Below are 57,671 nucleotides of genomic sequence, written 5' to 3' on the forward strand. Positions count from 1 at the left end.
CGAGCAGCGTGAAGGTGAAGTCGCCGCCGGCCGTCTTGACCAGCGTGAACACCTTGTCGCCGTTGTTCGGGCCGCCCGACACGATGCCGTCGACCTCGGTGGCGCTGACATAGCTCCAGACGATCTTGTAGGCGGTGCCGCCGAACACCGCGGTCTGGGTCAGACCGGTGTCGCCGGTGATCGCGCTGTTGAAGCCGAGCAGCAGCGTCGGCGCATCCGCGCCGCCATTGACCAGGCTTGCGATCTGCGCCGCGGTGAACGTCGCAATCGTCGGCTGCGCGCCGCCGTCGGGATTGCCCGCCGACTGATGGCCGGCGATCGCCGCCAGGGTGTCCTCGAACACCGCCGCCGTCACCGTGTTGGTGTTCTGCGTCGGGGCGTCGTTCTGGATCGAGACCGTCGCGCCATTGTCGATCACGATGACGTCGCCATCGGTGTCGGTCGCCGTGAACACATTGTTCAGGTTCAGCGTCGTGGTGTTGGCCTCGCCGGTGCCGTTGTCGACATGCTCCAGCAGCGTAAACGTAAAGTCGCCGCCCGCCGTCTTGACCAGCGTGAACACCTTGTCGCCATTGTTCGGACCGCCCGACACAACGCCGTCGACCTCGGTGGCGCTGACATAGCTCCACACGATCTTGTAGGCGGTGCCCCCGAACACCGCGGTCTGGGTCAGCCCGGTGTCGCCGGTGATCGCACTGTTGAAGCCGAGCAGCAGCGTCGGCGCGTCGGCGCCGGCATTGACCAGGCTTGCGATCTGCGCCGCGGTGAACGTCGCAATCGTCGGCTGCGCGCCGCCATCCGGGTTGCCCGCCGACTGGTGGCCGGCGATCGCCGCCAGGGTGTCCTCGAACACCGCCGCGGTCACCGTGTTGGTGTTCTGCGTCGGCGCATCGTTCTGGATCGTCACCGTGGCGCCATTGTCGATCACAATGACGTCGCCGTCGGTGTCGGTCGCCGTGAACACGTTGTTCAGGTTCAGCGTCGTGGTGTTGGCTTCGCCGGTGCCGTTGTCGACATGCTCGAGCAGCGTGAAGGTGAAGTCGCCGCCGGCGGTCTTGACCAGCGTGAACACCTTGTCGCCGGCGTTCGGGCTGCCGCTCGCCGGATCGACGATGCCGTCGACCTCGGTGGCGCTGACATAGCTCCACACGATCTTGTAGGCGGTACCGCCGAACACCGCGGTCTGGGTCAGCCCGGTGTCGCCGGTGATCGCCGAGTTGAAGCCGAGCAGCAGCGTCGGCGCATCGGCGCCGGCATTGACCAGGCTCGCGATCTGCGCCGCGGTGAACGTCGCAATGGTCGGCTGCGCGCCGCCGTCGGGATTGCCGGCCGACTGGTGGCCCGCGATCGCCGCCAGCGTGTCCTCGAACACCGCCGCGGTCACCGTGTTGGTGTTCTGGGTCGGGGCGTCGTTCTGGATCGTCACCGTCGCGCCATTGTCGATCACGATGACGTCGCCGTCGGTGTCGGTCGCCGTGAACACGTTGTTCAGGTTCAGCGTCGTGGTGTTGGCCTCGCCGGTGCCGTTGTCGACATGCTCCAGCAGCGTGAAGGTGAAGACGTCATCCGCGGTGCCGAAGGTGCCGTCGCCGCCGGCAGTCTGCACCAGCTTGAACGCCACCTGCCCGTTGTTCGGGCCGCCGCTCACCACACCGTCCATCTCATGGGCGCCGTTGGCAGCCCACACGATATTATACGCCGTGCCGCCGAACACCGACGTCTGGGTCAGACCGGTGTTGGTGCCAGCGACCGCGCCGTTGAAGCCGACCAGCACCGGCGCATCCGCACCCGCGTTGACCAGGCTCTGGATCTCCGCGCCGGTGAACGATGCCGTCGTCGTCAGCAGCGAGCCCTTGTCCGGATTGCCGCCGGGCAGCGTGTCTTCCGCCACCGCAATCGTCACGATGCCGGCGTTCTGCGTCGGTGCGTCGTTCTGGATCGAGACCGTCGCGCCATTGTCGATCACGACGCTGTCGCCGTCGGCGTCGGTCGCCGTGAACACGTTGTTCAGGTTCAGCGTCGTGGTGTTGGCTTCGCCGGTGCCGTTGTCGACATGCTCCAGCAGCGTGAAGGTGAAGTCGCCGCCCGCGGTCTTGACCAGCGTGAACACCTTGTCGCCATTGTTCGGGCCGCCCGAGACGATGCCGTCGATCTCAGTGGCGCTGACATAGCTCCACACGATCTTGTAGGCGGTGCCGCCGAACACCGTGCTCTGCGTCAGACCGGTGTCGACGCCGTTGATCGCAGCATTGAAGCTGATCGAAATCGGCGCGTCTGCGCCAGAATTGACCAGGCTGGCAATGGTTGCACCGCTAAACGTCGCCGTCGTCGTCAGCGTCGAGCCGAGGTCCGGATTGCCGCCAGGCAACGTATCTTCCGCGACCGCAATCGCAGCCGTCGTCGCATTATTGACCGGACCATCGTCGAGAATCGTCAGCTGCGAGCCGACATCGACGCTCGCGCTTGCCGTCTGGCCGGCATTGTCCGTCACCGTCGCGATCAGCGTGATCAGGCCGGAGGCCAGCGAAATCCCTTCATTGAAGTTGCCAGGCGTTCCCTCGTGAACGGCACGCAGATCCGTCAGCGTCACATGGCCGGTGGCATCAACCGCGACCGTGAAGACAAGATCGCCACCGATGGCCGTGCGCCCTTCGACGACGCCGGCCGCGTTGACCGTCAGCAGGACGTGCTGACCGGTCGCCGAATCGATCAGGCCGGAATCCACGTTCGGCGAACTGATGGACAGCGCATAGGTCAGCGATTGCACGCCGCCGGGCGCGTCAACGTTGAACGACACCTGCACGGAGGCGACCGTGGTCCCTGCCGGGCCCAGCCCCGAACCGGCGACACCATGGTTGGTCGCAGCGGTCAGGAAGCTCTCGTCGACGATCAGCGACGGAACGAGACCGCCGGAAATGGTCGGCGCCGGAGTCGTTTGCGTAAGCACGAAGCCGGTCGGCAACTGGATGTTGAAGCCCGGCAACTCTTCCGGCGGCGCCAGTTCATTGGTGCCGACGGGGCCGAGCGGATCGACCGCGAACGGACTGAAATTCGCACCGCTCGCCTGCGCGTTGCCGTTCGAGTTGCCGCCATTGTCGGCGGCCGGCAACACGGAGGAGTCCGTGCCGATCGGAAACAGACTGGCAAATTCCTGGACCGAGATGTCGCGACCAGGTGCCATCTCGACGATAATGTTGCCGCGCGCGGCACCATCCTGCGACTGGCCCTGCGAATCGGCACGCGAGTCGAAGAACGGCTCGACCGTCACGGTCGACTGGTTGTCGAACAGAATGATCAGCTTTTCGCCGATATGGACCAGCGTGATCTTTTCGTTGGCGATCGATGAAAAATCGACCTTCGCCTTCTGGTCGTACCCGAGATTGACGACTACCGCCTGATCGGTCAGCGGCTTCGTCAGTTTGTAAATTCGTACGGGAGCCGAATTGGTGGAATTGCCGGTGCCGGTAGCCTGAGCTACCTGAAACGATCCTTGCATTATCAGCTCCGCAAAATGCGTTTATAGGAAAAATTGTAGAAAAATTTAGTTTTAGGCTATTGTTAACCCTCCGCGCGGTCAAGAAATGTATTTGGTTAATCAATGCTTTCCGTTGAAGTGTGGTAAAGATCGGACAGGTCGGGGCTGCAAGAACAACGGCTTAGGCGATTCGATTGCTCGGAAGGCAGTAGTTGCCCGGCCCGGTTCGTCCTGGCCGGCGATTTCGGAGCGGTCGATGCGGGTGATTCTTCGTCTGGCTTGTGCCACCGTCTTGATTTGGGACTCTTTCAGCGCGGTGGCCGCGCAAGCCCCTCAGCAGCCGGTCCCGCTGGAGACCACGGTCGAGAGCCAGGTTCAGGCGCTGGCCAACCGGGACACCCAAATCGGCCTCTATCTCAACGTGCAGCCCGATTGCACGTCGGGGCCGCTGCCGACCATCCGGATGGTCACTCCACCGGCCGCCGGAAAGGTTGTGGTGAAGTCAGCGAAGGTCCAAACCACCAATTACAAGGCCTGCCTGGCGCTCGAGGTGCCTGCCTATGTCGCCATCTACAAGTCGCCGCCCGATTTTCTCGGCGACGATGCCCTGACCATCGAGGTCAAGTACCGGGGTGGCCGCACCGAAATTCAGAAGATCACGGTCAAGGTCGTTGGGCCGGGCGGCCAGCAGAAGATCTGATGGTACCCCCGGCGATCTTGCAGACCCCGCCCCTGCTGACAGGCCTAGAGCGGCTCGCCGTCAGCAGTCTCCTGCTCCACGTCGTGGGAGACCTCGCTCGGGGTCGCCGCCGGCTGGCCAAGCGAAGCCCGATCCTCGTGGCAATCGCTGATCCGGCGCGCGACCACCCGGTCCATCCTCGGCGCCTGGCCATGGACTTCGTTGACCTCGGTATAGGCCTCGTCGCTCAGAACCGTGATCACGGTGCTGACCGGACCCATGTAGTCGCACCGGTTGGAGAAGACGTAACGGTTGCTGATCTTCTCCGGCCTCGAAGAACGGCAATTTCCGATCGACGGAGATGAGAACGTTGCCTTCATCGCTTGGGTCGGATCGACACAGCGCGTCATTTCGCGCTCGAGCAGCTTCTGCCGCACGTTCGACGGCGACACGAGCTCCAGCGTCCGCACGAAACGCCACAACCCTTTCCGGAAGGTCGGACCGCTGAAGCTTTCCTCGGCCGCCATGCTGGACGAGGCAAGCAGAGACACGGCCACGGCGATCACGACGCCAAGCGTGCATGCGAAGACCTTCGACTGCCCGAAGCCCTCACGCGAAGTCATTTGCTGAATCCCTATCGGCTGCACGATGCGCATCGCGTGACTTCACTTGAAGCACGCCCAACCTCACGTCATTCCAGAACACTTCGCGTTAAGGTGGAGTAAATACTCGCCCTTTTGGCTGAGGTTCTCCGCACTCAAATGCTCGCTTGGAGACGAGGCGACATCAAGGCCGGGCGGCAGAAACCACTCTCCGGACAACTACTGTCCAGTCCAGGCCCACCGCAGCAAAGCAGGCTGACGCCTCGCCCCCGACGAGCAGATGCTGGCAAGCTTACCTGGCCGATTGCGGTTAGTGCCGCACCCGCGCGGCAGCGGTCTTTTCCGGACCGGCCCCACCGCCGTCATCGCAGTCGCCGATCCTCGTCGCGACCACCGTGTCGGTCCTCGGATGCTCTCCCGTGCTGACCTCGTTCAACTCGGTGTAGGCCTCGTCGCTGCGCACGGTAATGACGGTGCTGACCGTGCCCATGTAATCGCACCGGTGCCCGAAGGTGTATTGATTGCCGACCTTCTCAGGCTTGTCCGAGACGCAGCTTCCGACCGGTCCCGACGAGAAGGTCGCCTTCATCGCGTGGGTTGGGTCGACACAGCGCGTGGTCTCCGCGTTGACCACCCGGTACTTGAAGTTCTTGTTCGCGGACCTGACGACATCGAGCGTCCGCACGAAGCGCCACAAGCCCTTGCGGAAGCTCGGGCCGGAGAACGATTGATCATCCGGAGCGGGCCGGGCCGCGGCATCGCGGCCATTCGACGGCGTCTGCGCATGCGCCGTCAGCGACGGCACCGAGACGATCATCAGGGACAGAAGCGAACTTGCAATGGCACCACGGAAGTTCATTCCCACCCCCGACGTTCGCCCAAAACCCGTTCGCGATGCGATCCGGTCAGGCGCTTGAAGCAGTCCCTGCGAAACGACTCAAAATACCCCTCACCACTTGCAGGCCAATTGTGGCCAGTAAAGGCAGGTTGCGGCAGCGGGACCGCCTCCGGCTCAATTCCGTTCCACTGCAGCAAACTTGCAACAGTTGGCGCTCCAACCCGGTGCCCAGCGTTGCCGCAGGTTTGACCTTGGAGGCTTTTTTTGCTCATTTAGCGCGAGTTATTTTTCCTCAATTACTTAGCCTATCGCTGGACGAGGGGGCACTGATGCGCATTCGGTTTTGCTACGTGGTCGCGGGCGTTTTGGCCTTAGGTGCAACGCCGTCGGGCAATTCACGGCCGGCGGCGGCCGCGGATCTCGGCCTGGTCACAAAGGCACCGGTCGGCACCTGCAGCGAGATCGTCTTCACCTGCGAGAACGGCCATCAGTATCCGCTGTGCCCGCGCGCGGTGTCGGTCGAGGGCGAAGTGGTCACGGCCTCGCTGCTCACCGGCCGCGGCGGCATCCATGTTCGGCACGTCCCGATGGGCGTTGGCTATCGCTACGCCGGTCGCGGCGTCTGGCTGGATGGCTTCCGGGAAAACGCGCTGCTCAACTTCGGCAAGCACCACCAGGTGGCCTGCACCATCGCGCACTCGTAAGGTGCATGCGCTCTGCGTCGCTTCGATTGGCGCGACGCAGAGCTCTTCAAGCCGCGAAGTTGCTCCTCACCCCTTGGTGCGGAGCACGGCGCGCGACGATCGCGAGAACATATAGGCCTTCGGATAGACGTAGACCGGGCAGCGGTCCTGCCACTGGTAGAGCTGCCAATTCCATTTCCAGCAGCCCGATTCGATCTGAGGCTCCTGCACGTAGTCCAGCCGGTACGGCGGATCGCCAAACGGATAACTCTCGCCAGATCGCGCCGCCGTCGACGACAGCATGACGATTGAAGCGGCCGCCGCAATAATCACAGAAAATGACTTGTTCATAACGCCCCTCGATCGAATGACGTGACGGCGTGAGAGTGCCAAATCCGCCGGTCCCGATCAAGGTGCCGGCCGCCACACCCCGACGCCAATCGACTATTCTAGAGCGTTTTCGAACGAAGTGGATCCCGGTTCGCGTGAAGAAAACGCGTCACAACAAGAATCTACGGCCGCGTTCCGATTCAATCGGAACGCGGCCCTAGACCGCGCGATTCTGCGTCGGCGAGCGGCCGCCGCCATCGGCGACCAGCACCGCGCCCGTGACGAACGACGCCTCGTCGGAGGCCAGGAACAGGCAGCATGCCGCGATCTCGGCAGGCTCCGCCATCCGCCCCAGCGCGATCCGCCGTTCGACGCCGCGAAACTCGGCATCGACGGTGGTGCCGTTCTGGTCCGCGAGCAATTGCATTTCATAGGCGCTCATCGGCGTCCGCACCCAGCCGGGCGCGACCGCGTTGGCGCGGATACCGTCCGCGCCGTGCGCGTAGGCCAGCGAGCGCGTATAGGCGACGACGGCCGCCTTGCTGGCGGCGTAGCTTGCGCTGTCAGGGCTGGCATTGAACGCGGCAACCGAGGCGACGTTGACGATTGCACCGCCGCGCTGCCGGAGCAGCGGCAGCGATGCGCGACACACCCGCATCGTCCCCGTCAGGTTGACATCAAGTGTCCTGGTCCAGACCTCGTCGGAGACGCTTGCGGGCTGATCCGGCACGATCAGGCCGGCGGCATTGACGACGATGTCGAGCCACGGACCGCAGGCGGTGACGGCCCCGGCCACGTCATCCGGCCGGGTGACATCACCGTGGATCGCCTGCCCTCCGCACTCTGCCGCGGCGGCCTGAAGCTCGGCGTCGCCGAGCCCGAACAGCACGACGCGCGCGCCGCTCAGCGCCAGCAGCACGGCGGTTGCCCGGCCGATCCCGGTGGCCGCGCCGGTCACCAGCGCCGTCTTTCCCTCCAGCCGCGGCATCACAGCATGATCCCGAAAAGTGGAAACCGGTTTTCCCTCGTGACAAACGCGATACGCGTTTGCGCGGAGATCATGCTCATCTAGATTCCCCACTGCCGTTCGACGGCAAATCCGGTCTCCGGCAGCGTCGAGCCGCCGTCGACGACGATGGTCTGCCCGGTGACGTATCTGGCCTCGGCGGAGGCGAGATAGAGCATCGCGCAGGCGATGTCGTCGGCACTGCCCATGTGTCCCATCGGAATGAAGCGTTCGAGCTTTGCCTTGTTCTCCGGCGCGCTCATGGTGCCGCGGCCCGGCTTCTCGATGAAGCCGGCCTCGACGCCATTGAGCGTGATGCCGGCGCGCGCCAGCTCGAAGGCGGCACCGCGGATGAACGCGTTCACGCCAGCCTTCGCCGCCGAGTAATGCGCGCCACCGCCCATCGCAACGCGCGCGGAGACCGAGGATGTCACGAGGATGCGCCCGAAGCCGATCGCGCGCATATGCGGAATCGCTGCCTGCGCAAGCCAGATGCTGGCGTTCAGGTTGAGCGCCAGCGTATCGTCGAGCTTGGCTTCATCGAGCTCCTCCAGCGAGGCCCACGAACAGCCTCCGGCATTGTGCACGACGATGTCGAGCCGGCCGCATTGAGCGGCGACACCGTCGACCATTGCACGCAAGCTGGCGCGATCGAGCCGGTCGAACGGGACGCAATGTGCCCTCCGTCCATCCGCCGCCAGCTCACGCGCCAACGCCTCGGCCACTCCAGGTGTCCGGTTGGCAATGACAACGGTCGCGCCCGCCTGCACCAAGCGGGTCACAATGGCGGCGCCGATCCCCCGTCCGCCGCCCGTGACGATAGCAACCCGGCCGTCAAGCTTGAACGGAAGCGCCTGCATCAGATCGCTCCCGCGCCGCGCAGCAAATCGATGAACTGCGCGAACACCGCCGTGTGCTTGTCGACGTCCCGCGCCGAGGTCGCCGGACACATCAGCAGCATGGTGTGGAACGGCGTCACCAGAATGCCCTCGTTCATGTAGAACGCATGCAGCAAGGTCTCGAGCTCGGGCTGCCGGCCGGCAATGACGTCGGCGCCGCTGCGTGGCGGGTGCGGCATGAACATGATCTCGGCACGCGCGCCGATCTGCGTGACGTGCCAGGGTAGACCGGCCGTCTCGATCAGCCGGCGCGCCTCCTGCGCGAGCCATGTCGCCGTTCCAATCATCCGCTCGTAATTCGCCGAAGTCAGCACCTTCTCCAGCACTGCGCGCATGGTGGCGACCGTCAGCGCGTTGCCGGCGAGCGTGCCGCCGAAGCCGAGATGCGCCGACTGCCGCTCGCGCGGATTGACATGAGGAACGAGTTTCCAGAGCCGTTCGGCGATCTCCTGGCTGAGGCCGAACACGCCGGCGGGAATGCCGCCCGCGATCGCCTTGCCGGCGACGAAGATGTCGGGCTCAAGATCGTGGCTCGCCGTGTAGCCCCCCGGTCCGCAGGACAACGTGTGGGTCTCGTCGATGATGAGGACGGTGCCGGCGCGCCGGGTCAGATCGCGCAACGTCTCGTGAAAGCCTGCAGCCTCCGGGATCATGCCGAAATTCGTCATCAGCGGCTCGGTCAGCACGCAGGCGACGTCGCCCTGCGCCAGCGCCGCCTCAAGAGCCGCGACATCGTTAAACTCGATCACCCGGCTCACGGTCTCATGATCGATGCCGTTGGGGTGGATCATGTTGCGCAGGCCGACCCGGCCGTCACGGATCTCGACATGCGCCTCCTCGACGCCGCCGTGATAGCAGCCGGAGAACACCAGCACCTTGCGCCGGCCCGTGATCATGCGCGAGATCCGGATCGCGGCGCGGTTGGCGTCGGTCGCCGACGTCGTCAGCGTCCAGTATTTCGGGCCGAAGCGGCGCGACAGCTCGGCGCCGACCCAGAGACTGTCTTCCGTCGGCAGCATCATGGTCGCGCCACGTTTGAGCTGCGCGAGCGCGGCCTCCGTCACCGCCTCGGGCGCGTGGCCGCACATGCCGCCGGTGTCGCCGAGGCAGAAATCGATGTAGTCGCGGCCGTCGATGTCCCTGATATGCGCGCCCTGCGCCTCCTCGACATAAACAGGGAAGCCGCCGGCCCAGCGCCGCATCCAGTGCGACGGGCCGCCATACAAATAGTGCTGCCGGCCTTCCCGCCAGGCCACCGCCGACCGCGGATGCAGTGCCTTGAAGCGCTCCTGCTCGGCATCGAGCAGTCGGTTCAGAACGCCGGTGCGTTCGGCGGCCAGAGATGTCATAGCGCGATCCAGGCGGTCTTGAGGTCGGTATAGGCGTCGAGGGCGTGCAGCGACTTGTCGCGTCCGAAGCCGGATTGCTTGAAGCCGCCGAGCGGCACCGTGATGTCGGCGCCGCCATAGGCGTTGACGTGCACGACGCCTGCCCTGATGGCGCGCACCATGCGGTGCGCCGTTGAAAGGGCGCCGGTCCACACGGCCGACGCAAGGCCATAGGGCGTCGCATTGGCGAGCGTGACGGCATCTTCCTCGCCGTCGAACCGCGTGACCGACAGCACCGGGCCGAATACTTCCTCGCGCCAGATCTCCATCGACGGCGTCACGTCGGCAAGGATCGCAGGCGCCATGAAGTTGCCGCCGCTCTCGATGCGGATCTGCTCCCCGCCCATCAGCCGCTTCGCGCCCTGCGCTTCCGCGCGGGCGACGGCGTCGAGATTCTTGCGCAACTGCGCCTTGCTCGAGACGGCGCCGATATCGGAGGTGAGGTCGAGGGGATCGCCGACGTTGAGCTTCGCGGTGGCGTCGAGCAATTCAGCCATGAAGCGATCATAGATCGCAGACTGCACCAGCAGCCGCGAACCGGCCACGCAGACCTGCCCCGAGTTGCGGAAGATGCCGTTGGCCGAGACCTTGGCCGCGTGCCTGATGTCGGGCACATCGGCGAACACGATATTGGGCGACTTGCCGCCGAGCTCGAGGTGGACGCGCTTCAGGTTCGATCGCGCCGAGCATTCCAGGAGCCGCCGGCCGACCGCGCCCGAGCCAGTGAACGCCAGCACATCGACATCCATGTGCAGTGCGAGCGCCTCGCCCGCTGATGCGCCGCGGCCGGTGACGACGTTGAAAACACCGTCCGGCAGGCCTGCTTCCGTCGCGAGCTCAGCAAGCCGCAACAGCGTGAGCGACGCAAGCTCCGGCGGCTTGACCACGACCGAATTGCCGGCGGCGAGCGCGGGACCGATCTTCCACGCGCCGATCATCAGCGGGAAATTCCAGGGAACGATCACGCCGACGACGCCGAGCGGTTCACGATGCACGAGCGCGAGCACGTCGACTGAGGTCGGCGCGATCTCGCCATACACCTTGTCGATCGCCTCGGCGTAGTAGCGGATGGCGCCGGCCGCCGAGAGTGGCTCGGCCTTGTAGGCCATGCCGATCTCGGTGCCGTTGTCGCGCACGCCGAGCACCGCGATCTCGAGCGCGTGCTGCTCGATGAGATCAGCGAACCGCAGCAGCACCTTCTTGCGCTGCGCCGGTGCGGCGCGCGACCAGCTGCCCTGCTCGAACGCCTGCCGCGCTTGTCTCACCGCGACGTCGACATCGGCCGCATCGCCGTCGGCGATGTTCGTCAGGAGCCGGCCGTCGATCGGCGACACCACATCGAGCCGTGCCTCGCTGACCGCCGGCGACGGCCGGCCGCCGATGAAGAGTTGCTGGGCCGGAATTGCGGCCGATCGGTACTGATCGATCTGGGCTTGCTGCATGCGGGATCATGGTGACGGTGACGAAAGCTGATCCCGAGTAAGGATCGCTGGCATGGTGCAATCCTCGCCAAATCAAGGCTTTGGCAGCAATCAACCGATAGGTGGATGTCACCGCGGCTACTCCCCTCCTAGCGTGATCACACGATGGCCGCACGTTCTGCACGCTCGGTGCACACCCGTCGCCCACCATCATTCACGCCTGCCGGCGAGCACTGACAAGGTCATGCCTGAGATTACGCAGCCCCGCATTCTCCTGATCGGAACGGGAGACACCAAGGCCGACGAACTGCTGTTCATGAGCGAGTGCATCGCGCGCGCCGGCGGCCGAACCATCATGATGGACATCAGCGTGCTCGGCGATCCGCCGTATCGGCCCGCACATGACAAGCACGCGGTCGCGGCCGCCGCCAACACCACGATCGAGGCGGTTGCATCGAGCGGCGACGAGAATTCCGCGATGTCGCTGATGGCGATTGGTGCCGCCAATCTGGCGCGCGAGCTCGCGGCGCGCGATGCCATCGACGGTGTGATCGCGATCGGCGGCACGATGGGGACCGACCTTGCGCTCGACGTCGCGCAGGCGCTGCCGCTCGGCCTGCCGAAGCTGATCGTCTCGACGGTTGCGTTCTCGCATCTGATCCCGCCCGAGCGCGTGGCCGCCGATCTGATGATGATCCTGTGGGCGGGCGGGCTCTACGGCCTCAACGGCACCTGCACCGCCGTGCTGTCGCAAGCCTGCGGCGCGATCGTCGGTGCAGCACGGAGCGCAATCAAGCCGCGCAAGGACCGGCCGGTGGTTGCGATCACCTCGCTCGGCAAGAGCTGCCTGCGCTACATGGTCGAGCTGAAGCCGCAGCTCGAACGGCGCGGCTACGAGGTGGTGGTTTTCCACACCACTGGCATGGGCGGCCGCGCGATGGAATCGATCGCCGCCCAAGGCGGTTTCGCCGCGGTGCTGGACCTCAGTTTGCAGGAGGTCGCCAACCAGCTCACCGGCTCGGTGGTCAATTCCGGCGCCGACCGGCTGGAGAATGCGGGCCAAGCCGGCATTCCGCAGATCGTCGCCCCCGGCGCGATCGACATGGTGGATTTCCCGGCGTGGCTGGGAGTTCCGGGCGAGCTGGCGGATCGTCCGTTCCACGCGCATAACCGGCTGCTCGCGTCGGCCACTTCAGGGGCCGCCGATCGCCGCAGGATCGCGGGCGCGATTGCCGAGAAACTGGCTCGCGCCAGCGCACCGGTCGCCTTGGTGCTGCCCGCCGGCGGCATCCAGCAATGGGACCGCGAAGGCGAAGCGCTACACGACCCCGACGCCCTCGCCGCCTTTGTAGACGCGATGCGATCGGCGGTCCAGGCGCCGGTCGAACTGCACGAGATCAAGGACCACATCAACAGCGCGGCATTCAATGAAACCGTGCTCGGCATCTTCGACCGCTGGGTCGCTGCCGGCGTCATCCCGCCCGGCCGCGCGACGGCTGCCGCATGAGCCGGCCGCTCGCCCAGGCGCTGGTGCTCGACTTCGGCGGTGTCATCTCGAAGACCCTGTTCGAGACCCATGACCTGACCGAGCGCGCCCTCGGGCTCGCACCGTGCACGCTGAAATGGCTCGGACCGTTCGCGCCCGACAGCGATCCGCTCTGGACTTCCATGCAGCATGGCGAGATTTCCGAACGCGACTATTGGCTGACCCGCAGCCGCGAGGTCGGGCGCATGGTCGGCGAAGACTGGCGCGACATGGAAACCTTCGTGAAGCGTGCGCGCGGTGCCGATCCCGAAACCGTGATCCGCCCCGAGGCGGCGCGCGCGATCGGCCTCGTCGCCGACGCCGGGTTCCGGCTCGCGATCCTCTCGAACGAGCTCGACCTGTTCTACGGCGCCGATTTCCGCACCCGCCTTCCCATCCTCAAGCGTTTCGATACCATCGTCGACGCAACCCATACCGGGATCCTGAAGCCCGATCCGCGCGCCTATCAAAGCGTGCTGGACGAACTGGCGCTGGAGGCAGACAATTGCGTCTTCGTCGACGACCAGCGCCGCAACATCACGGGCGCCGCCGCATGCAACATGCGCACGGTGCTGTTCGATGTGCGCAATCCCGCCGCGTCCTACGGCGAGGCGCTGCGGCATCTTGGGCTGCAATTCGAGTGACCGAGAACAATCATGCGCGACAGAAACTTCCTGGTTGAGAACAACGCCAAGCCGATCTGGCACCCGATGGCCCATCCCGCCGAGATGCGGGCGCAGCCGCCGCGGATCGTGATGAAGGGCGAAGGCGTGCACGTGACCGACATCGACGGCAAGACCGTGATCGATGCGGTCGGCGGACTATGGAACGTCAATCTCGGCTACAGCTGCGATCCAATCAAGCAGGCGATCACAGAACAGCTCAGCGCGCTGCCGTATTATTCAGGCTTCCGCGGCACCTCATCCGGTCCCTCGATCGAGCTCGCCTATGAGCTCACCGAATGGTTCAAGCCGGAGGGCATGGTGCGCGCTTTCTTCACCTCGGGCGGATCGGACTCGGTCGAGACCGCGCTGCGGCTGGCGCGGCAATACTGGAAGATCAAGGGCCAGTCCGACCGCACCAAGTTCCTGGCGCTGAAGAAGGGCTATCACGGCACCCATTTCGGCGGCGCTTCCGTCAACGGCAATGCCAATTTCCGCCGCAACTACGAGCCGATGCTGCCCGGCGTTTTCCATATCCCCGCACCCTCGACCTATCGCAATCCCTTCAACGAGACCGATCCCGCAAAACTCGCGCAGCTTTGTGCGGCGGCGATGGAGGAGGAGATCGCATTCCAGGGCGCCGACACCATCGCGGCCTTCATCATGGAGCCGGTGCTGGGTGCCGGCGGCGTGATCGTGCCGCCGGACAGCTTCATGAAGCTGGCCCGCGAGATCTGCGACCGTCACGGCATCCTGATGATCGCGGACGAGGTCGTCACCGGCTTCGGGCGCACCGGCGCGTGGTCGGGCTCGCGGCTGTGGGGCGTGAAGCCCGACATGATGACGATGGCCAAGGCGATCACCTCGGGCTATTTCCCGCTCGGTGCGACCTTGATCGGCGAGCAGGTCGCGGAAGCCTTTGAGAACGACACGACCACGTTCGGCTCGATCGGCCATGGCTACACCTATTCCGGCCATCCGGTCGGCTGCGCCGCGGGCATCGCAGCGCTCGCCGAGACCCGCCGGCTCAAGCTCGACGAGAATGCCACCGCACGCGGCAAGGACCTCGCGCAGGCGCTGGCCGCGCTGAAGGCAAAACATCCGCTGGTCGGCGACGTCAGGGGCAAGGGCCTGATGGCCGCGCTCGAGCTGGTCGCCGATCGCGACAGCAAGAAGCCCGCCGACAAGAAGACCATGGCGAAGGTCGCAGATGCCGCCTACGAGGCCGGCGTGATGCTGCGCGTCTCCGGCAACAACCTCATCCTGTCCCCGCCGCTCATCCTCACCTCATTGGACGTGAAGGCGATCGCCGAAGGGATCGACGCCGGCCTCTCAGCGGCCGGCTGACAGGGCACTGACACAGGCCATGGCGCGCTCGAACGGCGCGCCATCTGCCTTGTCATGGTCGAGGCAATCGGCCAGCGATGCCGCCGACATCCTCTGATCGGTGCAGAAGATCCGCATGAAGTCCTCCGCGAGCGCGACCTTGCGCGGCGCGGATTGGCGCTGCCAATCGCTGCTGCTCAGATAGAGCAAGGATGCATCGTCGCCGCCGCTTTCGGCCGCTGCGCCGAGCGCAGCTTGCCCAATCGCCAGCAACACCAGCAGCGCGCCGGCCGCCGCCCCCACGCGATGCGCACGGCCGCTCATTTGCTCTCCCTGGCATTCACCATCGGCGGCACGTCGAGCGCGGGATTGCGGTCGAAGAAGTTGAACGGCCGCAGCCGGAAGCCATGCCACAGCCCCGGCATGACCGGCCAATCCTCGGCGCGCGGCACATGGCGGAAGCCGACAGTGTACCACAGCACGAGGTCGCGATCCTCGATCGGCCGCTTCGCCGCGGTCCATTTCGGCAGGCCGTCGACCTCAGGGTTTTCATTTGGATACTGGCCGGCGGCGTAGCGCTCGTCCCTGGCGTAGGCCGAGGTCCACAGCGTGTAGGCGCTAAAGCCGGCGCGCAGCTGGATCGGATCGTCCTTGGCAAGCAACGAGACGTCGGCGTGACCGGGCATCAGCTGATAGCTGGTGCGGTAGCCTTGTTTGTTGGTCTTGCCGGCGCTCTCGACCCGGAACTGCGCCGCGCTCAGCGGTGTCGTGATCGGGCCTTCGGTCGCAACCGGTTTGGTGTCCACCTGCCACAGGCTCTTGCGCTGCCCCTGCTCCAGCCGCCGGACATTGAAGCGATCCTCGACCAGCCGGTTACCTGTGCCGTCGACATCCATGTCGATCCGGAACGTCATGTAGTGATCGTGATTGACCGCCAGCAGCCGCTCGTCGACCAGCGTTCCGGTGGCGGTATCCTGCGCGGCCGTCGGGTCGCTCAGGGTTTTGCTCGCCACGCCCTTGGTCGCGTCGATGCCGTAGGCGCCGAGCCGCACATCGATATCGCCGGCGCGGTCGAACACATAGTCGACCAGATAGTCGTAGTTGCCGACCACCGGCGCCATCCGCACCACCAGCTCGTTGTTCGGACGCACCTCCGCGGTGTTGTTGAGCAGCTCGCTGTGGCGCCAGATCGGATCGCCGGTCGGACGCTCGAAGATGCAGACCGCGCCCTTGGAGACGACCGGATTGCCCTTGGTGTCCGAGATCGTCAGGTCGAGGAAGTGCGCGCCTTCGGGACAGTCGATGCCGCGCTGCAATTCGCTGGAGAGCACGCCAAAGCCGTACTCGCCGATATCCATATAGGCGCGGAACGACCAGGTCGGCGCCGGATCCATATAGGGCACGAACATCTCGCTCGCCGAGATCTGGTAGGCGACATCGCGGAACGTGCCGTGATCGTCGTAGCGGATCAGCGACAGCACCGCGCCGACGCGCGGCTCGAGGCGGACATGGAACGACCAATTGTCCCAGCGGACCTGGCCGCCCTCCACCTTCACATTGCTGCCCTCAGGCGCGATGATCTCGATCGGCTTCGGCGCCTTGCGGTATTTCCCGGAGTCGGCATAGGCGTGCGACGGCGTTTGCGGTGGTGGCGGCATTACGCCGAGATCGGTGACAGACAGCACCGTTTTGCTTTTGAGATCGACCTGCGCAAACAAATTCTCGATCGGCTTGCCCCAGAGATTGTTGGCGGCGCCCGTGGTGTCGACGCAGGGCACGTTGAGCAGGCGGCGGCCTTTCATCGCCGGATCGTTCACCGGCCCGACCGTCAGCGGCAGGCACATGATGTTGCGGAAATCGGTGATGCCGCGCTTGGCCATCGCGGCGATCCAGCGCGGGTCCTGCTTCGGCAGATCGCCGGCGGACATCAGCTCGTCGATCGTCAGCGCGGCCTCGTGATCGCTGACCTCGTCCCAGCCGACCAGGTTGCGCGCGGCGAGATCGATATGCGCTTCGTAGAGATGCCCGCCGCTCAGCAGCGTCGCGTGCGCCCGGCGTGCGAAGGGCTGTCCGGGCTTCCACGCCCGCACCTCGTCCTTGGGATCCTCGTCAACGGTCATGGAGACGACCCGCGCCGCATCGTCGAGCTTGCCGGCGCCGCGGAGGATTTCGGAAACCGAACGGATTTCGTCGGTCGTCAGCCCGTCCATCGGGTGCGTCGCGGCCGCCTGCGGCCACATCCGGCGCTCGGCCTGCGCCGGCGGCGCCGCCAGGGTCGCCGCAACCAGGCCGGCCAATGCCCATCCACTATGCCGGAAAATCACAGCCATCACGCCCTCCACTCAAAGCCAGGACTGTCAGAATACAAGCAACGGTGGCGACGTGAAGGCCCGCCTCATCCGGTAACCCGTTCCGACACCGTCGGCAGGATCGCCGCCCCGGCCGGGCGCGGCGCGGCACGGTGGACATCGAGGAGCCGCACGCCGAGGCGATCGCGCAAGGCCGGCCAGATGCCGCGCGGCGCCACGATCATCACGACGACGGCGATGATGCCGAGCCCGACCAGATACCAGCCGCCGGACAGGCCAAGCGGTCCGGTCATCAATTCGCGCAGACCGAAGAAGATGATAACGCCGAGGATCGGGCCTTCAAGCGTGCCGATGCCGCCGATGATCACGATGAACATCATGTAAACCGACCAGTTGACGTCGAATGCCGCCAACGGCGCGATGAACAGATTGCCCATGAAGCTGAGTGCGCCGGCCAACCCGCATCCCGCCGCCGACAGCACGAAAGCGATGAAGCGGTTGTGGCGAACGTCGACGCCGACGCTCATCGCGGCGAGATCGTTGTCGCGCACGCTCATCAGCCCAAGCCCGAAGCTCGAGGTCATCATCTTGTACAGCGCGGCGATGGTGACGAGCGTCAGGCCGCCGGCGAGCCAGAACATCGTCGGCTCGAACCAGTCGAAATCGATCAGCTTGCTGGTCGCGAGCGGCATGCCCGAAGTGCCGCCGACCTCCTGCGACTTCATGGTGAATGCGCCGATGATCTCGGCGAATACCCACATCGCGATCGAGAAATAGGCATCGCGTAAACGAAACAGTGGAAACGCGATGACCGCCGCGACCGCGCCGGCCACCAGCGGCGCCACCGGCAGCACCCAGATCGGCGTGACCTCGAGCCAGCCCGAGGTCAAGAACAGCGCATAGGCGCCGAAGGCAATGAAGACCTGGTGGCCGAGCGAGACCAGCCCGGCATAGCCAGCCAGCAGGTTCCACATTTGCGCCATGGTCAGCAGCAGCAGGCACTCGGTGGCGAGCCGCAGGAAGCCTTCGTTGAGCACGAAGGGCGCGCCGGCAATCACCGCGACGAGCACGATGGCGCAGGCCATGAGAAGTGTCCGCGTCGGCATCGGCGTCACGCCCTGCTCGACACGAGACCCGACGGCCGGATCAGCAGCATGATGAAGAACAAGAGATGTGCATAGAGCAGCCCCGCATTCGGATCGATCTTCAGCCCGATCAACTGCGCCATGCCGAGTGCAATGCCGCCGAGCAGCGCGCCCCAGAACGAGCCGAGCCCGCCCAGCACCACGACCTCGAAGGCGATCAGGAGCCGCTCGGCGCCCGAGAACGGCGTGAAACTCGACCGGACTGCGAGCAGCACGCCGCCGATCGCGCCGAGCGCCAGCGACAGGCCCATCACGTAGTTATAGACCCGGTCGGGCTTGACCCCGGACAGTCGGACGATGTCGCGCCGATCAGCGGTGGCGCGTACGATCCGGCCGAACTCGGTGTGGCGCAGCACGAGCTGCAGCGCCATGAACAGCAATGCGGCGAGCACCAGCGTCAGCAGCGGCATGATGCCGATGTTGAGGCCGGCGATCTCGAGGCTGGCGCGCGAGAGTTCGCCGACCTGGAGGCTGCGCACGTCGGCACCGAACAGCTCGACCATGACGTTGCGCAGGATCACCGAGACGCCGAACGTCAGCAACAATGGCGAGAGCGGATCGGGCGACGTCACGACCCGGTTGACGATCGCAGCCTGGTAGAGCCAACCGACTGCAAAGGACAGAGCGATCACCGGGATCAGCATGAGCAGCGGCGAGACCTGCGGAAACAGGTTGGAAAGCAGCACGGCGCAGAACGCGCTCAGCACCATGAACTCGCCATGGGCGATGTTGACGACGCGCATCACGCCGAACACCAAAGCGAGCCCGATGCCGAGCAGGGCGTAGAGCCCGCCCAGCAGGGCCCCGTTGATCAATGTCTCAACCCAGATCATGTTCGTTGCCAATCCTGGCTAGTTTCCGAAATATGCGTGCGTCAGTTGCTCCGGCTGCAACCCTTGCGCCGGGCCGGTCAGCGACACCCGCCCCTTCAACAGGCAATAGATCCGCTCGGAGGTCGCGAGCGCGCGCTTGACGTCCTGCTCGACCAGCACGACCGCGGTGCCTTCGCGGCGGATGTCGGCAAAGGAGCGATAGATCTGCTCGACCACGACGGGCGCGAGCCCGAGCGAGATCTCGTCGCACAAGAGCAGCCGCGGGTTCGACATCAGCGCGCGGCCGATCGCCGCCATCTGCTGCTGGCCGCCGGAGAGCTGGCCGGGAAACATCCGCCGCCGCTCCTCCAGGATCGGGAACAGATCGAACACCCGCCGCAGGGTCCAGCTGCCCTTGCGCCGGTTGACGCTGCCCATCAGCAGGTTTTCCTCAATGGTCAGCGAATCGAACAGCAACCGCCCCTCGGGCACCATGATGAGCCCGAGCCGCGACACCTCTTCGGCCGGCATCTGCGAAATATCGATGCCGTCGAAATGCACGGCCCCTTTGCGCTCCTCGTTGAGCCCGACCAGTGCTTTGAGGAACGTCGACTTGCCGGCGCCGTTGGCGCCGACCAGCGCCACCGCCTCACCGTCGGCGACGGTGAAGTTCATGTCGAACACGGCCTGGAGATCGCCGTAGAAGATCTGCAGGCCGTTCACATCAAGCAACGCCATCGGCCTTCAATCCCATGTAAATCTCGCGCACCACGGCGCTGTCCATGACCTCGGCCGGCGGTCCTTCCAGCACCTTGCGGCCGAAATCGAGCACCAGGATGCGATCCGACACCGCGCGCAACGCGTGCGGAATGTGCTCGATCCAGATCATGGCGTGATCGGCCTTCACACCCTGGATGATCGCGACCAGGCGCTCGACCTCGGGCTCGGTGAGCCCGGCGGCGATCTCGTCGAGCAGGATCAGCTTGGGCTTCGAGGCCAGCGCCTTGGCGAATTCCAGCCGCTTGCGGTCGATCAGCGGCAAGGCGCCGGCGAGCTTGTCCGCCTTGGCGTCGAGCCCGGTCCGCTGCAGCACCTCCATGGTCCAGTGCGAGGCCGCCTCGCCGTACAGGCCCGCGCCGTAGGATGCGGCAACCAGCGCGTTCTCGTAGACCGACAGATGCGGGAACGGCTGCGGGATCTGGAACGCGCGTCCGAGCCCCATCCGCGCCCGGCGGTGCGGCGGCAGGCCGGTGACCTCCTTGTCGTCGAGCATGATCGAGCCGCCGTCGGCCGTGAGCAGGCCGACGATCAGGTTGAGCAGCGAGCTCTTGCCGGCGCCGTTCGGGCCGATCACGCCGAGGCACTCGCCGCGCGCCAGCTCGAAGCTGACGGCGTCGGCGACCACGATCTCGCCAAAGCGTTTCGACAGCCCGTTGACGCGCAGAAGCGGTGCCATCTCAGGCCAGCTTGGAGAGCAGCTGGAGATCGGCCTGCTTCGGGATGAACGGCGCGGTCCCGTTGTGCACGATCAGGAGCTCGTACTTCAACTTGCCGCCCTTGCTCTTGCGCCACTGCCCGCCGGACAGCGAGGTCACCGCGACGTTCTTGATCGGCGTTCCCTTGAACTTCACCGGCCCGACCACCGTCTCCATGTCGAGACCCGCGATGGCATCGCGCAGCGAGTTCTTGTCCTTTGGATCGCTGTTCTGCAAAGCGGCGAGCGCAACCTCCCACAGGGCATGGGCGTAACCGATCGGCTGAGTCCATTGCTTGCCCGTCGTCTTCTCCCATTCCGCGGCGAGTTCGGCGGCGCTCTGCCCGGTCAGCGACGACTTGAACGGATAGGCCGGCGTCCACCACACTTCGGTGGACATGCCGTCGCCACGATCGCCGAGCGCATTCACCGCACTCGGAAACAGGAACGCCGCCGCGACGGTGCAGATCTGCGGCTTGAAGCCGGCCTGGGCCGCCTGGTTCCACAGCGTCACCCAGTGATTGCCGTAAGTGAACCCGGAGACGATATCGACACCGTTGTTCTTGAACGACGACACCTGATTGGTGAAGTCGTCGGTCGCAATCTGGAATTTTCCGGCGGAGAATTCCTGATAGCCCGCCTGCGTGATGCCGCCGGGCAAACCGACCTTCGGGTCGGAGAACGCCTGGCCGGCAGGATTGTCGATATAGAGCGTGCCGACCTTCTTGTTGGTCTCGACCGACTGCCACATGCCGAGGAAGTTCTTCACGACATCATCGGCGCCCCAGAAGAAGTGATAGCTGTAGGGGAAGCCCTTGTCGGGCGTCGACTTGCGCGGAAACATCCAGCCCTGCCACGGCACCATGGTCGAGATCGAGGGAATGCCGCGGGCGTCGGCGAGCTCCTGCACCGGCGCCTGCGCGTCGCCGTCCTCGATCAGGATCAGATCGCATTTTTCCCGCAGCACCAGTTCGCTCGCAACCACCGACGAGCGGTTCGGATCGGACTGATTGTCCTTGAAGACAAACTCGACCTGCCAGGTCTTGCCGCCGATCTTGAGGCCATCCTTGAGGCGGGCCTTGATGCGTTCATGAATCCAGGTGTCGGGTTCGGCAAACGGCGCCCGGACGCCGGAGAGGCAGCCGACCCAGCCGATCTTGATGGTGTTGCCTGCGGCGCGTGCGATGTTGACCAGCGGCACGTTTATCGCGGATGCGAGACCGGTGGCGCCGGCCGCTTTTAGCAGCGTACGCCGATTGAGCCGGCCGGACACCGTATGGTTCTTTGTCTCAGTCATGTCCCTCTCCCTCCACAACCAGTGATGAAAATGCTTGACGGCGGCTTAGGCCGCTGATCGCTGGATCGCCGCGCGGTTCACCGCGGCAAATTTGCACAAGGTGTTCTCGATGATCTGGCGCGGGATGCCGTGCACGATGAAGACCAGCCGCGAGCGCCGGTCCGCCGACGGCCAGCCTTGCAGCGTGATCGGTGGATGGAACACGTGCTGCACGCCATGCACCACCATGGGCGCCTCGGGCTGCTCGGCGACATTCACGATGGCCTTGAAGCGCAGCAGGTCTTCCCCTTTGAGCGCCGCGACATAGTCGAGCCAGCGCGCGAACGCCTCGCGCTGGATCGGCTCGTCGATGATCAGGCTGTAGGACGACACGCCGACATCGTGCGCGTGATCGCTGTGGTGGTTGCACGCCTCGCCGTCGCAATGGTGCTCCGCATGGCCGTGTGGCGCGTTCGCCGCCCGCGACGCCAGATCGAACCAGCACACCACATCGGCGGAGCGGGCCGAGGGATCGAACAACCCGGCGTCGAGGACCTTCGCCGGGTCGACGATGCCATTGCGGACGTGGTGGCGAACCGCGACCGGATTGATCGCAGCAAGCCGCGCGTCGAGCTGTGCCACCGCATCATCGTCGGCAAGGTCGGTCTTGGTCACCAGCAGCCGGTCCGCGACCGCGACCTGCCTGACCGCTTCGTCATGCGCCGCGAGCGTGCGCGCACCATTGACGGCATCGACGGTCGCGACCACGCCATCGATCCGGTAGCAGCCGACGACATCGGGCGCCGTCATCAGCGTGTGCAGCACCGGCACGGGATCGGCGAGCCCGGTGGTCTCGACCAGCACGCGGTGGAACGGCGGGATCGTGCCGGCGGCGCGGCGCGACGCGAGATCGGCCAGCGTCTCGATCAGATCCTCGCGGACCGAGCAGCAGATGCAGCCATTGTCGAGCAGCGCGAGGCGGTCCTCGCTGCTCTCGACCAGGAGATGATCGAGCGCCACCTCGCCGAACTCGTTGATGATGGCGACGACGCCATTGAGCTCCGGCTGACGCAGAAGATGGTTCAGCACCGTGGTCTTGCCGCTGCCGAGAAAGCCGGTCAGCACCGTGACCGGGATCTGATCCACAGCTGCCATCACTTGCCCCGCTCGTAGACCTTGCGGCCCTCGAAGAAGGTCATCTCGACCCGCGTATCGGCGAGTTGATCCGGCGGGATGTCGAAGATCATCTGGTCGAGCACGATCAAATCGGCCGACTTCCCCACCTCGATCGAGCCGATCGACTGGCCGAGGCCGGCCGCGCGCGCGGCGTCGATGGTGTAGATGTCGATCACGGTCTTGAGATCGAGCGCCTGCTCGGCCCACAGCGACTTGCCGGGGAAATCGCCGGTCGGATTCTGCCTTGTCACCATGCCCTCGATGCCCTGCCAGGGATCGGGGATCGGGATGACAGGCCAATCCGAGCCGCCGGCCATCAGCGCGCCGGCCTCCTTCAAATCCCGGTTCGGCCAGAAGCGCTGCGCGCGCTCCTCGCCCATCGCAGCCTTGTGCGCCTCGAGGAAGATGGTCGGATACCAGATGATCGGCGACAGGTCGGCCGCGACGCCGAGCTCGGCGAAGCGCTTGATGTCGTCGGGCGCGATATAACTCGCATGCGCGATCTGATGGATCAGATGGGTCGGACCGTTGAAGCTGCGCACGACGTCGATCGCGTCGAGCGCCTGGGTCACCGCGGCATCGCCGGCGCAGTGGATCTTGGCGGCAAGGCCGAGCTTCTCGCAGCGGCCGAGCCAGCGGATCAGGTCCGGCACCGTCAGCATGGTGGCACCGCGGAAGCAGCAGCCGCGCACGGGGTCTGCCACGTAGGGTTCGTGGAACGCTGCCGTCTTGGCGCCCGGCACGCCGTCGAGGAACACCTTCACATAGTCCGGCTTCACATGGGCGCCGCGGTACTGCTCGCGCAACGCGAACAGCTCCTCGCCGGCCTTGCCGAACATGAAGCCCGGCTCGACCACCGGCATCGCGCAGACCGCCCAGGCGGTGAGCTCGCCGCGGTCGTCGAGCCCCTTCAGCGCCGCCATGATCGGCTGCATGCTGGCGGCATCGATGAAGGCGGTGACGCCATAGGTATTCAGCACCGAGATCGAGCGCGCCACCGCCGCACGGTCCATCTTGGCGGTGTAGTGGCCGGAGGCCGCGAGCGCCCGCTCGACCAGCCCCGAGGCTGCCTCGATCATGATCCCGGTCAGCGTCCCGGTCTTGAGGTCGCGGCCGATCTCGCCGTCGGTCGGATCGGGCGTGTCGGCCTGCACGCCGGCGAGCCGCAGCGTCGCCGAGCTCGCCCAGCGATTGTGGTAGGTGTCGTCGCGCAGCACGACGGGGTGCCCGAGGCAGGCGGCGTCCAGCAACGCGCAGGACTCCGCGGTGTTCATCTCGTTCAGCAGATTGTTGCCGAACTGCCCGCCGACGATCCAGGCGCCGGGCGCGGCCGCGGAAGCGGCCTTGTGCAGAGTCTCGGCGATCCTTGGAATGCTGTCGGCGTTGGAAAAGCGCAGTTCGTAGAGATCGGCCTGCCCGCCCATCATGATGTGATTGTGGATGTCGACGATCCCCGGCATCGCCATCCGTCCGCGGAGGTCGACAGTCGCGGTCCCCTCGCCGATCAGCGCCGCGATATCGCGCTCCTCGCCGACGGCGATGAACCGGCCGGCCTTAACCGCCGCGCACGCCGCCCAAGGCTGCCCGCGATTCGACGTGTAGATCCGGCCGTTGCGGAAAACCGTGTCGGCGAATGTCCTGTTCATGCGGATCAACTTCTCGATTGGGAAAGCCTGGAGCACTCGCCCGTGCGGTGCACAGCGGCCGAACCGCGCACGACGCCAGCGTGACGCCAAACGTTCGACATGTCGGCATTCGGAACAATCCACCGTCCGGTGGATGCTCGGCCGCCTGCCGCAATGCGGGCAAGCGGCAGCGCCTCAAAACCCCAGCGCCAGACCGTCCTTGCGATGGTCGGAGGCCCCGAACAGAACGCCCCTGGCATGGTCGATGCGGATCGCCTGACAGCCGCCGATCGGCTCCTCGGAGAAGCGGGCATCGTGGCCGCGGGCGCGCAGCTCGTCGCGGATGTCGGGAGAGATCGTCGTCTCCAGCGACAGCGCGCCGTCGAAGGCAAACGAGCGCGGCGCCTCGGCCGCGGTCTGGATGTCCATCTTCAAGTCGAAGATGTTCGACAGCAGGTTGGCGTGGCCCGCGGCCTGATAATGCCCGCCCATCACGCCGAACGACATCACGGTCCTGCCGTCCTTGCGGACGAGGCCCGGGATGATGGTGTGCATCGGCCGCTTGCGCGGGCCGAGCGAGTTCGGGTGTCCGGGCCTGGTCCGAAAGCTCCAGCCGCGGTTGTGCAGCAGGACGCCGGACTTCGGCGCATAGATGCCGCTGCCGAACGGATAGAACAGCGAGTTGATCAACGAGACGGCATTGAGGTCGCGGTCGACCACCGTGACATAGACGGTGTCGCGATGCTCGATATCGTCCCAGGTCGCTGCCGCGGAGGCGCTGACCATGTCGATCTTGCTGCGGATTCGCCCGATATAGTCTTCGGCGAGGAATGCAGCCGGATCGACGTTACCGGTGGCGGGATCGCAGAAGTAAGCGTCACGCGCGCGGTAGGCGGCCTTGGTCGCCTCGGCAAGCAGATGGATGCGATCGGCCTGCGCGAGCGCACCGACGTCGAAGCCGGCAAGCGTCCGCAGGATCATCAGCGCGGCCAGGCCCTGCCCGTTGGGCGGACACTCGACCACGTCGTGATCGTGGTAGCGCGCCGAGATCGGCTGCACGTAATCCGAGATCTGCGCGGCGAAATCGTCGGTCGAGTGGGCTCCGCCGAGCCCGCGCAGGACGCTGACCATCTCGTCAGCAGCCTCGCCGGCGTAGAACGCATCCCGCCCGTGCTGCGCGATCCGGCGCAGGGTGCGGCCGAGCGCCGGTTGTGCACGGATGTCGCCGACCTCAGGCGTCTTGCCGCCGGGAAGGAACTGCGCCGCCGCGTTGGCATCGATCTCGATCCGGGCCCGGAAGCGGCGCCAGTCCTCGGCGACGCGCGGCGTCACGCAAAAGCCCTGCTCGGCGGCCGAGATCGCCGGCCGGAAGATCTCCTCCAGCGACTTGCTGCCGTGATCGGCGACCAGGCGGCACCACGCATCGATCGCGCCGGGCACGGTCACCGCCTCGGGCGCGGTCGGCGGAATGTCGCGCGCACCGCTTGCGGAGAATTTCTCAACGTCAGTACCGGCGGGCGTGCGGCCCGAACCGTTCAGCGCGATCGGCTCGCCGGCCTTTGGCGAATATAGCGCAAAACAGTCGCCGCCGATCCCGGTCATCTGCGGCTCGACCACGCCCTGCACCGCGACCGCCGCCACCGCGGCATCGACGGCGTTGCCACCGGCCTTCAGCATCTCCACCGCGGCAAGCGTCGCCTGCGGGTGCGAGGTTGCGGCCATCCCGCGCTCCGCAACCGCGACCGAGCGACCGATGGCCATGAAATCACGCATGTCGAATCCTCTGATGTCGTGAGCGGCAGCCGCTCGCCAACATTGTCGAATACGACACCGGTCCTTGCTGAACTCTCGGCCGGCCGCGCGGTGAGCAGCAATCCACCTAACGGTGGATCGGCCAAACGGCATCAAGGCTCGTCCCGCAGCGACGAAGCCTGCGACAACGAAGGTCAGCTCACGCCTCTGATCGGCACGCCCCTCGCTGCGCTTCGAACATGCGCTCCGACGCGCCCCAGCTCAGGGGGTGAGCTGGGGCCGACGGCGGTTTTGGAGGCCGTAGCGGCCAGCCTCCACCCATGACGTTAGGCCTCTTTCCTGAGCTCCATCCACCGGGAACCGCAATTGGTGCGCCGCGCTACTCCTTTTGCGCCGCCGGGTCTGTCACCAAATCTGTCACTCGGGGCTAGTTCGGAATGGCAATTGTCGCGTGCAACTGTCGGTCTACTATGCCCCCAGTCGTGCGGATTGGCCGACGTCAACCCCAAACCCCGACCATGCACATCGCGCGATGAGGGATCGCCGCTTCGGCCCACGGAGCGACGGTCCCGCCCAATTGCGGATGCGGCCAATTTGGCGCGACGGGCAACTCAGCCAGAGTCTATCAAGACATAACGGCGAAACCGAAGGGCAAAGCTCGGACAAATCATGTCGCGAGAATGCGACGCTGTCGCGTCACCCACATCTGTCATCGCCCGGCTCGCCGCCTCCGCTAAAGCTTCGGCGCGCCAGGGACTCACGGCCTCGTCGAAGCCTTGGCGAAGACGGGACCGGGCGATCCAGTACGCCGCGGCTTCTCGGCTCAAGCTCTGCTGTCTCTGGAATACTGGATCACCCGCTTTCGCTTTCGCGGGTGATGACACCGAAGAACGGTCCGACCGTTGAATCAGACGTCGCCCGCCTAATGCGGCCGCGACATCATCGCCACCACGGCGGAGCGGGTCTCGACGCCGAGTTTCTCGAAGATGTGGATCAGGTGCGTCTTCACCGTCGCCAGACCGATGTTCAGGCATTCGCCGATCTCGCGGTTGGTCCGGCCGCAGCACAGGAGCTCGACGACCTCCATCTCGCGCGAGGTTAGTCCATAGCGCGCCGGCTCGTCGGCGTTCGACGACAGGCGGCTGGTCAGGTTGAACTCGAGATAGTCGTGGATCTTCTCGGCGATGTGCATGCTGCCGTCGGGGATCGCGCAGCCCGGCGCCCAGAGCACGCTCATCCCGGCCACGATCCGGTCGTTGCGGCGGAAGAAGAACTCGATCATGTCGGCAACGCCGCATTGACCCGCGAAGGCACGGTAGGTCGCCGCCTCCTGTGACGCGCATTGGTCGAGCGCGACACTCAGCCGCGCGATCGGGCGGTTGCTCGCGGAGCGCGGATGCAACGGATCGAGCCGGTTCATGCCGGCGAGATACTGGTCGTGAAAGCTCGGCGGGACGTTGCTGGAGAGCACGAAGCGGTTGAGCGTCAGATTGCCGTCGACCTCGTAGAACGCGGTCGCGGAACCCTCGAGAATCCCCCGTGCGAACTGAATGGCTTGCGTGGTTGCCGGATCCGGTCGGCCCAGAAGCGCGATCATGACCTACCTCCCGATGTTTCCCGATGGCGAACGTCTGCGCGTCGCATGGTTGTCACGCTGGGGCAGCCGCGGAGCATAGTCAAGCAAATTGCGGGCCAGACCGGCGCCACGCACAATCCCGGCAACGGTTACGCCGAAGTAACCCGGCGGCCCCCTCCACCATCCGGTTGATTGCGAGCGATGCGACCCATGCGGAACTTTTGCACGTCCCCAATGGCATTGCTGGATCAAGAATGAATTCGCGTCGCATCATGGCCGCCTTCCCGTCCGCGGCCGACGAACAGGTCACGCTCGCCAACTGGCGTCAGCATCCCTTCAATGAATGGGCATTCCGCAATGTCCGCGAGCTGCTGCCGACCGCGAACATCGCACGCGCCCAGGCGCCGGCGCCGCTGTCCTTTGCGCCGCGCTATCTCGACGACGTCAGCTTCGCCGATCCGCGCGGCGAGACGATCAACGTCGGCCAGGCCCTGCGTGCCAGCCACACTGACGGCATCGTGGTATCGCATCGCGGACAGGTCGCGTTCGAATGGTATGCCCACGGCCTGACGCCTGATACGCCGCATCTGATCTTTTCCGTCAGCAAGTCGGTCGCTGGAACGCTTGGCGGCATCCTTGCCGATCACGGCAAGCTCGATCCCGACGCGCCGGTGACGCGCTACATCCCGGAGATGGAGGGATCGGTCTATGGCGGCAGCTGCACGGTGCGGCATCTGCTCGACATGAGCGTCGGCATCCGCTTCGACGAGGATTACATGGCGCGCGACGGCGACGTCATGAACTACCGGCGCTCGACCGGCTGGGAGCCGCCGGATCCAAGCATTCCGCCGAGCAATCTGCGCGACTATCTGCGCACGCTGCGGCCGAATGGCGCGCCGCATGGCCAGATCTTCCATTATGTCTCGACCAACACCGACGTGCTTGGCTGGGTCTATGAGCGCGCCTGCGGCATGTCCTACGCAAAAATTCTCTCGTACTATCTGTGGCAGCCAATGGGCGCCGAGCACGATGCCTACATCACCGTCGATTCGCGCGGCGCGGCGCGCGTCGCTGGCGGCATCTGCGCGACGCTGCGCGACCTCGCGCGGTTCGGCGAGACGATGCGCAATCACGGCATCAGCAACGGGCGGCAGGTCGTGCCGGGCTGGTGGGTCGACGACATCAGGCGGAACGGCAATGCCGAGGCATGGTCGCGCGGCGACCTGACGAAAGTGTTTCCGAACGGAAATTATCGCAACAAGTGGTACACGATCGACCGGCGCGAAACTCCGTTTGCCGCTGTCGGCATCCATGGCCAATGGATCTACATCGATCCGGCCAACGAGACGGTGATCGCGCGCGTCTCCTCGCAGCCGCTGCCGATGGACCTCGATCTCGATCACATGTGGATGCGCGGCTATCGCGCGATCGCGGCGAAACTTGCCGGCAAGGCCTGACTGCTTGCGACAGGGGGACATCATGGGACCATCGATCAACCGCCGCCGTCTGCTGCAGATCGGCGCTGGTGCAGGCCTAGGCATTGCGGTGCCAAATCTTGCGATGCCGGGCATCGCGCGGGCCAGCACGAAGACGATCACGGCGGTCATGCACGCACCGCTGCGCGCCACTGATCCGATCATGACGACGGCGTGGACCGCGCGCAACCATGGCTACATGATCTATGACACGCTGTTCTCGACCAATTCGAAATTCGAGATCAAGCCGCAGATGGTCGAGGCCTGGGAGGTCTCGTCCGATGGCCTGACCTACACCTTCCGCCTGCGGCCCGGCCTCAAATTCCATGACGGCAGCGCGGTGACGTCGGGCGACGTGATCCCCTCGCTGCAGCGCTGGGCCAGGCGCGACACGATGGGCCAGAAACTGTTCGAGTTCGTCGCCGAGCTGAAGGCGGCCGACGAACGCAGCTTCCGCATGGTGCTGAAGGAGCCGTGCGGCTTCGTGCTGGCGGCGCTCGGCAAGCCGACCGCCAACGTGCCCTTCATCGTGCCGGCGCGGATTGCCGCAACGCCTGCGGACCAGGCCATCACGGATCATCTCGGCTCCGGACCCTTCCGCTTCGTGACGGCGGAATTTCAGCCCGGCGTCAAGGCCGCGTACGAGAGGAATCCAGACTACGTGTCGCGCGACGAACCGTCCGACGGCACCGGCGGCGGCAAGGTGGTGAAGATCGGCCGCTACGAATGGATCAGCGTACCGGACTTCCAGATCGCGACCAACGCGCTGATGAACGACGAGATCGACTATTTCGAGGTGCCGCCGCACGACCATCATGCGATGCTCGCGCGCGCCGCGAATGTCGAGCTGACCGACTACAATACGCTCGGCTTCTCCGGCATGTGCCGGATGAACTGGCTGGTGCCGCCGTTCGATCGGCCCGAGATCCGCCAGGCGGTGCTGCATGCCGTGAACCAGAGGGACTGGCTCGACACCCAGATCGGCAACCCCGACTACTACAAGGTCACGCCCGCGATCTTCGTCGCCGGCACGCCGTTCGAAAGCGCGGTCGGCTGGTCGACCAGGGCCGACACCGCAAAGGCCAAGGAGCTGCTCAAGCAGGGCGGCTACAAGGGCGAGCCGATCACGATCCTGCACGCGACCGACGCTCCGATCATCACCGCGCTCGGCACGGTCACCGCGGAGGCGCTGCGCGCGATCGGGATGAACGTCAATTTGCTGGCGATGGACTGGGGTTCGGTGGTGGCGCGGCGCGCCAAGCAGTCGATGCCGGCCGAGGGCGGCTGGTCGCTCTACCATTCGACCTGGGCCAGCGCCGACCTGGTCAATCCGATCGGCAATGCCTGCGTCAACGGCAAGGGCAAGAATGGCGGCTTCTTCGGCTGGGTCGAGGACGCCGAGCTCGAGCGGCTGCGCGACGGTTTTGCCCGTGCTACGGCGCCGCCGGACCAGAAGGCGCTGGCCGGCAAGATCCAGGCGCGCGCCTATGAGGTAGTTACCCACGTGCCGACCGGCCAGTACAATCAGCCGGCCGCGACGCGGAAGGCGCTGAAGGACATCGTTCGCGCACCGGTGCCGCTGTTCTGGAACGTCGACAAGACCGGCTGACGGCTATTCGATCGGCGGCCGCCGCGTGTGCCAATCGGTGACCGACTGGAACGCGCAACCGGCGCGGACCAGCACGTCTTCGGCCAGATGCGGGCCGACCAGCTGCATGCTGAGCGGCATCTGGTCCGACGCCATGCCCATCGGCAGCGTGATGGTCGGGCTGCCCGAGAAGTCGAACACTGCCGTGAAGCGGAGAATGCTCAGGAGCACGCTGGGATCGGCGCCATACTCGCTCATCTTCGTCAGCGTCGGGATCGGCACCGGCATCGTGGGGATCAGGAGGAGATCGATATCCTCGAACATCGCGGCCAGACTTCCGCTGAACTTCAGCCGCTCGTGATGAATCGCGGCGATGTCGACGCCGCTCACAGATCTGCCCTGCTCGATCAGCTGGGCGAGGTCCGGTCCGTAGTCCGACTTCTGCGACGGGTAGGTGTCCAGATGCGCCTCGGCGGTCTCCACCGAGCACATCGCAATCCACTGGCTGACGAGCTTCTGATAAGGCGGGAAATGCACCTCGCGGATGTCGGCACCGAGCGCGGCGAGCGTGCGCTCGGCCTGCAGCAAGGCGGTCACAACCTGCCGATCGATGCCCTCCTGGGTGTACCTGCGATCGACGCCGATCCGAAGGCCCCTGACGCCATGGCCTGCCCCGGCCAGATAGTTCGGCACCGGCGCCCGCAAGGCGGTCGGATCGTTGGCGTCGGCGCCCGCGATGACGCCGAGCATCGCCGCCGCATCCGCGGCGCTCCGGCACATCGGTCCGACGTGATCGAGCGAGTCGGCCAGCGGAAAGATGCCGTGCCGGCTGACGCGGCCCCAGGTCGGCTTGATGCCGGTCAAGCCGCAGGTCGCCGACGGAAACCTGATCGATCCGCCGGTGTCGCTGCCGATCGAGCCGTAGCAGAGCCCTGCCGAAGTCGCGACGCCAGATCCGCTCGACGACGAGCCGACCCAATAATTCACATTCCACGGATTGAGCGGGGCCGGAATTGCAGGATGATGGCTGGTATAGGCGCCCTCCGTCATCTTCAGCTTGCCGAGCGTGATCGCACCGGCGACTTCGAGCCGGTCCACGATCGTGGCATTGAAGGACGGCACGAACTTGGCGTGGATCGTGGTGCCGCCCGCGGTCGGCGCGAACGTCGTGTAGCAGAGGTCCTTCAGCCCGATCGGAACGCCATGCAGCGGGCCGCGCCAGATGCCCTTGGCGATCTCCGCGTCGTACTGCCTGGCCTGGGCCATGGCCCGCTCCGCAAGGACGAGCGCGTAGCCGTGAAACTGTCCATCCAGTTTCGCGATCCGGCTCAGGATCGCCTCGGTGATCTCCGACGGTTTTGCCTCCCTGCGGCGAAACAGTTCGGATATCTCGGTGATCGACTTGTAGTGCAATGGATCCGCTGACATCTGATGCCCTGTTGTTGTCGGATAAAGCCGGCGCGGATCGCCGCCGCGGGCAGCGATCACGTCGCTATGCTGACGGCCGGACGTGCCTAGAACTGGACGCCGCGCGTCAACGCACCGTCCACCACGAGATTGGTTCCGGTGATGAAGCTCGCCGCCTTGCTCGCCAGGAACACGGCGGCATTCGCCATCTCCTGCGGCGTGCCCATGCGGCCGGTCGGGTTGAGCGCCAGCGCGGTCTTGTACAGTTCGGGATTGCCGTCCTTGATCATGTTCCAGACACCGCCCTCGAAATAGGTGTTGCCCGGCGACACCGAATTGGCCCGGATGCCCTTGGCCGCGAGCTGGTAGGCGAGCCCTTGCGTGTAGTGGATGATCGCGGCCTTGAACGTGCCGTAAGGACCGCTGGCGAAATCGACTTCGCGCCCCGACACGCTGGAGATGGTGACGATCGCGGCCGCCTTGCTCTTCTCGAGATGCGGCATCGCGGCGTTGACGAGACGCACCGTCCCCATCATGTCGGTGGAGAATTCCTTCTCCCAGCTCTCCTCGTCCTGCCCGATCGAGAGCGCGCTGACATTGGCGACCACGACGTCGATGCCGCCGAGCTTGGACGCCATGTCGGCGACCCAGGCGTTCAGCGCCGGCCCATTCGAGACGTCGACGGCACCGCCGAACGCCGCGACGCCCTTGGCCTTGATCGCGGCAACGGCGCTATCGACATCCGCCTGGTTGCGCGCACAGATGCCGACATTGGCGCCCTCTGCCGCAAACGTGTCGGCGATCGCCCTGCCGATGCCCTTGGTGCTGCCGGTGACGAGAACCTTTGCTCCCTTGAGTCCCAGATCCATGTCCATTCCCTCCGTTATTATCGATTATGGAAACTGCACTTCACCACGTGGCGCAGCCGGTCAAAGCAGCAGCTGCGCACGAACATTATCCTCGTTGACCTCCTCGCCGGCCAGCGATCGCGTGATCTTGCCCTTCTCCATGATGTAGCAGCGCTGGGCGATCTCCAGGATGGTGTCGAGATTCTGCTCGACGAAGATGATCGTGGTGCCGAGCTCGCTGCGGAACGATTTCAGCGCCTCGCAGATGTGCTGCACGATCGACGGCTGGATGCCCTCGGACGGCTCGTCGAGGATCATCAGCGACGGATTGCCGATCAGCGCGCGGCCGATCGCCAGTTGCTGCTGCTCGCCGCCCGACATGGTGCCCGCGATCTGCCGGCGACGCTCCTTCAGGCGCGGGAAATACTGGTAGACGAGCTCGGGTAGCTTCTTTCCGTCCGGCCCGCCGATCAGCTCGCCGACCTGCAAGTTCTCCTCCACGCTCATCTGCGGAAACACGTCGCGGCCCTGCGGGATGTAGCCGAAGCCTGCGCGCGCCCGCGCATCGGCCTCGAGCTGCGTCACATCCTGATCCATGAAGGTGATGGTGCCGCGCCAGCTCTGCAGCAGGCCGATCAGGCAGCGCATCAGGGTCGACTTGCCGACGCCATTGCGGCCGATCACACCGACGATCTCGCCGCGCGAGACCTGCATGCTGACGCCCTGCAGGATCGGCGTCGCGCCATAGCCCGCCCAAAGTCCCGACACCTCCAGAATGCGATCAGTGGGCATGGGTCTTACCCAGGTAGATTTCCGCGACCTTCTGGTCTTCCAGGATGGCCTCGAGGCTGCCGCGCGCGAAGATCTTGCCGAGATGCAGCACCGTGACGCGCTGGGCGACCTGCCGCACGAACGCCATGTCGTGCTCGACGACCAGCACGGTCATGCCTTCGGCGTTGAACGACTTGATCAGCTCGCCGGTTTTGTAGGTCTCCTCCGGCGACATGCCGGCTGTCGGCTCGTCCAGCAGCAGCAGCTGCGGCCGCAACGCCAGCGCCATCCCGATCTCCAGCCATTGCTGCTGGCCGTGCGACAGCGCGCCGGCGAGCTTGCCGCCGTCATCGGCCAGATTGAGCAGCGCCAGCAGCCGCTCCTCTTCAGCAACCCGCTCGGCGCCCGAGAGCCGTTCCTGCAACGCGATCTGGATGTTCTGCCGCACCGGCAGCTCCTTGAATACGCTCGGCGCCTGCATCTTGATGCTCATGCCCCGCTGCACCCGCGCGTAGGGCCGCTCGGCGGTGATCTCGACGGAATCGAAGAAGATGCTGCCCGTGGTCGGCGGATAAAGCCCGACGATCAGCTTGAACAGCGTGCTCTTCCCGGCCCCATTGGGCCCGATCAAGCAGTGCACCTCGCCGGCATTGACCGAGAGATCAACCTCGGAGACGGCGGTCAATCCACCGAAACGCTTGGAGACGCCTTTCACATCGACCAGTGCCATGGCTCAGGTCTCATCCGATTGCAGACGGCCGGCGTCGGCCAGCGCCGGGCCCTCGTCGCGCCGCCGGCGCCTGCTCCACCAATCGACAACGAGCTTGCCGATCCCGAGCACGAACCCCTGCGGCGCCAGCATCACGGTGGCGAGCAGCAGCACGCCCATCAGCACCAGCGCGGCTTGCTGGCTGTAGACCGTGATGGTCTGGAAGCCGAACAGCAGCAGGAACGACCCGACCAGGGTCGCGGTCAGATCGTTGCGTCCGGAGAACGCCACCCACACGATCGGCATCGCCGCCGCCGGCAGGCCGATGCTCGACGGCGTGATGAACTGCCCCCACGACGTGTACAGCGCACCGCTGAGCCCTGCGAGGCCGCTGCCGATTACGAAGGTCAGCAACTGATATTTGCGGACGTCGTAGCCGAGCATCTCGGCACGCTGCGGGTTCTCACGCGTCGCCACGATCACGTTGCCGACGCTCGAGTTCACCAGCATGCGCAGCGCGATGTAGACGATCACGATCAGCGCGATCATGACGTAATAAAGTGCGGATCCCTCGATATCGAAGTCGCCGACGGTCAGCGGGTCCATGCCCTTCATGCCGTTGAAGCCGTTCAGACGCGCCGGCCCGATGTGCCATTCCGGCCCGGCGGTCTGTCCAAGGAAGAAGGCCAGCACCAGCGTCGCCGACAGCGTCACGATGCCGAAGAAGATGCCGCTGATGCCGCCCCAGATCATGAAGTAGCCGAGGATCCCCGCTGCGATCATCGCGATGACGACCGAGAGGACAAGCGCGGCGATCGTCGCCGTTCCGCCGCCCATGTTGATGGCGAGCACGCCGTAACCGTAGCCGGCGATGCCGAAGAAGAAGGTCTGGCCGAAGGACAGCATTCCGCCGTAGCCCCACATCAGGCAGAGCCCGAGCGCCATGAAGATCCAGATCAGGAAGTAGGCGAAATTGCCGACATCATAGGAATCCGCGAACACCGGATAGATCAGCGCGCCCGCCAGCACGGCAAGGAAGCAGGACCAGAAGATCCTGCCGCGTCCGAGCGTCTGCGGGCCATCGAGCAGCTTCAACATCGGATATTCCCGTCTAGCGCCCACGGCGAACCAATACGCTGGATAGCCCTTCGGGCAGGACACGGATGATCAGGATGACTGCAAACAGCATGCCGATCTGGCCGATGATCTGGCCATAACTCGCATTCAGCGCCATCCGGATGATCGCCAGGAACACGGCGGCCGGCGCGGTTCCGAGCAGGACGTTGGCGCCGCCGATCACGACCGTGACGAAGCTCTCGACCACGAAGGTCGCGCCCATGGTCGGGATCAGCGTCATGGTCGGCGCGTAAAGCGCGCCGCAAAGTCCCGCGAGCGCCGTGCCGATGCCGAAGCTGATCGAGTAGATGCGACCGGTGCGCGCGCCCAGCGCCTTGGCCATCGCCGCGTTCTGCATCGTTGCCCGTGCGACCACGCCGAAACGGGTCTTCATGAAGATGATGTAGAGCCCGGCCAGCACCGCCACCGCAGCGCCAAACAGCACCAGCCGGTAGGTCGAGAACGTGTAGCCGCCGATCGCGAAGCTGCCTTCGGGCGTGCCGATCCCGCGCACTGCGGAACCGACGATCAACAGCATCGATTGCGTCACGATCAGGCTGAGGCCCCAGGTGGCGAGCAGCGAGTCGAGCGGACGCTTGTAGAAGCGCCGCACGATCAAGAACTCGACGATCATGCCAATGATCCCGGCAGTCAGTGCGGCCAGGATCTGGGCGATCGGAAGCGGCACGCCGAGATTCACCAGACCCACGGTCACGTAGGCGCCGCACATGATGAACTCGCCATGCGCCATGTTGATGACGCCCATCATGCCGAACACGATGGCAAGGCCTGCAGCCGACAGGATCAGGAACGCGAAGACGTCGGCGAACTGATAGAATACCGAGAAGAGTTCAGCCGACATTCCGCTCTCCGTGATCACGGCGCCGCATCATTGCGGCGCCGGTTCGCTTGGAAGTCATGACGCACAACACGAGCAAGATTCGTGCCCGTGCGCGTCACGATTTGCTGGGAAGATGACTCGGCGTGTACTGATCCTTGTCGTTCTTCTTGGTGAGATCGCAGCCGATCTCGCCCAACCAATACGGCTGGATCGTCCCGTAGTCCTTCTCGACGGTCACCTCATGCTTGGGCCCGACCGAGATCAGGCGCATGCGGTGCGACGTATGCTGGCTCTTCGGGTCGATGCAGACCTTGCCCTCGGGAGCGTCGATGCAGGCATCGCCTGATGCGATCACCTTGCGCATGTCCTCGAGCTTGGTCGACTTCGCCTTCTCGACCAGCGCCTTGTACATGTAGAGCGCGTTGTAGGCGTTGTAGCCCATATCGTTGATGTAGAGCTCGTCGGGGAACTTGGCGTGCCAGCGCTTCTTGAAGTCGTTGGCTTCAGGCGTGTCGATCTCCTCGAACCAGTTCGCGGTCGCATGCATGTTGTTGAGCGCCGGCGGCTTGAACCGCTTGTGCTCGAAACCGAGCATGATCTTGATCGAGGACCCCATCGGCAGATTGAGGTTGGCCGCGGCCGCCTGCTCGAAGAACGAATCCTGCGCGGCGCCGACATTGATCGTCAGCAGCCAGTCCGGCTTCGCCTTCTGGATGTTCTGGATCGTCTGCGCGAACTGCGAGACGCCGAGCGGGATGAATTCCTCGCCCACGACCTCGCCGCCGAGATCCTTCATGATCTTGCGGTTCCACTCCGCCGAGATCTGTCCGAAATTGTAGTCGGCGGCGATCACGTAGACTTTCTTGCCGAACTTCTGGACCATCCAGGGGATCAGGGTCGAGAACTGCTGCTCCGGCACCGCCCCCATGCTGATCATGCTGGCGTCGCAGACGCCGCCTTCATACTGGTTCGTATAGAAATACGGCGTGGTGGTGCGATCGACGATCGGGCGCAATGCCTCGCGCGACGCCGAGGTGATGCCGCCGATCAGCACGTCGACCTTGTCGCGATTGAGCAGCCGCCGGCCGAACTCCTGATAGCGGGCATTGTCGCCTTGGGGATCAAGATGGATCAGCTCGATCTGGCGGCCGAGAATGCCGCCGCTCTTGTTGATCTCCTCGACCGCGAGCTGCGAGCCGTGCAGCTTCGGCATGCCCATGAATGCGAGGTCGCCGGAGACGTCCTCCAGCAAGCCGACCTTCAGCGGCGGTTCTGCCGCCCGAGCGCTACCAATTGGCGCCGTTCCGAGCATTGCACCAAGCAAAGCCATTCCGATTAGTCGCCCCGAATACATCGCGATATCCCCTGTCGTTGAAGGATGTTTGAAGTTTCACGCCTTGAGGTAATTCTTCAGGATCGATGCTCCCATCGTGTATTTGGGGTCGACCATGTTGCCGAGCCGCATGCGGCCGGCCTGGCTCAGCAGCATGTAGGCGTCGATCTCATCGAAGCCGTAATCGGCGCTCATCCATCGCACCAGCTCGCGATAGGCGATCCGCGCCGCGTCTTCGAGCGGACGTGCGCTGCCGATCGTCATGATGAAGTCGCGCGTTTCCAGCCGCGGCCAGGCAAAGCTCCAGTTCTTGATCAGATCGATCTGCAGCGTCACGGTCGCGCGCTGCTCGAGCGCGACGCCGGAAAGCTCGCCATCGCCCTGCGTGGCGTGGCAGTCACCGACATAGAGCAGCCCGCCGTCGGCATGCACCGGCAGATAGATGATCGCGCCCGGTGCGACGTCCGGCAGATCCATGTTGCCGCCGTGATAGTCCGGCTGCAGCGAGGAGATCGCCTCGATCTCGGGCGACACGCCGATCGTGCCGATGAACGGCTCATAGGGCAGCGTGATCTTGTCGTTCCAGCGCACGCCGTTGCGGTCGACATGCAGCTTCTTGACGCGCTCCGGCAGCGGCGGATTGAGCAGCGCCGTCGATGCGGTCCCGACCAGGCCGCCGAATTCCGGAATGATGCAGGTCGTGCCGGCCGGCTGCGCACCGCGGGTCTCGACGTCGCGGATATAGACGGCGAGGCAATCGCCCTTCTTGGCGCCCTTCACCGCGATCGGCCCGCATTGCGGATTCAGGTAGGGGAAGTTCAGCTTGGCGGTGGGGCTATCGTTCTCGCTCGTCAGCACGCCGCCGAAGGCATCTTCGGTCTCGACGACCACCACCCCGCCGGGATCGATCGACAGCGTCGGCTTGGCATAGGGGCCGTAGACGTAATGGAAACCGCCCTGCTGCTCGATCGTCAGACTATGGGTCGTGCCGGTTGCGCCCTTGGCGACGGCCCGCTTGGCCATGATGGAACTCTTCAACCAGTCTTCGGTCATGCGAACGGCTCCTTGAACTCAAATCGCGGGATGGCGCTTATGCCAGTCGGTGACGCGCTGGAAGGCATCGCCCGCGCGGACGAGGCTTGCCTCGTCGAAGTGACGGCCGACGAACTGGAAGGCGACCGGACCGCCGTTCGGCGCGAAGCCGCCGGGAAGCGTCACGGTCGGGCTGCCGGTCATGTCGAACGGACAGGTGAAACGCAGCAGCCCGGTGATCAGCGACGGGTCCTCACCCAGCGCCGCCATCTTGGCCAATGTCGGCGCGGCGAATGCCTGGGCCGGGACCGCGAGGAGATCGACCGTCTCGAACAGCAGCCGCACCGCACCGCGAAACGCTTCGCGCCGCAGCACGATCTTCTGATAGTCCATGCCGGATTGCGCCCGGCCGAGATCAAGCAGGCCGGCGAGCGCCGGGCCGTATTCGTCCTTGCGTGCGGGATAGGTTTCCTCATGCGCGACGGCCACTTCGATGCCGCACAGCGGGAACCAGTCCTCGATCACAGCCTTGGGGTCGGGGAACGTGATGTCCTTGATCTTCGCGCCGAGGTCGGCGGCGACGCGCAGACCTTCGCTGAGCACCTTGCCGGCGGCCTCGTCGGTGCCCTCGCTGGTCCAGCGCCGATCGACCCCGATCGACACCCCGCGCAGATCTCCGGTCAGGCCGGCGAGATAGTCCGGCACGGGCAGCGGCACCGAGGTGGTGTCCTTGGGATCCTGGCCGGCGATCACGGCCAGTATCGCGCCACAATCGGCGGCGTTGCGCGCCATCGGACCGATATGGTCGAGCGTCGCCGCGAGCTCGAAGGCGCCGTAACGGCTGACGCGGCCCCAGGTCGGCTTTAGCCCGGTGATGCCGTTGGCGGCCGACGGAAAGCGGATCGATCCGCCGGTGTCGGTTCCAAGCGAGCCGAAGCAGAGCCCGGCGGCGGTGGCAACACCGGAACCGCTCGAGGACGCGCCGGACCACAGATCGGCATTCCACGGATTCTTCGGCGGATCGATCTTCGGATGATGGTCGGCATAGGCGCCCTCGGTCTGCTGCAGCTTGCCGAGGATGATGGCGCCGGCATCCTTCAGCCGGGCGACGACGGTGGCATCCTCGGTGGGGCGGAAGTCACGGTGGATCGTCATGCCATGCGCGGCCGGCGCGCCCTTGGCCCAGCACAGATCCTTGACCGCGATCGGCACGCCGTGCAGCGGCCCCCTGATCTTGCCGGACGCGATGTCCTTCTCGGCAGCGGCCGCTTCGGCGAGCGCTGCATCGCCCATCACATGGGCGTAGCTCTTGAGCTTGCCGTCGAGCTGCTCGATCCGCCCGAGCATCGCCTTGGTCACCTCGACCGGCGAGAGCTTCCTGGCCTGGATTTGCTGCCCGACCTCAATCAGTCCGAGATAGTGAAGATCCGTCGTCGGCATCGTTTCTCATCCCCGCACTTGGCACCGCATTTGGCAGGACGCAAGCGCAGGCACTGCCCATCACCGCGCATGCGCCTCCGGCTTGGCGACACGGACGTGTCGCCAATTTGTTTGGCGGCAAAAGCAAAAAGCCACCCGCCCCTCCGAAACGAAGGTGACGAATGGCCCAAATGCCGCGGCTATGAACTATCGCGTGGGGCTCTGGATCGAACGGAGCACTCTGCGCGGCGATCGGGACGTCATCGGCCAAATCGACGCACGCAAGGTTCGACAGGAAGCCCTGTAGGAGAAAATTCTAAGGAGGTGTGCAGCGCGTTGTCAACGAGGCTGGTTGCACAAATTTCGCGAGGTGCATGCGCAGCAAATCGGCATGACCTCTTGCGCCGACCTCTGCGAAGATGATTTCCTTCCTCAAGTTGCACTGAAAGTCGTCGATGACAAAGCCGTCCATTCCCGTTGGCATCATCTGCTCGCAGCACGGGCCTTATCAGGCCATGGGCCGCGAGATCCTCAAGAGCGCCATGATGGCGGTCGACGAGATCAACGAGCAGGACGAGTTCGACTTCGCGATATCAGCGCATATCCGCGATCCCCGCGGCATCATTTCGGAATACCACACGGTCTGCGACGACCTCATTCGCAATGTCGGGGTCGAGCACATCATCGGCTGCTACACCTCGGCCTCCCGCAAGCAGGTGCTGCCGATCGTCGAACGCACCGACCGCCTGCTCTGGTACCCGGCGCGCTACGAAGGGTTCGAATGCTCCGACAACGTCATCTATGTCGGCGCTTCGCCCAATCACAACGTGCTGCCGCTGGTGCGCTACGTGCTCGACAATCTGTCGCGCGAGATCTTCTGCGTCGGCTCCAACTATGTCTGGACCTGGGAAACCAATCGCGTCACCCGCGAGCTGGTGACGGCGGCGCGCGGGAAGATTCTTGCGGAACGCCTGCTCGAGCTCGGTGAAAGCGCGGTCGCGCATATCGTCGACGAGATCGTGCGGCGGCGGCCGCCGGTCGTCTTCAATACGCTGGTCGGCAGCTCGAGCTATGATTTCATCCGCGCGTTCCACGCCGCAACCAGCGCGGCCGGCCTCGACATCCCGATGCTGAGCTGCAGCCTGTGCGAGCCCGAGCTGAAGATCGCCGGCCCCGCATCGGCCGGATGCATCACGTCATCGGCCTATTTCGAAAGCATTCGCCTGCCCGAGAATCAGGCCTTCGTCGCGCGCTGGAAGGCGCGCCACGGCGACCACTCTAGCCCGTCCGTCGACGGCCAATCCGCCTATGTCGCGGTCTATCTGCTGGCCCGCGCACTGCAGCGCGCCGGAACGTCCGATATCGGCGAGGTGCGGCGCGCGGCGGCCGGCCATCGCTACAATTCGCCGCAAGGTCCGGTCTGGATCGACGGCAGCAACAACCACTGCGTCCTGACGCCGCGGCTCGCCGTCTCCAACGCCGAAGGCCAGTTTGATATCTTCTGGGAAGCTGAAGCTCCAGTTAAGCCGGATCCCTATCTGACGCAGCTCGACATCGCCGCCAGCCCTGCAAGGGATGCGACCCTGCCGAATGCGCCACATTTGCGGGTGGTGAAATGAGCAAGCCGTCGTCATTTTCGCTGCGCGGACGCAAGGCGCTCGTCGCCATCAAGGACGAGCGCGACGCCACCATCGTCAGGCGCCAGTTCGAGCGTCTCGGGATCGACATCGCGATATGGGAGCCGAGCTGGGAGCCCGGCGCCAATATCGACTGCCGGCCGGATGTGACGCTGATCGACGACGAGTTTTTGCCGCTCACCTCGGCGGCGCAGCGTGCAGCGCTTGGCCGAAGCCCGGTGATCGCCCTGCTCGGAACGGAGACGCCGAGCCGCCTGAAGCTCGTGCTCGACCTCGATCCGGCCTCGTTCCTGGTCAAGCCGCTGCGCTCGGCCGGCATCTATGCCGCGCTCGTGCTGGCCTTCGAACGAAGCGAGCGCACCAATGAATTGAAGCAGCAGGTGCTCAAGCTCGAGCAGCGGCTGCGTTCGCGCCGCATCGTGCTCGCCGCCGTGCTCCAGGTCATGCATACGCATGCGCTGGCCGAACCGGCCGCCTTTGCGCTGATCCGGCGGTCCGCCATGGAGCAGCGCAAGACCATCGAGGAGCTCTCGGCCGAGATCACGGCAAAGGGCTCCCTGCCCCGAGCGGCCGGTTAGCCGGTCGCGCCGATGCCGGCCCAAGACCGGGCATGACGAGTCCGTGGAGCGATCGGGCACGATTGCCCTGCCGCCGCAGGTGCGCGCCAGCAAAATATCGAAAACAACCCCATGCAAAGGAGCTGGCGGCTGTCGCCGTTCGACACGCGGCTTGTTCGATAGCATCGGCCTTATGGCACCCCATTCATATTCGGCGAGTTCTTAGCGCATGATTCGAGCCCCCAATTTGGGAGTTTGATTCACGGAAGTCCGGCCAAACGCAACGCTTTTGGCTCGGCCCCGTTGCGGACAAAACCAACGGCCAAAACTCGATGCTGCAAGAAGCTCTCAGGTCGAAAGCCGAGCGATATCTCGCAATCGATCGATATCTCGAATCTCAATTCGCCGATAGTCGCACACCAGCACCCCATCGGCCTGTAGCCGTTGCAGGATCTCGTTGACTGTCTTTCGTGTCAGTCCCGTCATTTCGCCCAACGCCTGCTGGCTGAGTGGCAGCGCGTCAAGCCTCGCGGTTGCTTCCGCGATGTCCGAAAGTCGTGCGGCGATTCGTTGGGTGGGTGGCAAGGTCAATACGTCTGCGCCGAACCTCAAGGCAGCGCGGAGCTGACGATAGAGTAGTTTGGCGACGGCGCGCCAGATTTCGGGGCATTGTTCCGCGATGCGGCTCAGCGCGGTGTCCGAGATGACGAGAATCTCGCACGGGATTGCAGCTGCGGCAGTTACGAGACGCCGCCCGCCGCCGAAGCGCACGCTTTGCCCGCCGGCGGTTCCTGGTCCAATGAGCCCAACACGTACGCGTTGTTCGCCTGCTCCATGACAAAAAAGATCGACCGCGCCGTCCACGACGACGAGCAGTCCGGTATCCTCGTCGCCCTCTGCGTGAATCCATGCTCCTGCTGGACGACGGATCAGCCTGCCGTGTTCGACCAATAGCGGGGCAAGCTTGAGGGCGTCGGGCGCCAACCATTCAGCGCCTTCCAAAATCCGACGTGCCTCGTCTGTCGCGCTCACGCCCAATTGTATCGCTGCGACGATCTCAAATCGAGCCCGGTGGAACCAATCGACCTGGCGAAAATCCGGCATTGCCAGGGCAATTTGCCAGCGTTGCTGATTTCCGCGGCGTTAGCTCGGCATCCGAGACGAGCAAAATTTCAGCATGTGCCGCAGTTGTAGGCGTCATCAGACGCATGACGCGCCCAACACATGCTTGTGATGCACCCCTCATGCTCGACTGTAACGCGCGTGACGATCGCCGATCGCGCCTCGTCAGAACAACAATTCGTAACCAACGCTGAAGAGCTACTTGCTCCGCAGTCGTTCGGGCAGGCAGCACCTCCAGGCGGTCTGGTTATTCACGCAATACCGCTGCACGGCATCGACCGTCGCGGTAACTTAAGGAGTTGTCAGATGGCACGTAAACTTGTCTTGGCGGCATCGGTTGTCGCTTTCGCCGCACCATCGCTAACTGCGCTTGCAATCGTCTTAACCTCGCTTTCCGGACCAGCGGCCAGAGCCCAGGGTGGCACCACCCTTTCTCACTGTGTGATCGACACGGAGAGGATGTGTCCTGGCGTCACTCCGGGGGGCGGCACCCTGATCGAATGCCTCAAGCAGCATCCGGACGACGTGAGCGTTGGCTGTGCGAAGGCGCTGCAAGCGGTCAAAGCGAAAATGGGCAAGTAGCCCGATCGGGACGCGCCCAACACATGCTTGTGACGCTCCCTCCTGCTCGACTGTAACGCGAGTGACGATCCCGGATCGCACCTCATCTAACAACGCATCGTAGCCAGCGCTGAACGGTTGCTTGCTTCGCGGTCGCCGAAACAGGCAGCACCTCCAGGCGCTCTGGTTACTCACACGCAACACCGCTGCACGGTGTCGACCGTGGCGGTCACTAAAGGAGTTATCAGATGGTACGTAATCTTGTTTTGGCGGCATCGGTCGTCGCCATCACCGCAACATCGCTGGCTGTGCCGGCAGAAGCCCGGGCGTTCGCAGCAGCTGGCTTTCACGGAGCCGCGGTCGGGCGATTCGGCGGTGGTCACGGCTTCAGCTACGGAGCCTATCGCGGCGGAGGCGCCTATTGGGGTGGCGGATACCGCGTCGGCGGCTGGGCTGGCGGTTGCTGCTACGGAGGCGCGATTGCCGCGGGCACCGTGGCGGGCGCAGCAGTGGGCGCGGCAGCGACATCGGCCTACGCCGCGCCGTCAGCCGTCTATGTCGCGCCGCCGGTCGTCTACGGGTCGCGCGGCTATTACTACGTCCGTTGATCGGCTCGATGCGCGTCAACGAGCGTCCGTCAATATGAGTTGGCACTAGCTCGTCGACCCCACCAGCGTCGCTCTCGTCTGCCGGAATGAAAGCGCCGGCAGACGAGCAGCGGTTTCCTCCCCCACATCAGATCGATACGCGTCATGAGTCTCGACCCGAAGATGGTTTTTGTCCTGCGCGCCATCCACAGCGAAGTCTGCGAGGGCGTTGCTGCGGACGCAGTCACGATCCGTACCCATGTCGCCAGCCGGTTACTCGAGGCGGCGCAGGGCGGCAAGACATTGAAACGAGAGCTGAAGTCCATCGGACGGGCGGCGCTTCTGGAAGCGACGACGATCGATCGTCGACGTCGACTGTCTCACGGCCACGGGAATCACCCTTTGGAGTTCCACAAATGAAGAACAGCATGGGTTTCAGTCGGCGCAATCTTCTCGCTTTGACGGCCGGTGTTCTGCTCACGGGGTGCGAGCAGAACACGTTCGTTCCGCCGCCGCCACGCGTCGTCGAGGTCGCGCACCCCGTTCAGAAGACCTTCACGCGCTATCTGGAGACGACCGGAAATCTGGCGCCGATAAACACCGTCGACCTGGTCGCGCGTGTGCAAGGCTTCCTGCAATCGATCAATTACAAGGACGGCGCTTTCGTGAAGCAAGGCGCCAGCCTGTTCACGATCGAGCCGCAGACCTACAAGCTCCAGCTCGAGCAGGCGCGAGCCGCGGAAGCCGGCGGGCAGGCGACGCTGAAACAGGCTCAGCTCGATTTCCAGCGACAAGCGATCCTGGTCCAGAAGGACGACGTCGCGCAGTCGACGCTCGACGTCTCGACGGCCACGCGCGACAACGCCCAGGCGAGCCGGCGGCAGGCCGAGCTCAACGCCAAGATCGCCGAAATCAATTACGGCTACACCAATGTCGCGGCGCCATTTGACGGCATCGTCACCAATCACCTCGTCTCGGTCGGCGAGCTCGTCGGTGTGGGGTCGCCGACCCAGTTGGCCACCATCGTGGCGCTCGATCCGATCTATGTGAATTTCAACGTCAACGAACAGGATGTTCTGCGAATTCGCGATGTGATGCGGCGGCGCGGCATGACAGCGGACGACCTCAAGCAGGTGCCGGTCGAGGTGGGGCTGCAGACGGATATCGGCTATCCGCATAAGGGCAAGCTCGACTACGTCTCGCCCTCCCTCAACCAGTCGACCGGCACGCTCGCGGCGCGCGGCGTGTTCTCCAACCCCGACCGCGCTTTGCTGCCGGGCTTCTACGTCCGGGTCCGCGTGCCCTTCGACAAGCAGGACGCGTTGCTGGTGCCCGATGTCGCGCTCGGCAGCGATCAGGCCGGACGCTACGTCCTGGTCGTGAACAACGACAATCTGGTCGAGCAGCGCAAGGTGACGGCCGGCCCGCGCGAGGGCGATCTGCGGGTCATCGAACGCGGCCTGAGTGGGGACGACCGCGTCATCACTGCCGGGCTGCTGCGCGCGATTCCCGGTCAGAAGGTCGATCCGCAACTGCGGAAGATCGACGTATCCGAATAGGGGCACACGATGATCTCGAAATACTTCATCGAGAGGCCGGTCCTCTCCAACGTCATCGCGATCCTGATGATCCTGATCGGCGGCGTGGCGCTGTACAATCTCGCGGTCGCGCAATACCCCGACGTGGTGCCGCCGACCGTTCAGGTGACGACGCGCTACCCCGGCGCCTCGGCCAAGACGGTGGCCGATACCGTGGCGCTGCCGATCGAACAGCAGGTCAATGGTGTCGAGAACATGCTCTACATGCAGTCAAATAGCGGCGCCGACGGCACCTATACGCTCACGGTCACGTTCAAGATCGGAACAGACCTCAACTTCGCACAGGTGCTGGTGCAGAACCGGGTGTCGGCCGCGCTGTCGCAACTGCCGCAGGCGGTGCAGGACCAGGGCGTCACGGTCCAGAAGAACTCGACCTCGATCCTGCTGTTCGTGACGCTGACCTCGCCGAACAAGACCTATGACAGTCTGTTCCTCTCCAACTACGCCACCATCAATATTCGCGACGAGCTTTCGCGGCTGCCTGGCGTCGGCAACGTCACGGTGTTCGGCGCCGGACAGTATTCGATGCGGGTGTGGCTCGATCCCGACAAGCTGCAGGCGCGAGGGCTTGTGCCGCAGGATGTGATCCAGGCGATCCAGCAGCAGAGCCAGCAGGTCACCGCGGGCCAGGTCGGCGCCCCACCGACGCCGGCCGGCCAGTCCTTCCAATACACACTCAACGTCAACGGCCGTCTCGACGATGCGAGCCAGTTCGAAAGTATCATCGTCAAGAGCGGCAACAATGGCGACGTGACGCGGGTGCGCGACGTCGGCCGGGTCGAGCTCGGCGCACAGACCTACAGCCAGGTCTTCTCGCTCGACAACAAGCCCGCCATCGGCATCGGCGTGTTTCAGACGCCGGGCGCCAACGCGCTGGAGGTCGAGAAGGCGGTCGAGGGGAAGATGGCGGAGCTGGCGAAGGCGTTTCCGCGCGACGTCAGATATGACACGCCGTTCGACACGACCAAGTTCGTCAACGGCTCCATTATCGAGGTCTACAAGACCCTTATCGAAGCGGGCCTGCTGGTGCTGGTGGTGATCCTGGTGTTCCTGCAGGACTGGCGTGCGATGCTGGTGCCGGCAACCACCGTACCGGTCACCATCATCGGTGCGTTCGCCGCGATGGCGGCGCTCGGCTTTACCATCAACCTGTCGACCTTGTTTGCGATCGTGCTCGCAATCGGCATTGTGGTCGATGACGCGATCGTCGTGGTCGAGGGCGCGGCGCAAAATATCGAGCGCGGCATGTCCAGCCATGACGCCGCGATCAAGGCGATGGACGCATTGTTCGCGCCGATCGTCGGCATCACGTTGGTCCTGATCTCGGTGTTCCTGCCGGCGGCTTTCCTGCCGGGGCTGACCGGGCGGATGTACGCGCAGTTCGCGCTGGTGATCGCTGCGACCGCGCTGCTCAGCGCGGTGAATGCCGCGACGCTGAAGCCGACGCAATGCGCCTTGTGGCTGCACCGTCCGGTGCCGCCAGAACGGCGCAACATCTTCTACCGAGGTTTCAACGCCGTCTATGACCGCCTGGAGCGCAGCTATGCCAGGTTGATCGGAAGCATCGTCCGGCACGCCGGCACCTCGGTCCTGATCGCGCTGATCCTGATCGCGCTCGCCGGCTATGGCCTGTCGCGGATACCGACCGGCTTCATTCCGATCGAGGACCAGGGGTATCTCCTCGCCGCCGTGCAACTGCCTGACGGCGCCGCGCTCGACCGCACCCAGCGCGTGCTCGACCAAGTCACCGAGATCGCCAGGAAAACGCCCGGCGTCAAGAACGTGGTCTCCATCGCCGGCATCTCCGCACTCGACAACTCGTCGAGCCTTGCCAATGCCGGCGTCGCCTATCTGATCCTGAAGGACTGGGACTCGCGCGGGCCCGGCGAGGACCTCCGCTCGCTGGTCATCGGGCTCAACGAGAAGCTTGCGGCGCTTCCAGAAGCGCGGATCCTGGTGATCCCGCCGCCGCCGATTCAAGGCATCGGCAATGCCGCAGGCTTTGCCATGCAGGTCGAACTGCGCGACGGCACCGCCGACTATAGCAAGCTGCAAGCGGTCACCGGCACGGTCGTCGCCGATGCGCAGACGCAGAGCGCGCTGCAGCGCGTCTCGTCGCCGTTCCGCTCGATGGTGCCGCAGTTCGACGTCGAGGTCGACCGCGTCAAGTGTCAGACACTGCATGTCACCCCCGACCAGGTCTTCTCGACGCTGTCATCCTATCTCGGCGCGAGCTTCGTCAATCAGTTCACCAAGTTCGGCCGCACCTTCCAGGTCTACGCCCAGGCGGATTCCAAATTCCGTCTGACCGCGCGCGACATCGACAACATGATGGTGCGCAACAGCGATGGCGACATGATTCCGATTGGGACGGTGGCGACGGTCACGCCGTCGGTGGGGCCCTCGCTGATCAGCCTCTACAACCTCTATCCGTCCGCAACCATCATCGGCCTGCCGGCGCCCGGTTACAGCTCTGGCCAGTCGATGGCGCTGATGGAACAAATCGCCGCCAGGACGCTGCCGCCGGGCACCGGCTATGACTGGACTGCGATGTCGTACCAGGAGAAGGCGGTCGGCGGGCAGATATACATCGTGTTCGGCCTCGCGCTGCTGCTGGTCTATCTCGTGCTCGCCGGACAATACGAGAGCTGGTATGCGCCGATCTCGGTCATATTGGCCGTGCCGCTATCGCTGCTTGGGCCGATGCTCGTGCTCTCGGGCCTGCGGATCGACAACAATCTTTACACCCAGATCGGCATCATTCTGCTGATCGCGCTGTCGGCGAAGAACGCGATCCTGATCGTCGAAGTGGCGCTCGAGCATCACGTGCGCGACCGCAAGTCGCTGATCGAGTCGGCGGTCGCTGCGGCCCGCGCCCGCTTCCGGCCCATCCTGATGACGGCCTTTGCCTTCATTCTGGGCGTGGTGCCACTGGTGCTTGCGACCGGAGCCGGCGCCAGCGCCCGCAAGTCGATCGGCATCACGGTGTTCTCGGGCATGATCGCCTCGACCTGTCTGGCCGTACTGTTCGTACCGGCGTTCTTCGTCGTGGTCCAGCGTTTCGCGAATTGGCGAGAAGCCCGGAAAGCCAAGGCGATGGAACCGCACAGGAGCATCTTATGAGAGCGGCAGTTTTGGAGGTCCTCGGCCGAGCCGAAGTGTGCCGCGGCTCGAACCGGACATCGAAAGATTTTATGAGTGCGCGCGCTAGTTCACCACCTGACGCCGCTCATCCGGGGTCAGCTTCTTCAACTGCTCCGCGTTCAACTGGCCGTCGCCGATCAACTGGAAGGCGCTGTTCGGGTCGTACTGGCTTTGCTTGTCGTTGCCGCGCCGCTTCTGGTCATCGCCGCCATCGCCGCCGCCATAGCCGAGCACTTCGACGATGATGACGGAAGGCTGATCGTTCGTCCGCGGTGGCGGCACGGCGGCCTGCTTGGCAGAGGCGCCGGCCGTGTTCGAGGCCTCGCTCAGGGCGCCCATGTTGGGTGCCTGAACCACCGGCACGCCGATCACGCCGCCCTGCGCCTGGATGTTGGCCGCGTTGACGATGTGCAGTGCCGCGATGTTGACGAAGCTCGACGCGCGGATGCCGGCCTCGCCGGCATCGACGGTGCCGAGCGGCGCGATCAGGTCGACGGTGCCGCGCGGCACCTCCGGGATCGGTTGCAGCGTCGCGATGCCGGCGCCGCTGGACGGCGTCACCGGCGATATCGTGATGTTGCCGTAGCCGTCGTAGGTGCGCTTCGGCGGCGTATAGATCACTGTCGTCTTGGCGCCACGGCCGGCGTTGATGTCGCCCTCCGCCGACCAGATCACGATGTTGCCGCCGAACGTGGTCATGATGCGCGACAGGCCCATCAGAACGCTGTTCTGCGAATAGATCTGGATGTTGCCCGCGCCTTGCGTGATGAGACCCGCATCGGCGCCCGGCAGCAGTCCTTCGGTCCCGATCGTGACACCGCCGCCCGGCGTCAGGAACTGGATGTCGCCGCCGAAATCGGTGTGAACGAAGCCGCTTTGGATCTTGTAGTTCGCCGCGCCCGGCGTGCCGGAGGCCGCGGTGAACATCGTGATGTCGCCGCGATAGGCGGCATCGTTCGGGAACAACGCGGCGATCGCTTCACGGCCCCGCAAATAGGAGCCTGGACGCGGGCCGCTGGCATCGTTGTACTCGCGCCCGCCCGCGGTCAGCTCGGCGTAGTAGACCTGCCGCAGGAAGACGCGCTGCTGTTCCGCCGGCAACGTGAAGAAGTAACCGAGCGCATCGGCCTTGGCACCGCTATAACCGAAGCGCGCCGTCAGCCAGTCGTAGAGCTCATCCCCATAGGTCTTCGCCACCTTGCCGTGCTGGTCGGCGAGCGGCCCGGCGCCCGCGAGATTGTCCGGATCGAGATAGAGCCTGGCAAAGCCGGTCCAGTCGACCTGTCCGACGCCGATCTCGCCCGCGCCGACGCCGGCTTGCATGACCACGTTGGCGCCGGGCCGCTTGTCGCCGGCGGCCAGCGCTCCGATGCTTTCGACCGTCGCGATCGATCCCTGATAGATGTTCCTGGCCGCCGTGATTTCGAGCGTGCCGGGGCCGGTGATCGTCAGGCCACCCTTCGGGTTGGTATTGAACCCCGGCCAACCAGCATAGATGACGCTGCCGCCGGCCGCGATGGTGGACACATCATCGGCATCGCCGTGCAGGATCAGCCCCTTGGTGTTGACGATGTCGCCGCCCGCGAGCATTCGCAGCGCGCCTGCGGCCTGATAATAGTCAGTGCTGACGGCAACGCCGCCAATGGTCCGCATCGCCGTGATGATCTGCCCATAGGTGATGCCGGCGATATCGCCACTCACCGCATAGATGCGTGCCGGTTCGACCTGGTCCAGCACGGCCTTGTCCTTCACCGTATTTGCATCGAAGGCGAACAGATATCCGCCTGCATTGTAGGAGTAGACCGGGCTCCCGCCGATTTGATCGTTCACGGCGGCATAATCGCCCCAATAATTGGAGGCGGTCACGGCCAGTCCGTACTGGTTGGAGTTCAAGATCGCCCAGGCAGGCCGGAATGGTGTCGCGAGAGACGACGTCGACGTCATCAACTGACCCATTGCGGGGCTACCGCCGAAGATCGATCCTTGCGCCAGCACCTCGAGCACGCTGCCCGGTGACGGCAGCAACATCCCGCCGCCCGCATTGTAGATGTTGCCGTTGGCCGCGATCGCCCGCATGACCGGCGGCAGGAACCGGGAGATATCGGGCGCAGTGCCCGACGCCAGCGAACCGCCCGCGGCGAATTCGTTGACTGCCGTCGTCCCTGTCCACAACGTGAACCAGCTCGCACCGTCGCCGGTCGTGCTGCCGTTGCCGGCGGCCGTCAAGCCGGTGACGCCGGCTCGGCCCGGATCGAGAATGGTTCCCACGGCCAGATCGCCACGTGCACGAACGTTGATCACGCTGTCGCCCGGCACGAAATCCCCGCCGTCGAGCGTGGTCATCGAATAGGTCGTGAGCGGATTGATCGGCCGCGGATCCGCCCCGGCATCAGTGCGAGTATTCGTCGCCGTCATGCTGCCGAAGTCCCCGGTCGCGATATCCATCGCGCCGCGCAGGTTCACGAATTGATTGCCGCCGGTGCCGACATTGCCCGCCTTCACCGACAGCGTGCCGCCGCCCGTTTGCACCAGGCTGCCATCGCCCATCACACGGCCGCTGCCGCCGACGGCGATGATCAGTCCGCGACCTGCGCCCCCCACCGTGCCGCCCGCCTGCAGCGTGACATTGCCGCCGCCGAGCGTGCCGAGACCGGCGAAGGCGGAGAGGTTCAAGGCCAATTGGTTGTCGCCGAGCGACGGATTGAACGTATAGCTGCCGAAGTTGATGCCCCAGGCAGTGTATTGGCCGATTTCCGTACCGCCCTGGCGCCACAGCCAGGTTCCGATCTCGGTTGCGCGCGTCGTCAGGGTCCCCTTGACGTCGCCTTGTGCGACAAGCAGGAAATCACCGCCATGCTCCGGATAGTACATTCGCTGCGAGCCCAGCGTCGATTCATAGTCGGCGTTCGCCGCACCGAGCAACGTGCCATCGAAGAACTTGCCCCGGCTGATGTTGTAGGGGTCGTTCTGCGCCGTCCCGGTCTCCCTGATTGCCGTGCCGGCCGTGTAGACGCCGAAGGGCGTCTGCTGATCGTAGTTGCCGCCGGCCAGGATCTCGAGGTCACCGGTGCCGGTGCGCACGACGCTGACGCCCGGCGTCGTCGGCTTGTTGGTGGTGACATTGAACGGGTTGTTCAGCACCACATTGCCGGATCCAGCGAGGCTGTCGGCCGTCTGCAGCGCGCGACCGTCCGCGCTGGCAAGATCGGCGCCACCGACGAGCCGCATCGACCAGGATTGCATCTGCGGCGCGAGCATCGGCGCGATCGCCCAGATCTTGTTATCGCCAGGCCCGGTCAGCGTGACCTGCATGTTCTGCGGAAGCACGAAGCCAACCGGAACGGCGATGTTCTGATTGAACGTATAATCGGCAAACAGGGAATGATCCGTCAGCGGCGGCAGCGTGAAACCCTTGACGTAGAGCGCAAGCGTGCCGTTGATCAGCTGCCGGTCGAAATAGGCGCCCTTCGTGATCGTGGTCCCGATCGGCCAGAGCTCGCCTCGCTTGATCGCCGCCGTCGCCGGGTTGCTCGCATCGTGCAGGACCGTGCCGTCGGGCGCGATGATCTTGCCGCCCTTCAGGGTCGCCAACGTGGTCGGCGCTCCCGAGCCGAGCTTGTATGGCTGGATCAGAACGACGGCGATCGGTGTCGGATTCGCCGCCAAGGGCGTCACGCCAATCTTGGTGTTGTCTCCGAACGTCAGTGTCAGATTGATCTTCCCGGCCGTGCGCGGCAGCACCGATCCCGCGAGAATCACAGCACCTTGCGACGTGACAACATAGTTGGATGTCAGCGGGCCATTGGCCATGTTGAGCAGCGTCTTTCGCGAATCCGGCGAATCCGGCGGCGGTGCGAAGCCGTCCGTGATGCTGCCGTTGATCTTGAAATCGCCGGCGGCACGGACGACGACCACGCCCGGCTCGCCGGAGCCGCGCACGGCGGGATCGGCGCTCGGTCCGTAGCGATAGCCGGAGAAATCGAGGTCGCCCCTTGTCGACAGATCGCCGTTCGACTTGATCGCCAGGCCCGGCCGCAGATGGAAGGCGGAGCCGTAGGCCGCGAGCCCGGCAAGGCGGTTCTGCAAACCGCCGTTCTGGAGCGCAGCGTTGATGAACGCCGCGCTGTTGGCATTGAGGCCATCGAGGTAGGCCTGATCAATGATGCTGCCGCCGGGAAGATCGTAGGTGCGGAAGGCATTCATCGCGATGCTGCGGGCACCGCTTATTTTGAGCGGGCCGCGGGCGTCGATCGCGATATCGTTAGCGCCCGCGCCATCGCCGCCGGTGCCGCCGCGGCGCGGCGCATTGAGCTCGAGTTTGCCGCGAGCCGCGCCGTCCGGCGACGTCATATCGATGGTTGCGCCCGCCGCCAGCGTCATGGTGCCCTTCGTCGTGGTCAGTTCGACATGCGCGGTGTTGTCGGCTTCGATCGCCGCGCCATAGCTATCGGTCTGCAGCACGCTGCCATGAACATCGAGCACGGCATTCGAGGTGAGCCAGAGATCGTCGCGCGCAGACAGGCGGACGGTACCGGGCTTCGCGCCGCTCGCATCGATCCTGCCGGCGACAGTGAGGCTGCCCTGGTCGACCGAGACCGTCACGGTGCTCGCCTTGACGCCGTCGCCGATGACGAGGCTGCCCTGGCGGAGATCGAAGCTGCGGGCGCTGAAGAAACCGGCATCGTTGAGCTTGGCATTCAACGCGGCAAAATCGCCGAAATTTTGCGCCGCGACCGTGAACTGCCCACTATCGTAGTCGCCCGTCGACGATCCCTCGAGCGTGCCGCCGAACGCAACCTGTCCATGCGCGGCATCGATCGCCTTGGCCGCGATCGTGCCGGCCGCGTTGTTCACGGCCGAGACATCGATCAGCGACCCTGCATTCTGGATGATATTGCCGTTGGCCGAGTTCAGGATGAGATCGCCGCCCCAGCTGAATTTGGTGACATCGAAGAAAGCGATGCTGCGACCCGACAGGTCGAGCACTGCGTTTCCGCCGAGCACGAGGTCGTGCGTGGCATTGAGCGTCAGCTTGCCGGACGGCAGAGCGAATGCGGTATCGACCAAGACGCTGTCGCCGGAGAAAGCGAGCGTCCCGCCGAGATCCGTCACGCCAAGCGTATCCGCAGGCGCACTCCCAGCCGGCGTGACCAGACGCAAGGCTGCACCCGCGGCGACATCGAGCTTCGCGCCGTTGCTTGCCGTGATCAGCGGGGTCGCGATGGTGAGAACCCCGCCCTGAAGGACGCCGTTGCTGCCTTGACTGAGGCCGACCTTCAGCGTGCCGTCGCTGTTCGATGTGATGCGTTTGGCCGCCGTCAGGGTGACGTCCGAGAACCCAAGCACGAGACGGTTCAGCGTCGCGCCATCGGTCGGCTTGCTCAGCGACGCGTCGTAGCCGAACAGAATCTCGTTGGCCGTGATCGCGAGATGCCCCAGTCCGGTGCCGGGTCCCCCCGGCAAGACAGCGGCCGGCGCCTGGCTGCCGTACGGGCTTGACGCGGTGCCGCTTCCGCTGCGGATGCCGTTCCAGACCAGCGTATCGGCGGTGACGCTCGCGGTGTCGCTGGCCGTGCCAAGACCATAGATCGCCGGCGTGTTGAGAACGAACTTCAGCGCGCCGGAGGAACCGGCGCCCTGGCGCGTGGCGTCCAGGTCGACACTGCCGATCATATTGAAGGCGCGGCTCGCCGTGATGATCAGTTGTTCAAGCGCGGGGCTGCCGGCGGTCGTCGACGGCCGCAGCAGCTTGTCGAGCACGCTTTGCGTGAGATTCCACCCTGACGGCAGTTGGCCCGCGGCCTGCGCCGCAGCAAGCGCGGCCTCGGTGCCGACATTGACCTGCTCCTGCGTGACATTGAGGTAGCGCGCCGCGAAGTTCACGTCACCCATCGTGAGCCCGCCCGGCGCGGCAAGCACGACACTCCCATCCGTCAGCAGCGAAGCGCCGCTCGCGATGCTGATCTTTCCCGGCCCGACCGCATCCAGGAACTGGAACCAGCCGTTGGCAACCGCGAGCACGGCCGGGCTGCCGGCGGGCGATGCCGTCGAATAGGGAGCGATGTTGCCATAGACATAGCCGAGCGTGGAATCGATGACGTTCCCGCTCAATCCGCGCGTATCGATCGTCGCCCCACCCGCCATGTTGACTGCCGCGCCGACCAGGAACACCTGGCCCGCGCGAATGGTGGCCCCATCGAGCAGGTTGACGGCCGCGGTCGAGGCGCCGCTAAAATAGATCTTGGCACCATCCCCGGGCCCCTCCGAGAAGAAGGTGCTCGAGCCGCCCAGCAGCAATGTCGGCGCCTTGAAGGCATTGATATCGTCACTCGACACCGACGTATGCCCGGCAATGGCCGCGGCCCCCGGCGCGGTGATGTCGAGCACGGCAGGCCCCGACGACGTGTTCGACGGTGTGATGATCAGCGTGCCGTCGACGCCGCCTTTGGCGCCATCGAACAATGCGGTGCCTGCGAAGGACAGTGATTTGCCGCCGCCGACCGGCGTGAGAAGGCTGATCTGAAGCACCTTGCCGTCTTCCGGCAGGCGGGGCCGGAAGCCGCCGAACGTGGCCGCCTGCGCGCGCTCGAAATCCGCATAGCCGGTCTCGTTGTATTGCGAATAAAGCCGCGTGGTCTGCCCCGAGGTGATGATCACCCGCGTCGGCAGCGTGTCCTTGATCCCGGTGTTGGCAACGCCGAGAAAGCCCGATGTGACGATGGAGCCATTGCCCGCGGCCACGGGCGCCATCACGGCGGTTCCGGTCGCTCCAAGCTCGACGCGATAACCACCGGGGACCAGCGCATAGCTCGAAGGCAGCAGCGTATAGGTCCCGGCCGGGACTCCCGGCACGCCGGAGGGAAGCGTGATCTGCTGGCCGATCGCCGGATCGCCGGCGCCATTGGTGGCGATCACCGGCGCGTAGTTGGCGGCGGTACCGGGCACGATCGCATAGACCTTGTTGCCGGCGGCGCTGTAGTTGTTGACCGGATTGGCATTGACGAGCGCCGTCTTCAGCACATCGACCGAGCCGCCGCGGCCGGAGACGAAGCCCGCGCCGGTGAGCGTGCCGCCGCCGGTGAGATCGAGCACGGCCCCCGCCTCACCGACGACTGAAACGGCACTGATCGAAACGCCGCTCGCGATCAACGTGTTACCTGCGTGATCGTCATAAGAGGCGCCCGCCAGATTGCGCAGCGTGCCATCCGCACCTTGGTAGGTGATGCCGTCCGAAGTCCCGCCAAACGGCATGGTCAGGCCGGCCGCGCTCGCGGAGGTGATGCTGCCGCCGCGGAAGATGACACGCGAGCTGGAGGGCGCGTCATTGGCGATGCCTTGGTTGTAGTTGTTGAACCAGATGCGCCCCAGCGGCGCACGAACAACGCCACCCTGGTCGATGTTGGCTGCAACGAAGATCAGATCACCGAAGACCGAAGCCGGAACCGCCGGCGTTGCATCGTCATTGCGGCGGATGATGAGACTGGCGTCGGGATCGTAGGCGGAAAATATGCCGTTTGGGCGGAGCCCGACCGTGATGGTCGCAACTGCGCTGCTCAACGGATAGATCTGGTCCGCGGTCAGGGCGAGATTTTCAACGTCGAGCCCGCCGGTGCCGAACCGGATGTCGCCATTGCTCTGCAGCGTGACCTGATGAAAGCCGCGGGCATCGAATGGAATGCTTTTGGGACGCCCAAGATCGACGTCGCCACTGCCCTGCACACCGGTCGCGCCGAACTGCACATTGCCGTAGAGGTCGATCAGATCGCCTGAAACCGTGAAACTGCCGCCGGCCGCCGGGTTGCGGACGCGAAGGTTGTTGATTCCGGGGGAATACCCCACCTGCGCCTGCGCCTTTGCCGCGTCGTATACGCCGTCAAAACGCACATAGGGCGCAGACAGATGGATTGTGCCGCTGGATGTGCCGGGCGCCGCGGCGATGACGCCGCT

The 57,671-nt window shown here is 65.0% G+C and carries 44 protein-coding genes (1 of these 44 running past the window's edge); 14 read left to right on the forward strand and 30 right to left on the reverse strand.

Annotated elements, in window-relative coordinates:
* Positions 1-3,496: DUF5801 repeats-in-toxin domain-containing protein (locus BI327_RS38170; protein ID WP_143271776.1), on the reverse strand; the 3,496-nt coding region annotated here is incomplete at its 3' end.
* A gap of 235 nt (positions 3,497-3,731) precedes the next feature.
* Here BI327_RS38170 and BI327_RS38175 point away from each other — a divergent pair.
* Positions 3,732-4,175 carry a hypothetical protein gene (locus BI327_RS38175; protein WP_245335056.1) on the forward strand — a complete coding sequence of 148 codons (444 nt, stop codon included), beginning with the start codon at positions 3,732-3,734 and terminating at the stop codon, positions 4,173-4,175.
* A gap of 44 nt (positions 4,176-4,219) precedes the next feature.
* On the opposite strand, the gene BI327_RS38180 is transcribed toward BI327_RS38175, so the two are convergent.
* Both BI327_RS38180 and BI327_RS38185 read right to left on the reverse strand, forming a co-directional pair.
* The gene (locus BI327_RS38180) at positions 4,220-4,810 is read right to left on the reverse strand and encodes a DUF3617 domain-containing protein (protein ID WP_245335057.1); all 591 of its coding nucleotides are present in this window, start codon (positions 4,808-4,810) and stop codon (positions 4,220-4,222) included.
* Between the two features lie 256 nt (positions 4,811-5,066).
* Positions 5,067-5,615 (reverse strand): DUF3617 family protein, encoded by a 549-nt coding sequence (locus BI327_RS38185; protein WP_076866765.1) that lies wholly within the window; start codon positions 5,613-5,615, stop codon positions 5,067-5,069.
* Between the two features lie 308 nt (positions 5,616-5,923).
* Between BI327_RS38185 and BI327_RS38190 the strand changes: the two genes are divergently transcribed.
* On the forward strand, positions 5,924-6,298 hold the full coding sequence (locus BI327_RS38190; protein ID WP_076866767.1) for a hypothetical protein: 375 nt from the start codon (positions 5,924-5,926) through the stop codon (positions 6,296-6,298).
* A 66-nt stretch (positions 6,299-6,364) separates the two neighbouring features.
* Here BI327_RS38190 and BI327_RS38195 read toward each other — a convergent pair whose 3' ends face one another.
* The 5 genes from BI327_RS38195 to BI327_RS38215 all read right to left on the reverse strand — a co-directional run bounded on the left by BI327_RS38195 (position 6,365) and on the right by BI327_RS38215 (position 11,342).
* The gene (locus tag BI327_RS38195; RefSeq protein WP_076866769.1) at positions 6,365-6,628 is read right to left on the reverse strand and encodes a hypothetical protein; all 264 of its coding nucleotides are present in this window, start codon (positions 6,626-6,628) and stop codon (positions 6,365-6,367) included.
* 196 nt (positions 6,629-6,824) lie between these two features.
* On the reverse strand, positions 6,825-7,595 hold the full coding sequence (locus BI327_RS38200; protein WP_076866771.1) for an SDR family NAD(P)-dependent oxidoreductase: 771 nt from the start codon (positions 7,593-7,595) through the stop codon (positions 6,825-6,827).
* An 80-nt stretch (positions 7,596-7,675) separates the two neighbouring features.
* Positions 7,676-8,473 carry an SDR family oxidoreductase gene (locus tag BI327_RS38205; protein WP_076866773.1) on the reverse strand — a complete coding sequence of 266 codons (798 nt, stop codon included), beginning with the start codon at positions 8,471-8,473 and terminating at the stop codon, positions 7,676-7,678.
* On the reverse strand, positions 8,473-9,861 hold the full coding sequence (locus BI327_RS38210) for a transaminase (protein ID WP_076866775.1): 1,389 nt from the start codon (positions 9,859-9,861) through the stop codon (positions 8,473-8,475). The genes BI327_RS38205 and BI327_RS38210 overlap by 1 nt, the downstream gene beginning before the upstream one ends.
* Positions 9,858-11,342, reverse strand: coding sequence for an aldehyde dehydrogenase (locus tag BI327_RS38215; RefSeq protein ID WP_076866776.1), 1,485 nt, complete (start codon positions 11,340-11,342; stop codon positions 9,858-9,860). Before BI327_RS38215 ends, BI327_RS38210 begins: the two co-directional genes overlap by 4 nt.
* 223 nt (positions 11,343-11,565) lie before the next feature.
* Between BI327_RS38215 and BI327_RS38220 the strand changes: the two genes are divergently transcribed.
* Genes BI327_RS38220 through BI327_RS38230 form a run of 3 tightly spaced genes read left to right on the forward strand, consistent with a single transcriptional unit; the run spans position 11,566 to position 14,855 of the window.
* Complete coding sequence (locus BI327_RS38220; protein WP_076866778.1) at positions 11,566-12,828, forward strand: Tm-1-like ATP-binding domain-containing protein; 1,263 nt, start codon at positions 11,566-11,568, stop codon at positions 12,826-12,828.
* Positions 12,825-13,490 carry an HAD family hydrolase gene (locus tag BI327_RS38225; protein WP_076866780.1) on the forward strand — a complete coding sequence of 222 codons (666 nt, stop codon included), beginning with the start codon at positions 12,825-12,827 and terminating at the stop codon, positions 13,488-13,490. Before BI327_RS38220 ends, BI327_RS38225 begins: the two co-directional genes overlap by 4 nt.
* Positions 13,491-13,502: 12 nt before the next feature.
* A complete protein-coding gene (locus tag BI327_RS38230) occupies positions 13,503-14,855 on the forward strand; it encodes an aminotransferase class III-fold pyridoxal phosphate-dependent enzyme (protein ID WP_076866782.1) in 1,353 nt (450 codons plus the stop codon).
* Here the strand turns inward: BI327_RS38230 and BI327_RS38235 are convergent.
* From BI327_RS38235 to BI327_RS38285, 11 genes are all read right to left on the reverse strand, one after another.
* Positions 14,841-15,158, reverse strand: coding sequence for a hypothetical protein (locus BI327_RS38235; protein WP_076866784.1), 318 nt, complete (start codon positions 15,156-15,158; stop codon positions 14,841-14,843). The genes BI327_RS38230 and BI327_RS38235 overlap by 15 nt on opposite strands.
* Positions 15,155-17,164 (reverse strand): copper amine oxidase, encoded by a 2,010-nt coding sequence (locus BI327_RS38240; RefSeq protein ID WP_083742385.1) that lies wholly within the window; start codon positions 17,162-17,164, stop codon positions 15,155-15,157. Before BI327_RS38240 ends, BI327_RS38235 begins: the two co-directional genes overlap by 4 nt.
* Before the next feature lie 65 nt (positions 17,165-17,229).
* On the reverse strand, positions 17,230-18,228 hold the full coding sequence (locus tag BI327_RS38245; protein WP_245335058.1) for a branched-chain amino acid ABC transporter permease: 999 nt from the start codon (positions 18,226-18,228) through the stop codon (positions 17,230-17,232).
* A gap of 26 nt (positions 18,229-18,254) precedes the next feature.
* Positions 18,255-19,121 (reverse strand): branched-chain amino acid ABC transporter permease, encoded by an 867-nt coding sequence (locus BI327_RS38250; protein ID WP_076866789.1) that lies wholly within the window; start codon positions 19,119-19,121, stop codon positions 18,255-18,257.
* An 18-nt stretch (positions 19,122-19,139) separates the two neighbouring features.
* The gene (locus tag BI327_RS38255) at positions 19,140-19,838 is read right to left on the reverse strand and encodes an ABC transporter ATP-binding protein (RefSeq protein ID WP_076866791.1); all 699 of its coding nucleotides are present in this window, start codon (positions 19,836-19,838) and stop codon (positions 19,140-19,142) included.
* Entirely contained in the window at positions 19,825-20,556 is a 732-nt protein-coding gene (locus BI327_RS38260) for an ABC transporter ATP-binding protein (RefSeq protein WP_076866793.1), read from the reverse strand. Before BI327_RS38260 ends, BI327_RS38255 begins: the two co-directional genes overlap by 14 nt.
* A 1-nt stretch (position 20,557) precedes the next feature.
* Positions 20,558-21,871 carry an ABC transporter substrate-binding protein gene (locus tag BI327_RS38265; protein ID WP_076866794.1) on the reverse strand — a complete coding sequence of 438 codons (1,314 nt, stop codon included), beginning with the start codon at positions 21,869-21,871 and terminating at the stop codon, positions 20,558-20,560.
* A 45-nt stretch (positions 21,872-21,916) separates the two neighbouring features.
* Positions 21,917-23,005: a CobW family GTP-binding protein gene (locus tag BI327_RS38270; protein ID WP_076866796.1), complete on the reverse strand. Its 1,089-nt coding sequence runs from the start codon at positions 23,003-23,005 to the stop codon at positions 21,917-21,919.
* Positions 23,005-24,672: an amidohydrolase gene (locus tag BI327_RS38275; protein ID WP_076866798.1), complete on the reverse strand. Its 1,668-nt coding sequence runs from the start codon at positions 24,670-24,672 to the stop codon at positions 23,005-23,007. The genes BI327_RS38270 and BI327_RS38275 overlap by 1 nt, the downstream gene beginning before the upstream one ends.
* 174 nt (positions 24,673-24,846) lie before the next feature.
* Positions 24,847-26,424 (reverse strand): gamma-glutamyltransferase family protein, encoded by a 1,578-nt coding sequence (locus BI327_RS38280; RefSeq protein ID WP_076866800.1) that lies wholly within the window; start codon positions 26,422-26,424, stop codon positions 24,847-24,849.
* Between the two features lie 901 nt (positions 26,425-27,325).
* Positions 27,326-28,000, reverse strand: coding sequence for a helix-turn-helix transcriptional regulator (locus tag BI327_RS38285; RefSeq protein WP_076866802.1), 675 nt, complete (start codon positions 27,998-28,000; stop codon positions 27,326-27,328).
* Positions 28,001-28,233: 233 nt separating this feature from the next.
* On the opposite strand from BI327_RS38285, the gene BI327_RS38290 reads away from it, so the two are divergent.
* Both BI327_RS38290 and BI327_RS38295 read left to right on the forward strand, forming a co-directional pair.
* On the forward strand, positions 28,234-29,436 hold the full coding sequence (locus BI327_RS38290; RefSeq protein ID WP_076866804.1) for a serine hydrolase domain-containing protein: 1,203 nt from the start codon (positions 28,234-28,236) through the stop codon (positions 29,434-29,436).
* A 22-nt stretch (positions 29,437-29,458) separates the two neighbouring features.
* Positions 29,459-31,063, forward strand: coding sequence for an ABC transporter substrate-binding protein (locus tag BI327_RS38295; protein WP_076866806.1), 1,605 nt, complete (start codon positions 29,459-29,461; stop codon positions 31,061-31,063).
* Positions 31,064-31,066: 3 nt separating this feature from the next.
* Here BI327_RS38295 and BI327_RS38300 read toward each other — a convergent pair whose 3' ends face one another.
* The 9 genes from BI327_RS38300 to BI327_RS38340 form a co-directional block, all read right to left on the reverse strand.
* Positions 31,067-32,470, reverse strand: a complete 1,404-nt coding sequence (locus BI327_RS38300) for an amidase (RefSeq protein ID WP_076866808.1) — start codon at positions 32,468-32,470, stop codon at positions 31,067-31,069.
* Between the two features lie 86 nt (positions 32,471-32,556).
* Positions 32,557-33,318: an SDR family NAD(P)-dependent oxidoreductase gene (locus BI327_RS38305; protein WP_076866925.1), complete on the reverse strand. Its 762-nt coding sequence runs from the start codon at positions 33,316-33,318 to the stop codon at positions 32,557-32,559.
* 60 nt (positions 33,319-33,378) lie between these two features.
* Positions 33,379-34,089 (reverse strand): ABC transporter ATP-binding protein, encoded by a 711-nt coding sequence (locus BI327_RS38310; protein ID WP_083742386.1) that lies wholly within the window; start codon positions 34,087-34,089, stop codon positions 33,379-33,381.
* On the reverse strand, positions 34,079-34,798 hold the full coding sequence (locus BI327_RS38315) for an ABC transporter ATP-binding protein (RefSeq protein ID WP_076866810.1): 720 nt from the start codon (positions 34,796-34,798) through the stop codon (positions 34,079-34,081). The genes BI327_RS38310 and BI327_RS38315 overlap by 11 nt, the downstream gene beginning before the upstream one ends.
* Positions 34,799-34,801: 3 nt before the next feature.
* Positions 34,802-35,875, reverse strand: coding sequence for a branched-chain amino acid ABC transporter permease (locus BI327_RS38320; RefSeq protein WP_076866812.1), 1,074 nt, complete (start codon positions 35,873-35,875; stop codon positions 34,802-34,804).
* 13 nt (positions 35,876-35,888) lie between these two features.
* Positions 35,889-36,755, reverse strand: a complete 867-nt coding sequence (locus BI327_RS38325) for an ABC transporter permease subunit (protein WP_076866814.1) — start codon at positions 36,753-36,755, stop codon at positions 35,889-35,891.
* 94 nt (positions 36,756-36,849) lie between these two features.
* On the reverse strand, positions 36,850-38,064 hold the full coding sequence (locus tag BI327_RS38330; RefSeq protein ID WP_089025712.1) for an urea ABC transporter substrate-binding protein: 1,215 nt from the start codon (positions 38,062-38,064) through the stop codon (positions 36,850-36,852).
* 60 nt (positions 38,065-38,124) lie between these two features.
* Positions 38,125-39,120 carry an acetamidase/formamidase family protein gene (locus BI327_RS38335; protein ID WP_076866817.1) on the reverse strand — a complete coding sequence of 332 codons (996 nt, stop codon included), beginning with the start codon at positions 39,118-39,120 and terminating at the stop codon, positions 38,125-38,127.
* Between the two features lie 18 nt (positions 39,121-39,138).
* Positions 39,139-40,539 (reverse strand): amidase, encoded by a 1,401-nt coding sequence (locus BI327_RS38340; RefSeq protein WP_076866818.1) that lies wholly within the window; start codon positions 40,537-40,539, stop codon positions 39,139-39,141.
* Positions 40,540-40,973: 434 nt separating this feature from the next.
* On the opposite strand from BI327_RS38340, the gene BI327_RS38345 reads away from it, so the two are divergent.
* Both BI327_RS38345 and BI327_RS38350 read left to right on the forward strand, forming a co-directional pair.
* Entirely contained in the window at positions 40,974-42,137 is a 1,164-nt protein-coding gene (locus BI327_RS38345) for a transporter substrate-binding domain-containing protein (RefSeq protein ID WP_076866820.1), read from the forward strand.
* Positions 42,134-42,733 (forward strand): ANTAR domain-containing response regulator, encoded by a 600-nt coding sequence (locus tag BI327_RS38350; protein WP_076866822.1) that lies wholly within the window; start codon positions 42,134-42,136, stop codon positions 42,731-42,733. Before BI327_RS38345 ends, BI327_RS38350 begins: the two co-directional genes overlap by 4 nt.
* A gap of 327 nt (positions 42,734-43,060) precedes the next feature.
* On the opposite strand, the gene BI327_RS38355 is transcribed toward BI327_RS38350, so the two are convergent.
* Entirely contained in the window at positions 43,061-43,816 is a 756-nt protein-coding gene (locus tag BI327_RS38355; protein ID WP_083742387.1) for a Crp/Fnr family transcriptional regulator, read from the reverse strand.
* Between the two features lie 159 nt (positions 43,817-43,975).
* On the opposite strand from BI327_RS38355, the gene BI327_RS43400 reads away from it, so the two are divergent.
* The 5 genes from BI327_RS43400 to BI327_RS38380 all read left to right on the forward strand — a co-directional run bounded on the left by BI327_RS43400 (position 43,976) and on the right by BI327_RS38380 (position 49,703).
* On the forward strand, positions 43,976-44,416 hold the full coding sequence (locus tag BI327_RS43400) for a cysteine rich repeat-containing protein (RefSeq protein ID WP_245335059.1): 441 nt from the start codon (positions 43,976-43,978) through the stop codon (positions 44,414-44,416).
* 227 nt (positions 44,417-44,643) lie between these two features.
* Positions 44,644-45,003 (forward strand): hypothetical protein, encoded by a 360-nt coding sequence (locus BI327_RS38365; RefSeq protein ID WP_076866824.1) that lies wholly within the window; start codon positions 44,644-44,646, stop codon positions 45,001-45,003.
* 144 nt (positions 45,004-45,147) lie between these two features.
* A complete protein-coding gene (locus BI327_RS38370) occupies positions 45,148-45,402 on the forward strand; it encodes a hypothetical protein (protein WP_245335060.1) in 255 nt (84 codons plus the stop codon).
* Entirely contained in the window at positions 45,399-46,541 is a 1,143-nt protein-coding gene (locus tag BI327_RS38375) for an efflux RND transporter periplasmic adaptor subunit (protein WP_076866826.1), read from the forward strand. Before BI327_RS38370 ends, BI327_RS38375 begins: the two co-directional genes overlap by 4 nt.
* Before the next feature lie 9 nt (positions 46,542-46,550).
* The gene (locus BI327_RS38380; RefSeq protein ID WP_076866827.1) at positions 46,551-49,703 is read left to right on the forward strand and encodes an efflux RND transporter permease subunit; all 3,153 of its coding nucleotides are present in this window, start codon (positions 46,551-46,553) and stop codon (positions 49,701-49,703) included.
* Positions 49,704-49,787: 84 nt separating this feature from the next.
* Here the strand turns inward: BI327_RS38380 and BI327_RS38385 are convergent, their stop codons facing one another.
* A protein-coding gene (locus BI327_RS38385) for a filamentous haemagglutinin family protein (RefSeq protein ID WP_076866829.1) crosses the window boundary here: on the reverse strand, positions 49,788-57,671 show its 3' portion. 4,116 nt of this gene lie beyond the right edge of the window; 7,884 of the gene's 12,000 nt are visible here — the last part of the coding sequence; its start codon lies beyond the right edge, outside the window; its stop codon occupies positions 49,788-49,790.

The organism is Bradyrhizobium mercantei (genome assembly GCF_001982635.1).
Taxonomy (GTDB): domain Bacteria; phylum Pseudomonadota; class Alphaproteobacteria; order Rhizobiales; family Xanthobacteraceae; genus Bradyrhizobium; species Bradyrhizobium mercantei.

What these genes read in the sequence shown, in the direction of transcription:
- BI327_RS38175 (WP_245335056.1), top strand. Translation starts at nt 3,732, where the DNA reads ATGCGGGTGATTCTTCGTCTGGCTTGTGCCACCGTCTTGATTTGGGAC.
- BI327_RS38180 (WP_245335057.1), bottom strand. Translation starts at nt 4,810, where the DNA reads ATGCGCATCGTGCAGCCGATAGGGATTCAGCAAATGACTTCGCGTGAG.
- BI327_RS38185 (WP_076866765.1), bottom strand. Translation starts at nt 5,615, where the DNA reads ATGAACTTCCGTGGTGCCATTGCAAGTTCGCTTCTGTCCCTGATGATC.
- BI327_RS38190 (WP_076866767.1), top strand. Translation starts at nt 5,924, where the DNA reads ATGCGCATTCGGTTTTGCTACGTGGTCGCGGGCGTTTTGGCCTTAGGT.
- BI327_RS38195 (WP_076866769.1), bottom strand. Translation starts at nt 6,628, where the DNA reads ATGAACAAGTCATTTTCTGTGATTATTGCGGCGGCCGCTTCAATCGTC.
- BI327_RS38200 (WP_076866771.1), bottom strand. Translation starts at nt 7,595, where the DNA reads ATGCCGCGGCTGGAGGGAAAGACGGCGCTGGTGACCGGCGCGGCCACC.
- BI327_RS38205 (WP_076866773.1), bottom strand. Translation starts at nt 8,473, where the DNA reads ATGCAGGCGCTTCCGTTCAAGCTTGACGGCCGGGTTGCTATCGTCACG.
- BI327_RS38210 (WP_076866775.1), bottom strand. Translation starts at nt 9,861, where the DNA reads ATGACATCTCTGGCCGCCGAACGCACCGGCGTTCTGAACCGACTGCTC.
- BI327_RS38215 (WP_076866776.1), bottom strand. Translation starts at nt 11,342, where the DNA reads ATGCAGCAAGCCCAGATCGATCAGTACCGATCGGCCGCAATTCCGGCC.
- BI327_RS38220 (WP_076866778.1), top strand. Translation starts at nt 11,566, where the DNA reads ATGCCTGAGATTACGCAGCCCCGCATTCTCCTGATCGGAACGGGAGAC.
- BI327_RS38225 (WP_076866780.1), top strand. Translation starts at nt 12,825, where the DNA reads ATGAGCCGGCCGCTCGCCCAGGCGCTGGTGCTCGACTTCGGCGGTGTC.
- BI327_RS38230 (WP_076866782.1), top strand. Translation starts at nt 13,503, where the DNA reads ATGCGCGACAGAAACTTCCTGGTTGAGAACAACGCCAAGCCGATCTGG.
- BI327_RS38235 (WP_076866784.1), bottom strand. Translation starts at nt 15,158, where the DNA reads ATGAGCGGCCGTGCGCATCGCGTGGGGGCGGCGGCCGGCGCGCTGCTG.
- BI327_RS38240 (WP_083742385.1), bottom strand. Translation starts at nt 17,164, where the DNA reads ATGGCTGTGATTTTCCGGCATAGTGGATGGGCATTGGCCGGCCTGGTT.
- BI327_RS38245 (WP_245335058.1), bottom strand. Translation starts at nt 18,228, where the DNA reads ATGGCCTGCGCCATCGTGCTCGTCGCGGTGATTGCCGGCGCGCCCTTC.
- BI327_RS38250 (WP_076866789.1), bottom strand. Translation starts at nt 19,121, where the DNA reads ATGATCTGGGTTGAGACATTGATCAACGGGGCCCTGCTGGGCGGGCTC.
- BI327_RS38255 (WP_076866791.1), bottom strand. Translation starts at nt 19,838, where the DNA reads ATGGCGTTGCTTGATGTGAACGGCCTGCAGATCTTCTACGGCGATCTC.
- BI327_RS38260 (WP_076866793.1), bottom strand. Translation starts at nt 20,556, where the DNA reads ATGGCACCGCTTCTGCGCGTCAACGGGCTGTCGAAACGCTTTGGCGAG.
- BI327_RS38265 (WP_076866794.1), bottom strand. Translation starts at nt 21,871, where the DNA reads ATGACTGAGACAAAGAACCATACGGTGTCCGGCCGGCTCAATCGGCGT.
- BI327_RS38270 (WP_076866796.1), bottom strand. Translation starts at nt 23,005, where the DNA reads ATGGCAGCTGTGGATCAGATCCCGGTCACGGTGCTGACCGGCTTTCTC.
- BI327_RS38275 (WP_076866798.1), bottom strand. Translation starts at nt 24,672, where the DNA reads ATGAACAGGACATTCGCCGACACGGTTTTCCGCAACGGCCGGATCTAC.
- BI327_RS38280 (WP_076866800.1), bottom strand. Translation starts at nt 26,424, where the DNA reads ATGCGTGATTTCATGGCCATCGGTCGCTCGGTCGCGGTTGCGGAGCGC.
- BI327_RS38285 (WP_076866802.1), bottom strand. Translation starts at nt 28,000, where the DNA reads ATGATCGCGCTTCTGGGCCGACCGGATCCGGCAACCACGCAAGCCATT.
- BI327_RS38290 (WP_076866804.1), top strand. Translation starts at nt 28,234, where the DNA reads ATGAATTCGCGTCGCATCATGGCCGCCTTCCCGTCCGCGGCCGACGAA.
- BI327_RS38295 (WP_076866806.1), top strand. Translation starts at nt 29,459, where the DNA reads ATGGGACCATCGATCAACCGCCGCCGTCTGCTGCAGATCGGCGCTGGT.
- BI327_RS38300 (WP_076866808.1), bottom strand. Translation starts at nt 32,470, where the DNA reads ATGTCAGCGGATCCATTGCACTACAAGTCGATCACCGAGATATCCGAA.
- BI327_RS38305 (WP_076866925.1), bottom strand. Translation starts at nt 33,318, where the DNA reads ATGGATCTGGGACTCAAGGGAGCAAAGGTTCTCGTCACCGGCAGCACC.
- BI327_RS38310 (WP_083742386.1), bottom strand. Translation starts at nt 34,089, where the DNA reads ATGCCCACTGATCGCATTCTGGAGGTGTCGGGACTTTGGGCGGGCTAT.
- BI327_RS38315 (WP_076866810.1), bottom strand. Translation starts at nt 34,798, where the DNA reads ATGGCACTGGTCGATGTGAAAGGCGTCTCCAAGCGTTTCGGTGGATTG.
- BI327_RS38320 (WP_076866812.1), bottom strand. Translation starts at nt 35,875, where the DNA reads ATGTTGAAGCTGCTCGATGGCCCGCAGACGCTCGGACGCGGCAGGATC.
- BI327_RS38325 (WP_076866814.1), bottom strand. Translation starts at nt 36,755, where the DNA reads ATGTCGGCTGAACTCTTCTCGGTATTCTATCAGTTCGCCGACGTCTTC.
- BI327_RS38330 (WP_089025712.1), bottom strand. Translation starts at nt 38,064, where the DNA reads ATGGCTTTGCTTGGTGCAATGCTCGGAACGGCGCCAATTGGTAGCGCT.
- BI327_RS38335 (WP_076866817.1), bottom strand. Translation starts at nt 39,120, where the DNA reads ATGACCGAAGACTGGTTGAAGAGTTCCATCATGGCCAAGCGGGCCGTC.
- BI327_RS38340 (WP_076866818.1), bottom strand. Translation starts at nt 40,539, where the DNA reads ATGCCGACGACGGATCTTCACTATCTCGGACTGATTGAGGTCGGGCAG.
- BI327_RS38345 (WP_076866820.1), top strand. Translation starts at nt 40,974, where the DNA reads ATGACAAAGCCGTCCATTCCCGTTGGCATCATCTGCTCGCAGCACGGG.
- BI327_RS38350 (WP_076866822.1), top strand. Translation starts at nt 42,134, where the DNA reads ATGAGCAAGCCGTCGTCATTTTCGCTGCGCGGACGCAAGGCGCTCGTC.
- BI327_RS38355 (WP_083742387.1), bottom strand. Translation starts at nt 43,816, where the DNA reads ATGCCGGATTTTCGCCAGGTCGATTGGTTCCACCGGGCTCGATTTGAG.
- BI327_RS38365 (WP_076866824.1), top strand. Translation starts at nt 44,644, where the DNA reads ATGGTACGTAATCTTGTTTTGGCGGCATCGGTCGTCGCCATCACCGCA.
- BI327_RS38370 (WP_245335060.1), top strand. Translation starts at nt 45,148, where the DNA reads ATGAGTCTCGACCCGAAGATGGTTTTTGTCCTGCGCGCCATCCACAGC.
- BI327_RS38375 (WP_076866826.1), top strand. Translation starts at nt 45,399, where the DNA reads ATGAAGAACAGCATGGGTTTCAGTCGGCGCAATCTTCTCGCTTTGACG.
- BI327_RS38380 (WP_076866827.1), top strand. Translation starts at nt 46,551, where the DNA reads ATGATCTCGAAATACTTCATCGAGAGGCCGGTCCTCTCCAACGTCATC.